The organism is Pyrinomonas sp., assembly GCF_040289685.1.
Lineage (GTDB): Bacteria > Acidobacteriota > Blastocatellia > Pyrinomonadales > Pyrinomonadaceae > Pyrinomonas.
This window is the reverse complement of record NZ_PSLQ01000022.1, coordinates 1-44,042: the sequence shown is the minus strand read 5'-3', so window position 1 is coordinate 44,042 and position 44,042 is coordinate 1. Positions and strand designations below refer to the sequence as shown.

Here is a 44,042-nt window from a genome sequence, read left to right as displayed (position 1 = left end):
CTAAAAGCCAGATCAAATCTTCAACAACCATCCTGCGATGAACCCCATGGTTCATGTACAACACGAAATAATCAATCAAGAGGAAGGGAGCCGCCTTTCCTCCCCACGTCTAAAGGCGGGGCTTCCGGGCGGCGCTCGTGGTGAATCGAAGCCACGTGAAAGATGTGACGCGGAAGAGAAGCGTCCGGGCAAGTTTCCATTTGCCCGGACGCTCAAGCTTGACAGAACGGATTCTAGAAGAGCAGACGGAATCCGAAGCGAACGCTGCGTGGTCCTTGGTAAGCGTTGGTCAAGTTATAGGTGCTGAACTTGCGATCCGGTGAAGCGTTGATGTAGTTGACCACCAAATCGCGAATTCCGCCGTTGAAGATCCGGCGAATGGTCGTCACCTCATCCCCTGTCCCGAGAACACCACCGGTGATGTTGGACGGGCTAAGCGCCGTCTGCCGTCCCAATTCGTTGCTTTCGTTGAACAGGTTCAGGATATCGAGGTCGAAGACCAACGTGTACCGTTGATCGCTTCCGAAGCGATACCGGTGCCGAATGGCGAAATCCGTCTGCGTGAAAGCTTTGGTTCGACCCAGATCGCCCAAACCGTAGAGGAACGTCGGACTCAAGTTGTAGAGGGTGAAGATAGTCGTTAGCGGCGTTCCGGATTGCGCCGTTGTGAAGCCGGAGAACTCCGTCGAATTCGAACCGCTCCAATCGTACGTGTAAGCTCCGTAGAACTTGAAAACATGCGGCCTATCGGTAGGCAAGCGGCCCAGAGCAGGCTTGCCGTCCATGGTGAAAGCCGCAAACGGCAGATCGAAGAGGCGGTTCACGTTCGGACTCGTTCGGCCAGCTTCGAAAGAGTTGGCCAATCCGGGATAGTTGCCGTACAACCGGCTGTAGGTGTAATTGGCGTTGAAGTAGTAGTTGCGAGACAAGCGCTTGTCGAGGCGCAACTCTAGGGCGTCGTATTTACGAATCGCCTTCACCGTCGGGTAACCGAACTGGCGCGCCACCTCCTCGGCCAAACCAAATCCCGGATTGCCAATGATGTAGGCTTCGCTCCCCTCCGGGGTCGGGATGCCGATGTCTTCAATAGCCCGATCGATCTGCTTGTGCGTATAGCGGCTGCTGAAGACGAACGTCCCTAGGAAGGACTTAGGCGATCCCAGTTCGCGCTCAAAGCCCACGGTGAATTCGCTCTGCCGTTGCGCTTTGAGGTTCGGATCGACGGCACCACCCTCGAAGATGCTTCCTCCGACCTGATTGGACGGGATGCGGAAGTCGAATTGGCAGCGAGTAAGCCCAGTGCTGTTCGGAATCGGACAACGACCGCCGGGCACATCTTGGTTACTGCCGAGGATTCGCGATACGGTGAAGAAGGTGTACGGCGTCGTGTTCGGGAAGATCTCGAAGTAGTCTCGGCGGTAGAAGTCACCGCCGAACGAACCGCGCGGCAGCTCGTACTTGAAGCGATCGTAGAACCAGCCGTAGAAACCGAACACCTTCGTCTTTCCATCGCCGGTCAAATCCAGCGCGAAGCCAATGCGCGGGGCGGGCTTATCGCCGAAACCGAAAGTGATGCCGGGATTGCCCGGGCTGAAGCTCGGCACGGTCTCACGCTCCGTGCGGAAGCCCAAATTGAGCGTCAACCGACGGAAGGGTTGCCAGCTATCTTGAATATAAACGCCCTGGTTGTTGCTGCTCGCCTTGCCCTTGGTGCCAAAACGCTGCAAGAAACCAGAGCCGATTGCTCCCGGGGTGGGCGCAAGACCAGCCAAGTTGTCGATCGTCAGTCCGTAGTAAAGGACTACCACGCCTTCGTTGATGTAGCCCTGACTGACGTCGTTGCTGATGCCGTTGTACTGATAGCCAAACTTGAACTGATGCCGCCCAGCAAAGCTGCTCACGTAATAGCTGACGTCACCATCGAAGGTCTTGCGAATCGAGACGTCGTAATCGATCTGGAAGTTACTGGCAAAGTTCTGGAACCCAGGAGTGCAGCCGCCAAACTGTTGAGCGAGCGAGGCGCTGCTTGCGGCGTTGCAAATGTAGCGTGTTTGTCGAGGTATCCCATAGGAGTTGAGCTTCTCGTTCAGGAAGCTCCGACCAGCGCGAGCGCTGATCACCAGCTTGCTCGTCGGGGTCCAATCTACTTTGCCCGAAACATCGTTGGCGTTCTGTCGCCCGCCCTGCTGCCGCAAAAAGTCAGGACCAACCAGCGTCTGACCGCCAATGGGCGCCTGAGGAGGTGCGCCTAGCGCATCGGTGAATGCCGGCAAAACGCCCTTTTGCGCAATCGGGCTCCACGTAAAGCTTCCCGTCGCCCGAATCTTGTCCGTGATGGCCGCATCGAGCCGCGTCAAGGCGTAGTAGTTGATCCGCTGCGCCCGATAGACGGCCGTTTGCGTAACCGTTCTCGTGCGCGGATCAGACGTGATGTAGCTCAAATCGCGAACCGTGTTGTAGTACTGCGGCGAGTAGCTCGTCAAAAACCACAACCTGTTCTTGACGATCGGACCGCTAATGGTGCCAAAGAAGAACTCATCCGTGCCGCCATCTCGCCGCGGACGGATGTACTCCGGAATCGCAACGAAGTTACCCGTCGATACTCTCCCTGTACGGAATTCGCGAAGGAATTGACGCGGCCCCGCCTGTAACTTAGCTGGTTGGAATTGCGCGCCAAACTCACCATGCAGCTCGTTGGTTCCACCGCGGGTGACGACGTTGATCACACCGCCCGTGGCGCCGCCAAATTCCGCTTCAAACCCAGAAGATTTGACCTGAACTTCTTGAACCAGCTGAAACGGCAGGTTGAAGTTGGCGTTCAAAACGCCCGTGCGGAAGTTGGTGACCTCCTGTCCATCGATGATGAACGTGTTTTCCGAACCTGAGGCACCGTCAACTTGAAATCCACCTGCCAGAGGCTCCGGCCTGACAGCGGGAGCAACTTGCAAAAGGCTTGTGAAGTTCGTTCCCTTGGGCAACAACTCTGCCACTTGGGCTGTGATGTTGGTCTGAATTTTATTGTCGGTCGGATCGATCGCACCGACTTCAGACGTTACGGTCACCGCTGCCTGCACGCCACCCGTTTGCAGGGTTATCGTGACTGGCGTCGTTTTGCCGAGGATAACCCCAACGTTGTCAACCGTGGCAGCCGCAAACCCGGCTGTCGGTTCCGTCGAAATCGTGTAAACGCCCGGAGGGACCTCCAACGCCCGGAAGAAACCGTTTTGATCCGTCGTCAGAGTGCGCCGGAAACCGACCGACGCGCTGGGAGCCGCGCCTCCTGTGGTCGCTTTGCTTGTGATCGTGATAGTCACGCCCGGAACCACGCCGCCTTGCGGGTCTTTCACTATGCCCTCAATGGCACCTGTGGTCTCTTGGGCAAAAGTCGCCGCTGAAAAACAGCACACGGCCACAAGCAGCGAGAGGAGAAGTGAAACCTTCTTGCCCATGTCTTGTGACAACTCCTTTCATTAAAGCTTTATCGAAAGCTATTTGGACACGGATTGCTCCGAAGCATTATTAAGGCAAGTCACGCGCCACAATTCGAGGACGCCCCGGATTTCGGCTAAACCTTTGATTAAACTACATTTATCTTGAAAGCGCGGTCCCCCTTTGATCGCCTTGCAGCGGCTTTTGAACGAAAATTTGGATTTCTTATCCAAAAATTTGGATTTTTCCGAGTGGCCCTAGTCAGAAGAGCGCCGCTCATGTTAAAAGTTTCAAACGGTATGGGCGCCGAATCGCTCAATCCCGTAGTCCATGCGGTTCTCTCCGGTGCGGCGCCGCGGCAGGCGAGGCTTGCCGCAGCGCGTGGGCTGCTGCCATTGCCGCAAGCCGACTTGCTTGAGGTCTTGGTCGGGTTGCGCGCCGACGCTGATCAAGAGATCGCGCGTGCGGCAGAGGAATCGCTTCACACGCAAAAAGAGGAGGACTTGCTTGGAACCGTAAGGACCAGCGAACTCTCGCCGCGGGTCCTGGCGTACTTCGCCTCGCGACGCGACCTTGGTCGGATCATACACGAAGCGCTGGTGCTCAATGAGCGTACGCCCGACGAAGCCGTGTTGGAGATCGCACGTGCGACTGAAGATGGAGTGCTGCTCGAGACGATCGCGATTAATCAACAGCGTTTAATCCGCGCGCCTGAGATCATCGAGGCCATTTTGCAGAACCCGGCGCGCACGCCCGAGGCTGAACGGCGCGCCATCGAGACGCGCCGCGAGTTCTTCGAAAAGGAACGGGGTGCGCGCCAAATCGCTGAGGAGATGCGCGCGCGCGGGCTCGTTGCAGCCGCAGAGTTCGTCGAAGCAGCGGAATCGACGGGCACGCGCCAGATCGCCGAACAAGACTTGTGGTTACTCGCGGCGCATATTGAGGTTTCCGACGTTGATCTCGACGATTCATGGTTGCCGCTTGAAAAGATCGAAGAGCTGGTTGAAGAGACCGAGGCGCAACGCGCGAGCAACGTCGAGCGCATCATCGCCGAGATGCAGGGCGACGAGGAGATCGCACCGGAGCGAATCTCGCTTATCCGCCGCGTCATGCTGATGAGCGTCAAGGATCGCGTCAAACTGGCGCTCAAAGGCGACCGCGAAGTCCGCAACATCCTGATTCGCGACGCGAACAAGACCGTCGCCACAGCGGTCATGAAGAACCCGCGTTTGACGGATCACGAAGTCGAAACAATTGCCGCCATGCGCACCGTGCCCGAAGAGGTGCTCCGTTTGATCGCTCTCAACCGGTCGTGGGCGCGTTCTTATCCGATCATACACAACCTCGCGCGCAACCCGCGCACGCCCATTCCGACCGCGATGAACATCTTGCCGCGCCTCTATGCTAAAGATCTTCGAGCGCTTGCGCAAAACAGAAACGTTTCGGAGGCCGTCCGCCGTCAAGCGCTCAGGCTCGCGCAAACTCGTCTTGGCGAGTAGCTCAGACGCGCCAGCGCGAAAGAACGCGCGCAACCGCCGACTTGCGCTCCACTGGCCCGGCAGTCGAGTCTGTGCGTCGCGGCGAGCGCGAAAGAAAGCTCACTACCACTAACTGGTATCTCCTCCCGTAAGTTCGTTGCGCTGGACCGATCTGCAAAAGGATGCGCATCAGTACCGACCGTTCCACCCAACTGGCGCAACTTTTTGCGACGGCTAGAAGCTTCCTTTGGAGGCGTATCCGATTGAAGGTCTTCGAAACCGGCTCAGCTTCCCATCGACGGACGCGGAAGGTTTAAAAGACGTCGAATAGTTTGCGCGCGACGGAGGCGAGCAGATCGAGGAGCGTGTGAATCGCAGCCCCCCACCACAACCCGACGACCACCGCCAACATCGCCCGCCGCCCGATTCTTTTTTCGATCTCGCCCTGAATCGCGCTCCAAGCTTCGAGCATTTCAGTTGTGCCCGGGGCGGCGCCGTGGACGAAAAGCGCGCGCAAGCAAACGCCTGCGATCAACAGAAGCGCGACGATGCCCGTGAAGTAGAAGACGCGCACGAGCGTCCCGAAAAGCAGCCCGTGCGACCAGCGCGACCGATGTGCGAAGAAGAGGCGATAAGGCCACCAGATGAACCGCAACGGCCCCCAACGGCTGTATTGGCGCGATGTCGTATCGAGATCAGGGCCAAACATCAACCCACCGAAGAGCGTGGCAGCGACAACGAGCGCGCTCATCGCCGGATCGCGCGTCAAAGCCCAAACCAAAAAGGCCGTCGGCGCGAGCGAAAGCAAGGTCACAAGATCATGCGTTCGACCCGATGGCATGCGCGCCGACGTTATAGCACGCGCCGACGAACGCGCCAAATCACGCGAAGGTAAGGCGCTCCAGCGCCGCGCCGCCGCTCGCTCAGCTCATTTACAGCGCGACGAACGTGCCGAATCACGCGAGGGAAGGGATTCAGGTCCAAAGCGGCGCATCAGCCGCCTTCCACGCTGCGCGGCGAGCGCGATCTCATTAGGAAGAGAGGAAACTGTTGCTTCGCGCCGTGTGGTCGAATGAGTACTGGTAAGTGAAGCCGGGGAACTGAATGAGGCGCACGAACTGCACGTGCACTTCCATGCGGTTGCCATTCTGCCGTGCCTGAACGACCGCGTCGGGCGGCATGCCGTACTGCTCGCCGCCAGCTTTGATCTCTTTGACGACCCACTCGGCAGATTTGCCCGTCGCCGCCGCGATGTTAACCTTCTCCTGCATGAAGTCCTTCAAACCGTAAGCTTGAATGGCGACGGGGACGTATTGCAGCAACGAATATGCAGCCAACGCGACAAGGGCGATGATGAGAATAAACTTCAAGGTCGCCCCGCCGTGCTCGTTCGCTCGTCGAACGTTGGTATGCCCACAGCTCTTTTCGACCTCGCTCTTTTCAACGCGCACTACGCTGTACATCTTGGAATCCTCCCTCAAGAAAGCTCAACCGAGAATGGACCGCAACGCGGCGCGCACCGCGGACGGTTCGACTTCGCGCTCCGGAACGACGCGCGCGCAACCGATGCCTTCGAGCAGAACCCAGTGCAGTTCGCCGCCGAGCGACTTTTTATCGAGACGCAAGGCGGCGAGAACGGCGTCCAAATCGAGGCTTGTGAGCTTCGGCAAGCGACCGGCCAATCCGATGGCGGCGCACAGCTCCTCCAGTTCTGCGCGCGCGAGCAGTCCGAGCCGCGATGAGATTTCGCCTGCGGCCATCATGCCGTAACCGACCGCTTCGCCGTGACGCAAGCGGCGGTAGCCGGTCGCGGCTTCGAGCGCATGGCCGACCGTGTGGCCGAAGTTCAAGATGCGCCGTGAGCGCCGATCCGTGCGCGTCATCTCTTCGCGCTCATCGCCGGAGACGATCTCCGCTTTGAAAGCGCAGTGCGCAGCGATCAAGTCAGCCAGCGCTTTGCTGTCGTCCAAAGGTTTGCCGGTAGCCAATCGGTCGCGCGTCGCTTCGAAGAGCGCGCGGCTGCCCACTGCACCGTGCTTGATCGCTTCGCACCAGCCCGCCGTAAGCTCGCGCCGCGGCAGACTCTTTAAGGTTTCCACGTCGACGATGACGGCGCGCGGTTGGTGGAAGGCGCCGACGAGATTCTTGCCTGCACGCATGTTGACGCCCGTTTTGCCGCCCACCGACGCATCTATCTGGGCCAGCAGCGTCGTCGGCACCTGCACCAAAGCCAACCCGCGCAGGTAGATGGCCGCGACGAATCCGGCGAGATCGCCGATCACGCCGCCGCCAAGCGCAACGACAACATCGTTGCGCTCAAAGCGCGCCTCCGTCAAACGCTCCAAGGCTTTTCCCACTGTGCGCAAATTCTTGTGTCGCTCGCCTTCCCCCATCAGCCAATGCACGACGTCGAAGCCGCAGCGTTGCAATCCCTCGGCGACTTGCAAGCCGTAGAGCGTCCACACGCGCCGGTTGGAAACGACGAACGCGCGCCGCGCGCGTTGGCCCACAGCCCCACGCACGTGATCCCCAACATTTGCAAGCAAGCCAACGCCGACTTCCACTTCGTAGGCGGCGCTCTGCGCCTCCGTTCGCACCGCGATAGCGCGCTTTCTCTCGACGGCGTTCATCCAGCTTCTTCTCCAAAAGAATCGAACGCAGCTCAGATGTGATGGGGCGCTCAGTCTTCGTCCCCCAAACAATCGAGCATGGCATCGGCCATGAAGTCGTAATCGAGCGCGCCGGCGCCAATGAGCGGTGCCAGCTCCTCGACCGCGTAACGCGCTCCCACGTTCCAAACATCGATCAATTCATCACGTCCGCCGCGCGTGCGCCACCACGCTCTCCCGTAGCGCGTGCGCAGCCGTTCATTCCACATAACGGCGAAGCAGAGGGCGCGAAGCTCCGTCGTCGCCTGCCACCCTTCGCGGACCTCCACCTGAAGGGCTGCTGCCGTTCGCTCGAATCCCGTGGCGTCTGCAAGCGCAGCGGCGAACTCGCTTCGCTGCAGCGCGGCGTTTTCGGCGACGAACCGTTGCGCAAGCACGCACCAAAATCGCGCCGCGTGGAGTTCAGCGAGCGACGTGGCGTGGGCCACGCGACGCGCTTCAGCGGAAGGCAACCCACGCACTTCTTCGATCCAACGCGCATCGCACCACAACCGACGGAAAAGAGCGGCATGTCCGCCTTCGGGCGCGCGATCAGGCGAATGGATCAGCTCCGGATAACGCGCCGCCATCTGGCGCGATGCCCAAGCGAAGTAGAGCGCTCGCCCGCCTTCGGCAAAAAGGGATGCATAACGCGGCAGCCCCGTCCCTTGGCCGATAACAAGATGCACTTCGTCGGGCGGAGCGACGGCAAAGCAACGCGCTTCGCCATGGGGCATGAAGATGGGTTCGACCTTGAGATTCGGCATCTGGTCCAGCCTGATCTGCAGTCGTTCGACTGCGGTGCGCCAGACCGGAAGCAACCCTTCGGCGGGGAAGAAAGGATCAAACGCGGCCAGACGACGAAAGCGGAGTTCATCGGCGAGATCAAACTCCGCACTCGAATCGTATTCTGGATCGAAACGCAGGCGCGCCCGCAGCGCCGCCAGATAGCGCTCGGCCGTCCTCGCTAGGAATCCGTTGGCAGCCACAGCCAGTTCATCGAACTGCGCGCGCGTGGCTCTTTCGTAGAGCGCCACCGAACCGGGATGCCCCAGCGTACGGGCCGCTTCTTCCATGAGGGCCAAGCGCTCAGCGCGCAAATCGTCACATGCAGCGAGAGCATCGAGGGCGCGACGCACCAAGGCTCGCCTCTCCTTCGGACGCGCCTCTTCCGCAGCTTGAAGACGTATCTCGTCCCACTTCGCGCCTTGTTCGCACGCCCTCAATTCGTCTGCGACCGAACGTGCTGACGCCTCAACGTAAAGGACATGTGCAGCTGCAAGCAACAACTCGAGGGCAGCGCGTTCGGTGGCGAATTCTGCCGACGTCTCATCCAAGGCGCGAGACAAGTCGCTGATGTGGTCGCGTGCCCAGAGATCGGCGTAACGCTCTTCAAGCAGCTCTTCGTCGGCTCCGATGTTGCGCCCCGTAACCTCAGCGTAGCTCCTGCGCTCTTTTTCGGAACAGAAGGAAGCGTACTCCCGGCGGTAGATGCTCGTCTCCATCGCGTGCGCGCTCTTGCGCACTGCCGATTCTAACACGAGCGCCGAACACAGGCCGATCAAAAACGCACCGACGCTGAAGGGGACTTTCCCGTTGTGTTGGTGATTCGGTCTGCGAAGGACCGCCATGACCGTTATGAAGTGCCGCACGATCTAAAAAGCGGGTGCGACAAACTTGGGGAATGCCGCACCCGCCTTAAATTATGTGGTTACTGTCCTCACCCCAGCAACCACCGAGACGGAGGATCCACCAACCGTCTCTCTTGCCCCATAATATACATCGCAACGTCCGTGCCATGCAAGCCCCCTTTTGAGTGCCCCGGGGAAGCGAACTAAAATACTGAATTGCAACAACTTACGTCGAGACCAAAACGGGCATCCGCTGGTCCGCAAAACCCCGATGTAAAAATTACATCTTGGGATGAGTAACTTTTGCCTCTCTTGTCCGAAAAATTCATCGACGGAACCGTCTGCACTCGCTTGAAAGTTCCTTCATCTCATGCGACAGGTGGTCTTTGCAAAGGCACACCGGGGCAGATTGCCGCGCACGTTTGAAAGTTCATCTCGTGCGACCGTATGGGCGCCGTTCCGAGTCCTTTCGGCCTTTCATCTTCGAAAAGCTCACCTGTGAGCCAGCGCAACGCCAGCGAGCATCCATATTCGATTCTATTTGTCGGCGGCGCCATCATCCTTTGAGCTTTTCGTGATAAGACCTTCAAAGCCACGAGTCATTTTCGCTTGAGCGAAGCAGCGACGGACCGCGCTTGGGCAAGGAGACTATTTTTTCTCTAGGAGCAAAGCGAAAATGGATCTAAGCGGCAAGGTCGTGATGGTCGTCGGTGCGGGACGCGGAATTGGGCGGACGGCGGCGGAGATGTTCGCCGCCGCCGGAGCCGATCTCGTCATCGCCTCGCGCACGGAAGCCGAATTGCTGGAGCTTCAGTTCAAACTCGAACGCGAACAGCGAAGTCGCGTGTTGGTCCAGCCAGCGGACGCTACTCTGCCGACGGACGTGGAACGTCTGGTGAGCGAGACGCTTCATTCTTTCGGTCGCGTCGACACACTGCTGTACGCCGCTGGCGTGGGCGCACTCAAACCTCTCGCAGAGACGAGTCTTGACGATTTCGATCGCTTGATGAACGTCAACACGCGCGGCGCGTTTCTCGTCGCCAAAGCGGTGTTGCCCGTCATGGAGAAACAGCGGCACGGACATGTAATCGCGATTCCGGGCATCCTTGGACGCGCGCCCATGGCTCATGCTGCTGCCTACTGCGCCGCCAAGTTCGCGCTAACCGGAATGATGAAAGCGCTCGCGCTCGAATACAAGCGTGCCGGCGTGCGCTTTAGCCTGCTCCATTTCGGTGGCGTCAACACGAGCTTTTGGGATGCGATAGGCATGCGCGTGCAGCGCGAGAAGATGTTGACGCCGGAAGCTGCCGCGCGCGCCGTCTTTTTCGCTGCTACGCAAGAAGGCGAAGGCGTGCTCAACGAACTGGTTCTGCAACCGGAGTCGCACCAGCTCTAGCGCAACGCTTGAGAAATAGACACCGATTGATCACTGCCATAGATTACGGATCGCATCAGCTTCAACGCTTGAAAAAGCGGCCCCGAACGCGCGGGTAGGCGTCAAGGAGGGCTTCCCGGACTAACACGATGCGAAGAAGCGCGATGGTTGGCGAAAAGCGCACCGCCTTCGCGTCGCACGCAACGTGCTCAAGACGCGACGAGAGAACACGAGCGCCACGGCTTTGACTGAAGCTCGTCTAAGCGACCGAAGTGTTTCTTGCTCGTCGCTCGCCCGGTGTGGGAGCTACGAAGAGAGCAGCCGACGCAAAGCACCCATGCGCTCCTCCGGCTCGCCGTACCGTTCGCGGTAGTCAGCGATGCTGCGCCGGATGATCTCCAACGCTTCGGCCCGGTTGTAAACATCGATGATCTCGACGCGACGCGGAGCTTCGTCGGGAAGCTGTTTATAGCTCATGAAGTAATGCTTGAGCCGATCGATCAAGCCCTTCGGACACTCGGTGATGTCTTCAAGCCGTCCGTAAACGACATCGGATTCAAGCACGGCGATGATTTTGTCATCGGCGTCGTTGCCGTCGATCATCCGCAAGCCGCCGATGGGACGCGCGCGCACGAAGAAGTTGCCATGTGCGGCGGTCTTCTCCGTCAACACGCAGATATCCATCGGATCGCCGTCGCCTTCGACGTCCGTCAGTCCGGTTCGTTGACGACAGATTTCGGCGACCGCTTCGCCGCAAAAGGTCTGCGGAATGAAGCCGTAAAGCGTCGGGCAGAAGGAGGAGAAGCGTTGCGGTCGATCAACGCGCAGGTGGCCCGAGACTTTGTCGAGTTCGTATTTGACGGCATCGGTCGGGACGATCTCAATGTAAGCGTTGACCACTTCGGGCGCTTCTTCACCCGGCGCCACGCCATGCCACGGATGCGCCTGAAAGAGCAGCGTGAACAGATTATGTAGTTTGCTCTCTTGCGTCTTCATCTTCAAGAGAAGGTGATTGTCCGCTGCGGCCCGAACCGGCGTACCACGCGCCGTCCCCTTCAAGCTGAAGGATCAACGACGGAACAGGCCGCGACGTTCAGACATCAATCTTACGGGGAGGCGAACGCGATTGCCGTCGCGCCAAACCTCGACTTGAATAACATCGCCTACTTCGTGGCGATCGAGGATGCGCGTCAGATCGTCCCTGTTGCGCACGCGCTCGCCATCCACAGCAAGGATGATGTCGCCGAGCACATAATCACCGTCAGGCGTAACCGAGATGCCGCGCAAACCAGCCGAAGCGGCCGAACCGTTTGGTTCGACCTGTACGATGATAAGTCCTTCCTCGACGGGCAACCCCATCTCGGGAGTAACGTCGCGCGTGTAGACGCCAAGTTTGGGCCGAACGACATAACCGTTGCTGATCAGTTGCGGAACGACGCGCTTGGCGACGTTGACTGGCACGGCAAAGCCGACGCCAGCAAACGCTCCCGATGGACTCAGGATCTGTGAGTTGATGCCGATCATTCGCCCGTGCGAATCGAGCAGTGGGCCGCCGGAATTACCCGGATTGATGGAGGCATCGGTTTGAATCGCCTCGATCAAACGCCCGGTCGCTTGCGAATAGATCGGTCGTTGCAAACCGCTGATGATGCCAGTGGTCAACGTCCGGTCGAGACCGAACGGGTTGCCGATGGCGAGCACTTTCTGACCGACCATTAACTGGTCCGAATCGCCAAAAGGCACCACACGCAGAAGATCGCGCGGTACGTTGTCGACCTTGATCACCGCCAGATCCGTGTCTGGATCGCGTCCAACCACCCGTGCGCGGAAGACCCGGTTGTTGCCGAAATCGACCAACAGTTGACGCGCATCGGCGATGACGTGATCGTTGGTCAGAATGTGCCCTTCTTGATCGATCACCGAGCCGGAGCCCGTGCCTTCGCGCGGCACGGGATCGAAGAAACTTCGCCCGCCGGAGATCGACTTGATGTTGACCACGCCGGGCGAAATGGCACGATATATCTCGATGTTGTTGCGCTCATCGGTCGCAACTGAAGGATCAGTGATGCCGGGCGGAGCTGTTTCCGTGAAAGCGGCGCCGTCCGGCTGGAGCCTTTGACTCCAACGATTGAAACACGAGACGATGCCCGCTGCAATCAACGCCGAAACGAGGGCGATGAGCAGCATCTGACGCACCGAAAGCTGATAAAGTCTTGGTGAACGATTCATCGTCTTCGACGCTCCGGGGCAAATACTCCCGACAACTGAAGTCTAGCACAAAGCGCAGCGTTTCCAATGGCTGAGCTTCCCTTTCTTCCCATGGGGAAAGTCCCCACGATTGAAGTCTAATTCCTCGGCCAAACTTTAGCCAACCTACGAGCCTTGATCGTTAAAGCGTCGGTGGCGGAGCGAAGTTTTCGCTGGTTTGCCGAGCCGAAAAGTTGTTGTTTCGGATCATCGCACGGCCAAGCTAGGTGAGAAAACGGGGCGCTCGATGCCTTCTCCCCCGCCAGCAATCAGACAGCGCCGAAAAGCGCGACGGCAACTCATTTGAAGAACTGCACTGCCGTCGCCGCCGAAAGCCGACCGTCGAAAACAACGGCAGCCGTGACCGCATGGATCAACATCAAGCCTAGGTAGAGAGCGAGCGCAAAATCAAGCCCGCCGCGCGCCAGCCGCCGGTCGGACCAACGCCAGAGCACATAGGCGGCAAATGCGCCGACGAGCACCTTGACCGCAAGAAAAGGCGCGTCTCCGGCTTCGAGCAAACGCGCCATCAACCAGTTCCCTTCTTCGGTCATTCCAGCGCGCACCCAGAGCAGGGTGAGCTTGGCATCCAACAGATTCAGAAGAAAAAGGAGCGTGCATTTAGCCGGCGCGTTCACGCAAACCTTCCGCAAAAAGATGTTTAACCGCCCCTTTCAACGCAGAAGCCCTAGCTGACAGCAGCTAGGGCTTCCAACGCGTGAGGGGAAACGACGAATCGTTCTCTTGTATCCGAGATACAGTTTGAATGGGCGGTCGATTCCGCAAGTGCGGGAAGCGACGGTTTTCGCGGCGGGCGGTATCCGGCCTCGATGCCCGGTTCAGGACTCCGAACTTGTCTCAAGAAGAGAAGGGGTTGCGGCGCGCGACGAGCGGGGAGAAGAGCGATTTTTCGCTCGCTGCCGGTTCAACGCGCGTTCATGATCATGAGGATGAAGAGCAGCGGCAGGTAGAGCACCGAAGCGAGCAGCACTTGCCGGGCATGGTTTCTCGAAAGCGACCGTGCGGCGCGGACGCTGGTCCACAGGTAAATGGTCCCGAGCGCCGCTGCGCCCCAGAAATAGACGAGGCCAGCGAGACCGATCAACGTCGGCAGCAAGCTGACAGGCAGCAACGCTAGGGCGTAGATGACCATCTGCCTTCCGGTGGAGCGCCCGTCGGGTTCGACCACCGGCAACATCCGTATCCCCGCGCGCGCGTAATCCTCGCGGTACATCCACGCGATGGCGAGAAAGTGCGGGAACTGCCAGAGAAAGAGGATGGCAAAAAGCGTCCAAGCTTCGATGCCGAGCGCACTTGAGAGGCCGAATCCCTTGTTCGCAGCGGCCCAGCCGAGCACTGGCGGCATCGCGCCTGGGAAAGCGCCCACCACGGTCGAGAGCGAAGTGCGCGTTTTGAGCGGGGTGTAGAGCGTTACGTAACCGATGATCACCGCCGCGCCGAGCAAAGCCGTCGTCCAGTCGACGAAAAGCACGAGGTGAAGTTCGGCAAGCGTCGTCAGCGCAAGGCCGAAGGCGAGGGCTTGTCGCGGCGACACTCTACCCGAAGGCAATGGACGATGGGCCGTCCGTTGCATGGCGCGGTCACGTTCGCGCTCCATGTACTGGTTGAGCGCGGCGATGCCTGATGAGAGCAGCCCGATGCCCCACAGGACGTGAAGGAGCGTTGCGTAGTCGAACGGCGCGCGCGCGCCGAGGTAGAAGGCAGCCGCCGCCACCATCACGACCATGAGCGTGATGCGCGGTTTAGTCAGCTCCACAAACGCGACGAGACGCTCGCTCGTCGTGCGCGACGACGTGAGTTCAATGGCAACGCTCTTCGAGATCATCCCTTTGCGACCCTTTTTGAAACGCCCGCGCTACATCGAGATGCGCGCGACCGGAGCGAGCAGATTGCGCGTCACGTAATCGCTCGCCGTCAGCACGAGCATGATCACCAACCAGAAGAGGCCCGCCGCAACGATCACCTGCGTCAGGCGCGAACTGTAACGGACATGCATGAAGTAGAGCACGACGAGCGTCGCTTTGATGACGGCGACCGTCAGTGCGACCGTGATGTTCAGTAAGCCCGGCAGGTCGAAACGCGCGACGAAGACGGTCAGCGCCGTCAGGGCCATCAACGCGCCGAATACGGCGTAGTAGGTCTTTTTCGGAACAATGTGTTCGGACATATCACCCCTTTACATGGAATCCGACCAAATAGAGCAGCGGGAAGAGAAAGATCCAGACGATGTCGACGAAGTGCCAGTAGAGGCCTGAAAGCTCCACCGGCGAATGATATTCGGGCGAATATTTCCCGCGCCACGCGAAGTAGATCAAAAACGAAAGGATGCCAGCGCCGACGATCATGTGAAGCGCATGTAGCCCGGTCATCGCGAAGTAGAGCCAGAAGAAGATCTGCGCTTGTTGCGGGTTCGGGCCATCATAGCGGAAGTGAATGCCTGGGATCAGGCCGTCGTGAAACTTGTGCGAGTACTCGACGACCTTGATGCCGAGAAAGGTCAACCCGAGCAGCAGCGTCAAGACGAGGAAGAGGATGAGCTTGCGTTGGTTGCCGACTTGGGAATGGTAAACGGCCAACGCCATCGTCAAACTGCTCGTGATCAGCACGACCGTGTTGACGCCGCCGAGCACGATGTCCAGATGGTGGCTCGCCTCGGCGAAGACCTGCGGATACCACGAGCGGTAGATCGAATAGGCGAGGAACAGTCCGCCGAAGAACATGATCTCCGTGATGAGAAAGATCCACATTCCCAGCGTACTGGCCTCGCGCTGCTGCTCCAAGTTCTCGAAGTGGTGCGCCAGCGCCGGATGATGCGCGACTGCGCGTTGCGCCGTTACTTCGCTTTGTGCCACGGCTCTTTGAGACTCCTTCTTTTCGACGTTTTTACGACGTCGGGCCGGAGCGGCTCCATCTCGGAACCGCTCCGCCGCGTTCACAAACTAATTGCGTTTTGAGACATCGGGCTCGCTCGGTGGACCGATGATTTCCGTCTCTTCTTGCGGACGGAACTCATAAGCGTTCCACGTAACGACTGGCGTCCGCTCGAAGTTTTCAGGCGGCGGCGGCGAACTCGTGCGCCACTCCAGACCGGTCGCCATCCACGGATCGGCTGGCGCGATCGGTCCCCTCTTGAGCGACCAAAGCAGATAGATGGCTGGCAGGATCAATCCGACGGCCAAGATCGACGCGCCAGCGGTCGAAAGAACGTGCAGCAACTGAAACTCCGGCACGTAGGTGTGGTAGCGGCGCGGCATCCCAAGATAACCCAAGATGAACTGCGGGAAGAAGGTCAGGTTGAACCCGACGAAGACGACCAGCGCGGCGAAACGCGCCCACCCTTCCGGGTAAAGGCGCCCCGTCATCTTGGGCCACCAGTAGTGCATCGCGCCGAGGTAAGCGAGCAACGAGCCGCCTACCATCACGTAGTGAAAGTGCGCGACGACGAAGTAGGTGTCATGAACATGCACGTCCAACCCGAGTGCGGCGAGGAACAGCCCCGTCAATCCACCGATCAAGAAGAGTCCGATGAAACCCATCGCGTAGAGCATCGGCGAATCGTACGAGATCGAGCCGCGGTACATGGTCGCCGTCCAGTTGAAGACTTTGATCGCCGATGGGATGGCCACCGCATAACTGATCAGCGAGAAGATCATGCCAGCGTAAACCGACTGGCTCGACGTGAACATGTGGTGGCCCCAGACGAGAAAGCCGAAGACGGCGATGGCCAAGCTCGAAAAGGCGACGAACTTGTAGCCGAAGATGGGCTTTCGCGAGAAGGTCGCGATGATCTCGCTCACCACGCCCATGGCCGGAAGCACCATGATGTACACGGCTGGATGCGAGTAGAACCAGAACAGGTGTTGGAAGAGAACGGGATCGCCGCCCAACCGCGGATCGAAGATGCCGATGCCAACCGTGCGCTCCAACGCCACGAGAAGCAACGTGATCGCCAGCACGGGCGTTCCCAAAACTTGGATCAGGCTCGTCGCATAATGCGCCCAGACAAAGAGCGGCAGCCGATACCACGTCATGCCCGGCGCGCGCATCGTGTGGATGGTGACGATGAAGTTCAAACCCGTCAGAATCGACGAAAAACCAGCGATGAAGATCCCCAAGCCAGTCGCGATCACGTAAGTGTTAGCGTAGTTGGTGCTGTAGGGCGGGTAGAAGGTCCAGCCCGTATCGACGCCGCCGGCAAACATCGCGTAGGAAGCGAAAAGCGCCCCCGTCATGTAAATGTACCAACTGAGCAGATTGAGGCGCGGGAAGGCGACGTCCTTTGCGCCGATCATGATCGGCAACAAAAAGTTCCCGAAGACTGCCGGGATCGATGGGATCAGGAAGAAGAAGACCATCATGATCCCGTGCTGCGTGAAGAGCTTGTTGTAGGTCTGCGCCGAGACCAAATCGCCTTGCGGCGTCAACAGCTCCAAACGTATCAGCGTCGCATAAATGCCACCGATGAGGAAGAAGAATGAAACCCCCAACAGATAGAGAATGCCGATCCGCTTATGGTCGAGCGTCAGAAGCCATGATTTCAGCGTGTAACCCGCGTTCAAATAGGTCGTTCGCGGCTTAGCTGCTTCCGCTGGCGTGTGGATCACTGCGGTGCTCATAGAGACTCCTACCTCCTCTGCCCACTCGGGCTGCCGGAGGACTGTGCTCCGGCGTTTGTGTTCGCCGACGTGCTGTTTGAGGTCGCCGACGCAGCAGCAGTGCCGCTTCCGCCTTGCGGCGTCAGCGACTTGATGTACGCGATCAACTGCAACAACTGCTCTTCGGTCACCTGCCCCTGATAGGTCGGCATGATGGCTGAGTATCCGGCGACGATCTTCGCGCCCGGATTCAAGATCGATTCGCGCAAGTAGTTCTCATCAGCAATGACGGTCTGACCCGTTTCGAGCTGGACTGGCTTGCCGAAAATTCCAGCCAGTTGCGGCCCGCGTCCGCCAGCGTCGCGCCCGCCGTTCAAGTGACAGGTCGTGCAGCCTAGATTCTGAAAATGCTGCTCGCCCAATTGCGCTGGCGACATCTGGCTCGCATTGCCGCTCAACCACGCTTGATACTCATCGGGACGCATGACGACGATGGTTCCGCCCATCTTTGAATGGTTCATGCCGCAGTATTCGGCGCAAAAGAGATGGTATCTGCCGGGCTTGGTCGCATCGAACCACATCTGCGTGTAGCGGCCTGGGACCACGTCCATTTTGACGCGAAAGTCCGGGATGTAGAAGCTGTGAATGACATCTTCGGTGGTCATCGTCAGCCGGACCTTGCGCCCCATCGGGATGTGCAGCTCGTTGATCTCGCGCTGTCCGGTGGGATGCTGCATCTTCCACATCCACTGTTTGCCGACGACGTAGATATCGAGCGCATCTTTCGGGATGCGGTATTGCGCAAAGTAAACTTTCGCGCCCCAAACGAAGATCGACATCGCGATCAGAAACGGGATCAGCGTCCAGATCGTCTCGAGCTTCATCGAACCGGCGATCGGGCGTGGGATCTCATACGGCGACCGACGCCGGTATTTGACGGCGAAGAAGATGATCCCCGAGACGATCAGAACGGTGAAAAAGAGCGTGATGCCGACCAAGTAGAAGTAGAGCGCGTCCACCTGTCCGGCCATGGTGGAAGCTTGCTCCGGCATCAGTTTGAATTCGGATGGAAACTGCTGCATATGCTTTACGTAACGCCTCCCGTCGTTGGCGACTTACGAGCGGCCCCGCGTCGCCACAGCACCAACAACAATCCGCCCAACCCGACCAGCGTGAGCGCTCCGGCCAACCGTACGATGTTCAACACGACGGGGCCGTATTTGCCAGCAGCCGGATCATAGTGAAAGCAGTAAAGCAGAAGCTGATCGACGGGCGAGCCGATCTTATTCTCCGATGCTTCAACCAAGCCCAGCCGCAAATCGCGCGGTTCGTACTGGATGCCGTAGAAGTAGCGCGCAACCTTGCCCTGCGGCGTCAAGAGGATGATCCCGCTCGCATGCGCCCACTGATTCGTTCGTTCGTCGAAAGCGTAATGGAAACCAACGGCGTCGGTCAGCCGTCGAATCTCGCTCTCATCGCCGGTTAGAAAGTGCCATCCCTGTTCAGCATTGGGTCGCGTGTAACGGATCATATACGACCGTTTCTTGCCGGCAGCCAATTCCGGCTTTTCGCGCGGATCGAAGCTGACGACTAAAACCTCGAAGTCGCGTCCGGCAGTAAACGGCACGGCGTTCAGGCTGCCAAGCAACCCGTTCAACACCTGACTGCAAAGCATCGGGCAATCGTAGTAAACGAGCGCGAGGATCGCCGGTTTGCGCCCAAGGAACGAGCCGATCGTCACGAGCTGTCCTGTTTCGTCGCGCAACTTGATGTCGAGCGGCACTTGTTCATCCAAGCGCTGCTCGATGCGCACGTTCTTAAGCGCTTCGGGGACGCCCGTCTCCTGTTTCCCCACTTCGGGCGGGCGCTTGTAGAGGCCGCCGCCGCTTTGCGCCCGCGCGCCGGTCAACGCTCCGACGAGCAACAGGAGCGTGACGCCGCGCACAACCAATCTGTTGTATGACCTCATCATCATCAACTCCTTGATGAGCTGGCAGCCCCGAACGATTCCCTTCTACTCATTTGGACGCTTCGCCGAGCCCCAACGGTTCATCGCCTTGGTCGCCCGCCGAAACTAAAATTTCGGATGCTAAATTGTCGCATCATCTTCACCGAAGGCTCGTCTCGCGCACCCTCTTCTCAACCATCCTGCCGGAGCTTTGTTGCGATGGGATGTACACGCCTTGGCTTTCCGTTTGGCCGTTGGCCGATGGACGCACCGGTACCCCACGTTCGACAAGCAGTTCTTTGGCGCGCTCGACCGGGATCTGAACGATGCCCGCCTCGCGATTGACCCAACCGTAATTTTTCAGCACAGCATCCTCTTCGGCGCGCAATCTTTTGAGATCATCGAGCGGATGAATGGCGTGGCCCGGCGCAAGCTGCAATCGCGGCTCGGGCGGCAAACGCTGCTCGCCTTCGCGCCTGATGGTCGGCATCGTCTCGGCCTCGCTTCGCTCGGCGCTCGCCTCGAAGTACTTGAACATGCCGACCACGATCAGAAAGCAAAGGGCCGTCAGCGCCGCCAACCATCCGATGAACTTCAAAATCGCCTTCGTGTTGACGTCGCTTCTTTCATAGGCGACATCGAGGTTGCGAATGTACGAGACATCGGGCGTTTCGGTTACGTGCTCTTCGCCGTTTTTGCTGCGGTGACCGTTTCCACCAACCATCTTCACAAACCTCGCTTCAGTGATGCGCCGGATGCAGCGCTTTCTCCAGCAACGAATCATGCTGCGGCAGCAACGGACGACGACTCAACTGCCACGCGAAAAAGGCGACCCATAGTCCGCCAATTCCAATAGGCGCCGCTAGGTCCAACCAGTGCAGATGAAACGCGCTGCGGTACTCCTCGCGGTGCGCTTCGGGGGCAATCAACCAGACAGCATCGATCCAGCGAACGACAAGCAAAAAGAGCGCGATCGAGACGATGCGCCGCGGATTGCGCTTGATGTCGCGCGACAAAAGCAGCAAGAAGGGGAAAGCGAATTGGAACAGCACCAATCCTAGGGAAACGTATTGCCAGCCGCCGCTCATCCGCCGCAAGTACCATGGAATCTCTTCCGGCAAATTGGCCGACCACATGAGCAAAAACTGCGAGAAAGACAGGTACGACCAAAGCATCACGAACATGAGCAAGAACTTGCCGAGATCGTGCAGGTGTGCCGGAAGCACCACGGCGCGCAACGGTTCGCTCTGACGCAAATAGACGAAGATGGCGAGCGTGAAAGCGAGCGCGCTCATTCCCCAGCCGGTGGCCATGATCAATCCGAAGATGGTCGAGTACCACTCAGGATCAAGCGACATGATCCAATCGAAGACGGCGAACGTCACCGTCAGAAAGAAGAGGATCAAGCCGGGACCGCTCAGCCGCTGCATGCGCCCCTCGATCTCGCGCGTCTCCGCCCGCTCATCCTGCTCGGCTGACCACTTGTTGAGCAAGTGGGCGAGCAGCAGCCAAATGGCGAAGTAGATCCCGACGCGCGCCAAAAAGAAGGGGACGTTCAGATACGGCGCCTTGTGTTGAAGCGGCTCGCTGGCCGCCACCGCTTCACTGTGCGACCATTCGTAAAGCTGATGGATGCCGAGCGCCACGGGCAAAAAGAGCACCAGCATCAGCGGAATGGTGCGCGTTGCCGCTTCGAGTATGCGACGGATCACCAAGCTCCACGCGCCGCCCGCCACATGGTGGACCATGAGGATTCCCAAAGACCCAAGCGCCACGCCCGTCCATAGGACGTACCCGATCAAGTAAGAGAAGAAGAACTGCCGCGCGTCGATGAATGCGCCGAGCGCGGTCAGAGCAGCGCCTACAAGACCGACGATCAGGGCGATGCCGCGCAGGCGTCCCAACTCAGGCGGCGATGTTTCCACTCGCTGGTTCATCTTTGCTCTCGGCTCCCTCCTGTGGCAGCGTTCGCTTCCAATTTGCTTCGCTCTTCGGGCGGTACGTCGTTGAGCGTCGCATTGCGACTCAACTGCAGCGCGCGAATGTAGGCGACGATCGCCCATCGGTCGCGCGGCGGAATCATCCACCCGTAAGCGGGCATCGATCCCCACCCGTTGGTGATCACGTCGAAGAAGTGGCCCACCGGCGCCTGACGCAAACGCTCTTCGTGGTACGAAGGCGGACGCCGGTAACCGCGCTGCACGACCATGCCATTGCCGTCACCCGTGCGCCCGTGACACATCGAGCAGTAGATGTTGTAACGCTCTTCGCCCCGATCAACTATGTCTTTGGTCACAGGAAACGGAAAGGCGTTGACCAACGTCGGGTCGTACTGCGCGTTCTGCCCGCCTTGCCCATCGGCAGCGCCATTGGCCCCGCCGGATGCCATCTGCCCATTGGCGCCGGATGATTGCCGCTGCCCATTGGCCGTTCCGTTCGCGCGTTTGCCCGTGTAGAACTCGGCATCCTCACGCAAGTATCCGCGCGCCACCGTCCCTTGAACGAGCGGGCGCGACGCTTCGCCGTCGGGGAAGAAGTCGCTCTTTTCGTATGCCTCGTAGCGCGGCTGATCTTGCATGTCCTGACGGCATGCCGTGCCGAAGGCGACGCTGAGCGCCGCGCAAGCCAACACGGCTGCCTGCCGCCACCACCTCAGCCTCGCGCTGTACACCATGTTTCGCATGTGATCCCTCGCTTTCGCTACGGCTCCACTTCGGAGACTTCGCGTGCGTTCAAGCCGGCGAGGAAACCGGCCGTCTCCTCACGATCGAACTTCGGGTCGGTCGCTTCGATCAACAAGAAGAAGCGGTCACGGCTCGCCAACTCGAACCGCGGCACGTTGAAGACCGGATGGTAAGGGCGCGGCAAACCGTTGCGCCCGAGCATGCCGAAGACGGCTGAAAAAGCGGCGAACAAAACGGTCAACTCAAACGTGATCGGCACGAAAGCGGGCCAACTGTTGAACGGACGTCCGCCGACGTTGATCGGGTAGTCGATGGCCGACGTGTAGTATTGCAACAGGTATCCGGTCAACGTTCCGAGCAATCCGCCGAAGAGGATGAGCACGGGCAACCGCGTGCGCCGAATGCCGATCGCTTCGTTCAACTCTTCGATCGGGTAGGGCGAGAAGGCGTCCACTTGTCGGTAACCGGCCTCGCGCGCGCGTCGTGCCGCTCGAACCAAATCCGTAGGCGTATCGAACTCAGCCATCACGCCGTAGATCTCCGGTTGCTCCTGCGTTTTGTGCGCCATCTTCTTTTTCACCTCACGCTCAGTCGTGTGCCGTCGCTCCTTCGGGTTCAGTCCGCACTTTCGCTTGCGGCAACAACGTCCGCACCTCGAAGATCGAGATCATCGGGAGCAGTCGGATGAAGATGAACATCAAGAAGAGGAAGAAACCGATCGTCCCGAAGAACATCGTGAAATCCCACAGCCGCGGCGCGTACATGCCCCACGACGATGGCAAGAAGTCGCGGTAAAGGCTCGTCACGATGATCACGAAGCGCTCCAGCCACATCCCCGTATTGACCACGATCGAGATGAGAAAGAGCAAGATCATGTTTTCGCGTATCCGCTTGGACCAAAGAAGCTGCGGGATGACGATGTTACATAGGATCAGCATCCAATAAGCCCAAGCGTAGGGGCCGAGCGCACGGTTGCGCATCATGAACCACTCGTACCCGCTCGCGTACCAACCGATAAAAGCCTCCATCAAGTAACCATAAGCGACGATCAAGCCTGTCGCCAGCATGACCTTGGCCATCTGGTGCATATGACGCAATGTGATCAGATCTTCCAAACCGTAGAACTTGCGAATCGGAATCAGCAGCGTCAACACCATGGCGAATCCCGAGTAAATGGCGCCAGCGACGAAGTAAGGCGGGAAGATCGTCGTGTGCCAACCGGGAATGAGCGACACGGCGAAGTCGAAACTCACGATGGTGTGCACCGAAAGGACGAGCGGCGTCGAAAGACCGGCCAAGATCAGATAAACGGTCTCGTAGCGGTGCCAGTGGCGCGCCGAACCGCGCCATCCCATGGCCAGCACACCATAGATCTTCTTGACCAGCGGATGGCGCGCTTGATCGCGCATGGTCGCTAGATCCGGGATCAACCCCGTGTACCAGAACAGGAGCGAAACGGTGCCGTAAGTCGAGACGGCAAACACGTCCCACATCAGCGGGCTGCGAAACTGCGGCCACATGCCCATCGTGTTCGGGTAGGGGAAGAGCCAGTAAGCGAGCCACGGACGCCCGACGTGCAACAACGGGAAGAGGCCAGCGCACGCGACGGCAAAGAGCGTCATCGCTTCGGCTGCGCGGTTGATCGAGGTGCGCCAGTCTTGCCGAAAGAGCAATAAAATGGCCGAAATCAACGTTCCGGCGTGCCCGATGCCGATCCACCAGACGAAGTTGATGATGTCAAAGGCCCACGCGACGGGAATGTTGTTGCCCCAGATCCCGACGCCCGTCAGCACCAGATACCCGATGGTGTAGAGCAGCATCATCACCATCATGAAGGTGATCGCGGCGCCGACGAGCCAACCAAAGGGCGTGCGCCGCGCCAGAACGATGTTGGCGATCTTCTCCGTGACAGTGATGAAGTTATGTCCCGGCGCGATCACCGGATAATCCGCGCCGGTCAACGTCTGTTGGCGTTCTGGCGTGATGGTGCTCATGCTCTTATGCTCCCTTCAACTCCGGGTTGGGATTGCGCAGCGCTGCCAGATAGCTGGTGCGCGGGCGCGTGTTGAGTTCACCGAGCAACGAGAAGTTGCGCTTTTCGGCCTTCAATTTGGCCACACGGCTGTTCGGATCATTGAGATCGCCGAAGACGATCGCTTCGGTTGGACAGACAGCTTGGCACGCGGTCAAAACTTCACCGTCGCGCACGCGCCGCCCATCTTTCTCCGCTTCGATCTTGGCCGCTTGAATGCGTTGGACGCAGTAGGTGCATTTCTCCATCACGCCGCGCGAGCGGATGGTCACCTCCGGGTTGCGCATCATCTTATAGGTCGGCGTCTCCCAATCCTGATAGAGCAGGTAGTTGAAACGCCGGACCTTGTACGGACAGTTGTTGGAACAGTAGCGCGTGCCGACGCAGCGGTTGTAGACCATGTCGTTCAAACCCTCGGCGCTGTGCACCGTGGCGTTGACCGGGCAGACCACTTCGCAGGGCGCTTTTTCGCATTGCTGACAGGGGATCGGTTGAAAATACGCGGTCGGATTCTCCGGATCCCCTTCGTAATAGGTGTCGACCCGCAACCAATGCATCTCGCGGCTGCGCGCGACCTGCTCTTTGCCGACCACCGGGATGTTGTTTTCGGCTTGGCAAGCGACGACGCAGGCGTTGCACCCGATGCACGCGCTCACATCGATCGCCATCGCCCAGCGGTAACCGTCGTACTGGTACTGCGGATAGAGCGACAGATCTTCCGGCGGCTCGTGCCCGCGCTCGTGAACGACCTCGGGATTCCGCATGTACTCTTCAAGGATGGTCGCACGCACTAGATCGCGTCCTTCCATCAAGAAGTGAAGCTGCGTCGAGGCAAGCTGGTACGCTTCGCCCGTGCGCCGCAACTCGGCCCCAGCGCCTGCCCACATCGCCCCTGTGGTTCTGATGGCAGAAGCGTTGTAGCCGATCTTGTTGCCGACGCGCCCGGCCCGCTCGCGCCCATACCCCATGAAGACGGTCACGCAATCATCCGGATGCCCCGGCACAAGATATGCCGGACCGCGCACAGTGCGCCCCTCGAACCGCAGCTCGACGATTTCGGACCAAACTTCGCCGCCGCGGCTGCCGACGACGCGATCTAACCCAAGCCTTTCCGCAGTGCGCGGACTCAAGTAGATGACGTTATCCCACGTGAGCTTGGTGAGCGGCTTGGGCAGTTCTTGCAACCAACCGAGATTGGCGAAACGTCCGTCGTAGATGGATGGGTCCGGTCGAAAGACGATTTCGAGTCCCTGCGCCGACGTGCTCGTCGGTGGCGCTGCAGCGAAGTCCGTGCGCGCAGAGAGCGTGCGCGCCGTAAAAGCGGTATCAGGCACGACGCCATCGTGCAACGCGCGCCGCCACCACCGTTCGAAATCAGCTGCACCGGCCTGTCGCTGCCAGTACTCGCGCACCACATCATAGGAGGTGCGATCCGGCTGATCGTTGAGCACGGCGAGGATCTCGTGCGCCGTCTTGCCTTGGTAAAGCGGCGCGATCAGCGGCTGAACGATCGATACGGTGCCATCGTAGGCGCGCGCATCGCTCCATGATTCGAGATAGTGTGCTTCCGGTACGTGCCAGTGGCACAAGTCCGCCGTCTCGTCCCGGTACAAGCCGAGGTGAATGCGCAGCGGAACGCGCTCGAGCGCGGTGCGAAATGGGATGTCAGCCGGTGCCGTGTAAACGGGATTGCCTCCGAGAATGACCAGCATCTCAACGCGCCCGGCTTCCATGTCGGCGACCAACTCGCGCAAGCTCTCGGTTTGAACGACCGGATTGGCCTCCACTGGGTCAGTATAAAAGACCGTGCGCCCGACGTTGCCGAGCGCAGCATTGATCGCATGCCCCAGTGCATGTACCACCGGCGGTTGCTCGTCACCGACCACCACGATGGATGCGCCACGGTGCTGGTCCAGATCGCGCACCACAGCGTCGATCCACGAGCCGTACTTTGCCAACGCTTCGCCCGTCGGCGCAGCGACGTTGCCGACACCAACGCCAGCGGCGATGGCGCGCGCAAGCGCCTCTATTTCGCTCGGTTTAACTGGCAAACGGTGATCGGCGATGGATCCCGTCACGGTCGGCGAGCTCTCAGCTACGTAGAGCCGATTCATGTCTTTCTGATCGGCGACGACGCGCCGTCGGTTGGCGAAATCACGGGCGTAGCGCAGGTGGCCCGGACCGCGAAACAGAAAATCGGCATCGAGCGCAACGACGCGCGCCGCTTGATCGAACCGGTAGATGGCGTTGACTGGTTGACCGAAGGCCATCTGCGCGCCCAGTCGTACGTTGTCGCGCGTCACAGGTTCATACTGGTGCCACTTGGCAGCCGGGTATTTCTGTAGCAGCGCCTTGATCTGATCGGCCAACGTCGGCGAGATGACCGTTTCGGTCAAAAGGCGCAAGCCTGCCCCTTGCTTCCCCCCCTGATTGACCATCGCCGTTCGAACGGCGCCCAAAAAGGCGGACCAGGACGAAATGTCCCCGAGATAGAGCAAAGTGCGCGAACGATCCGGGTCGTAAAGCTGCAAGATGGAAGCTTGCGCCCAAAGGTCGGTCGCGCCAAGGCTGCCGGGATGCTGCGGGTTGCCTTCGATCTTGGTTGGGCGCCCCTCGTTACTTCGCACCAGCAATCCAATGGCTTCGCCCGCAAACGGCATCGCCGTGGCGAAGAAGAGCGGCTTTCCGGGAACGATCTCTTCGGGTTGACGGATGTACGGGACGATCTTCTCCTGCGGTTGATAGACGCACCCGCTCAAACCCGCCAGCGCGAGCGAAGCGCCCATCAACTTCAGAAATCGCCGCCGCCCGACGGGGTCGTGCCACTCCGACGCGCCATGTGGAAATTCGCGCTGGAGATACTCGATGAACTCAGGCGTTTCGCACAGCTCTTCCAGCGAACGCCAGAAGCGGCGTCCTTGCTCTTGTTGCGCCTTGTGAAGGAGCGTACTAAGGCGCGGACGAATTTGAACCAGCTCTTGGGGAGTCGCTTCTCTAGCCATATTGGATCACGATTCCTTCCGCTATTTAACGATGGCACGTCGAACAACTGGTCAAGATGGCCGGACTCTTGATCTCATAGGCCTTGACCAATTCGCGTCCGAGTCGCTCCTGGTCCGGGCCCGGCTGCCACTCCATGTTGAAGATCTGATCGCGCGGACGCACGAATTTCTCCGGCGCACGGTGGCACTGCAAACACCACTCCATCTGGAGCGAAGCCACTTGCCAAACGGTCGGCATCAAATCGACGCGCCCGTGACAGGTCGAACACCCGATCCCCTTGTTGACGTGAATGCTGTGGTTGAAATAGACGTAATCAGGCAGATCGTGCACGCGATTCCACTCAATGGGGCGACCCGTGCGCCAACTTTCACGAACTGGCTCAAGATAAGGGCTGTCCGCCCAAATCTGCGAGTGGCAGTTCATGCACGTCTGCGTCGAGGGCATGCCAGCCGACGATGAGACCTCCACTGCCGTATGGCAATAACGGCAGTCAATGCCGTCGTCGCCGACGTGGTGCTTGTGGCTGAACTGCACGGGCTGCTCGACCTCGACGTATGCCTTCGTGATGTAAGACGAGCGTTGGAATGCGATCACGAGGAAAATGGCTGAAGCGATGATGAAGACGGCGCCGAAAATGCTTATCCTCGAGATCGAATTCGCGCTCGGACGAAATAGTTGCGGCATTGCCTCACCTTTCGTTTGCTGCGCCGGAAGCGACGCACACCACACTTTACACTTCGCGTTCGGGCTCCCCGCAGGGAGCGCTCGAAACTGCTCGATCCTACTTCCGCTCGACTTGCAACGGGGCACTCCTTTCGGAGTAGCCTATCTCATACTACATTTTTCACCTGCGGAGCAAGTTACCGGCAAAAATTTATCTGATTTTTAAGCCCATTTAATTCTCCGCCGAGCGCATCGACCCGCCCACTGCAAAAAATTACCGCCTCAGCAGACCATCCGCTCGCCTCTGGCATTGACTCGGCTGCACCTAACGCAAACATGCCACGACCTTCCCTCTTTGCCATTTGGCTCGACACAGATTAAACTTCAGGATTTCGATTTCTCCTTAGCGCGTCCGTCAAGCAAACGTCGCTGCACTCCGCGATCGACTTCGGTGTTGATCGAGGGCGAAAATCCTTAACGACATTTCCGAGGAGCGATGAGCACCAACCAATCAAACATGTCGCAAACCGCCTCCAACAGCGCGCATGCGTTCGATTCTTTCTTGCACGCGCAAAGCGAGCAAGTTTGGGCCGATGCTTTGCGTCAATTGCTGCCGCGCGTGCACGAGGTTGATCGCAACGCGACGCAGATCTGGTTTCACTTCTTCCCGCTTTCGCTGGCGCGCGCGCTCGAACGCGCCGATGACCCCGACCGACTCGCCCGCGAGATGCAACTTCAAGGGCGCTACCGCTTGCACGACCAAATAGACGATTCGCACCGTTTCCTCTACGGTCATCGCTTCTGGCCGACGGTGAAAGCCGCCGTGACTGAATTCGCCGACCGTTTCTCGCCCAAAGAGGTGCCGTGCTCGCTTGCCGAGCAGATCGGCCAAGTGGCGCGCGAAGCGGCACAAAGGCTTCGCGTTGAAGAATCTCTCGTGCTCGGCATCACGGCGGTCGCCTTCATGACCGTGCGCCAGGTCGGGCTCGAACTGTTTCGGCGCGCGCCGGGCAAAATCATGCTGAGCGAGCAAGCGCGCAAGAGGACGCCGGATGAGGTGTTGCGCGCGCGGGCGCGCGACGACCGGCAAGGGCTGCTCGGCTTTCTGCGCACGGAAGACAAGCGCTGGACCGTCACGTTCGACGAAAACGACCCGGAGGCGCGCTTCAAACTGGTCCACACACAAGAGATCGCGTGGGGCGCGGCGCTCGATAAACGGCCGTGGCACTTGCGCGACCCGCGCTGCGTCGAAGGCGAAGGGCCGATTCCGGTCCAGTGCCGGTCGGCTGCTTGCGGCACGTGTTGGGTCGGCGTGTTGGGCGGTGCCGAGAAGCTTTCCGAAGTCAGCAAACTCGAACGGCGCATGATGCCGCGCTTCGGTTACATAGACACAGATGATCCGCGCCCGCTGATTCGTCTTTCTTGCCAAGCCAAAGTCTACGGCGCGGTCTCCATCGTCATTCCGCCGTGGAACGGCTACTTCGGCAAGTTCGTGCGCGACGATCGCGACGATGCTGATGACGGAATGGCTTCCTGAACGCGCTCGGTGAGATCGGCGATATGCCATCGAGCGACATGCGAAGGGTCTTCGCCATGCAGAGCGCCGCTTAACTGAGCGTATCGCTTCGGCGATCGCTACAGTCAACGATGGCGGTTGTCATTTGCTGTCTTACGTTCGATGGCGAGTCGGCGCTCCAACTCCGCGCCGTTGAGTCCGCGCACGCGCACACGCTTGTTTTGTCCGGCGGCGCCGCGCACGATCTCGACCGCGTGCGGCGCAACGCGCAGTGCCTCTGCAAGCGTGCGCACGAGTTCTTCGTTGGCCGCGCCGCCTGCGGGCGGAGCGGCGAGTTGCACGCGCAACGCGCCGTTCCACTCGCCGACGATTTTGCTGCGCGAAGCGCGCGGCACGGCGCGCACGTTGAACCAAACGGCATCCTCTTTCTCGGTCCAAGCGATCATCCGAAGTGACTTTGCCGACCGGTTTTTGATGCCCACCTCTTTGTTAGACCGACGCCCGAGCGCATAGATCTCGTCTGCCACAAAACGAATGGCAAAATGGGTCTAACCGATGAAGTTCAGCGGCCATCCGCGCAACAAGGTGCCTGCCACGGCAGCTTGGAACAACCAGATGATCAGGAAAGCGACGATCGGCGAGATATCAAACATGCCGAGCGGCGGGACCATGCGTCGCAGAGGCAGCAACAAGGGTTCGGTCGCGTTGACGAGAAAGCGCATGAGCCGGTTCGAGTAACCGACCATCCCCCAGGAGAAGATGATGCGAATGAAAATCAGGAGCGAATAGAGCGCGAGCGCACCGTAAACTAAGTAACCGACAAGAGCCACTGGCGCGCCGCGTCGCAAACAGAAGACAATCCCGGCTGCCGTGTTCAAAACGGTGGAAGCCAGTTGCAACGCCAGCCAACCGAGCAGAATGGCGAGCAAGATGACGATGAGCGGCGCGACGTTCGGCCCGAGGCCGAAGCCAAGCAGCGCGCGCCGCACCGGCGCGACCAGCGGATCGGTCACGCTGCGCAACCAGATCACCGGGCGGCTGAACGGATTCGGATCGGCATAGTTGAGCACGAGCCGCGCGAGCATCAACGCGATGACGACCACGATCGCCGCCACCACCCCGTAGTTGACAAGCAAAAACAACGCTTCGATGACGAACATGATTCAGCCTCTCATTCGCTTAGGCGCGCGCCGAAGATCGCCGTTCCGACGCGCACCATGGTCGCCCCCTCTTCGATTGCTACCTCGAAATCATGGCTCATGCCCATGGAGAGTTCGCCGCGCCCGTCGCCGAACAGCCCGTCGGCGCGAAGACGGTCGCGCAGTTGGCGCAAACGTCGAAAGTACGGGCGCGCTTGCTGCGCGTCGGCGAAAAACGGCGGCAACGTCATCAATCCCACCGGGCGCACTCGTTCACAACGACTCAACGCCTGTATGATGCGCGACAGTTCCGCTTCGCTAGCTCCAGACTTAGTCTCTTCGCCAGCGAGGTTCAATTGGACCAGTACGGGCAGTTCGCGCCGACCTTCTTCACGACACAAACGTTCGAGCCTTTCGACTAATTCCGCTGAGTCGAGCGAGTGAATGTAGTCGAACAAACGCACGGCACGTCGCGCTTTGTTCGATTGCAGGTGACCGATCAAATGCCACTTGACGCCCTCGTGGCCGATCTCGCGGATCTTCGTCTCCGCCTCTTGCACGCGATTTTCGCCTAGGTGTTCGACGCCCGCCGCAATCGCTCGCCGCAATGCCTCCACCGGAAAAGTCTTGCCGACAGCGATCAACAAGACTTCCGACGGATCACGTCCGACGCGCTCGCAAGCGCGTGCAATGCGCGTTCGGATCGCCTCCACGCGCGCGCGCAATTGCTCAACCGCAACGCAAGCTTCCACGCAAATGACTATAGCAACCGAACGCAAAGCACTGCAACCGAACGCAGGCGCGTTTCGGTTCGGAAACGGGCGCGCACGGCGCGCCAAAAGTCCGCCGATCGGCGTAGACGCCGCGCCTGAACTAAAGGTTAAATTAAAACAATTACGGATCTTGAACCGATGGCCGAAAACGGTTCCGAAGCCATATGCGACGCAGAGAACGAATCGAAACCAAATGGCCGATCTTGAATCAACCGATCGAGTTCGGAGATGACCGCGTTCACGCGCTGCGAGGTTTCACGAAGACCGACCCCTTTGCACCAACAGATGGAGTTTGAAGTTGATCACATCGGCGATATTCAAAATACCGACCTTGAACCGGCTAATCGGATTTGAGGTGAAGACTGCGCCGCAAGGCGTACCAAATCATCGGAGCGTATCCCTCGCATTCTGTGCAAGGCGGAACATCAAGAGTCGCGCGATGCATACCAAATCGTTGAGACGCATCCTTTTTTCGTGCACGGTTGGTCCGACGCGTCGCGCAAGTGTTTGATTTTTCACGGGCGCGCGGATCCCATGATCGACGGCACGCAGATTGTCAGCGCAATCAGGGCAAACGATGCGGTTCGCGCCTCTTGTTCCAGTGGGCGAACACGCCAGCAAAGTAAAATCGAAGCTTTTGAGGGGGGAACCATGAACAGACGACTGAGCTTTTTCGCCTTGCTTCTTTTCGCCACCGCGCTCGCCGTGCCTGCCACGTCGCTGGCCCAGAGCGGACCACCAGCGCGCATACGCGAGAAGAAGTCCGGAAAGTTCATCAACGGCCATGATGCGCGCGACGGAAGATGGGACGGGCGCGGTCCGCGCCGTGACAAAAGAGGTGATAGAGATGATTACGACGATGAGGATGATCGTCGGGAACGCGGGCGCAAACGCCATGACCGCGACCGCGACGGCGTTGACGACCGACGTGAAATCCGCCGTTATGCCGAATCCGTCGGCTATCGGGAAGGGTACCGTCTCGGACGCGAAGATCGCTTGAGCGGGCGACGCGCCAACTACCGCGACAGCGGCGTTTACCGGGAAGCGACCATCGGCTACCGCAGCGAGTATGGCGATATAGACCGCTATCGGCGGAGCTTTCGCGAAGGCTTCCGCCGCGGGTACGAAGATGGCTACCGCGACCGCAGCCCACGCCGCCGCTACGAGAAGATCGGCGACATCCTCGGCGGCGTCTTCGGTCGCTAGTCCCACAAGCGCGCGAGGATTATTGTGGGAGCGGCGACATCTTCGGTTGCCAAAGCCACGCTTGACACACCCGGTACAGGCACCTAGAATTCTAGGTGCAGTGCGGATGTGGCGGAACTGGTAGACGCGCCGGCCTCAGGAGCCGGTGACGGCAACGTCGTGGAGGTTCAAATCCTCTCATCCGCACCAAGTTTTCGTTTGGGGTTCAAAGAGGCGAAGTCGGCAAAAAGGCTTCGCCTCTTTGCATTCGCCGCTCTTTAGAAATGGCCTGCTGTCGGTCGTCTTTGACAAGAAAGCGAACTTAAAAAGGCGTTTGAATCACATCTGCGCGGCGCCTAATCAACTCCGTCACCTTTTGCTTTTCCGGTCGCGTCGAGTTGCAAACCGGCTCGTCGCAGCGGTGGGCGCTTCAATTCACCGCGTTGGAGGTCGATTCAAAGGCGCGCGCGTCTGTGACCACCAGCGGTTGCTCGTCGAAGAGCATCGAATCAACCAAGGTCTGCACCCAGTAGCGCCCAGCCACCGGGAAAGTCACATTGACAAAGAAGCTGATGTTGTCGGCAAAGCCGCCGGGCGCGATCTCAAACCTCGTCGGTTGCGAGACGACGATCGGATGCTGACGGTCAGGCGAAAGGATACGCACCTCCGAAAGATAGACCCCCTCGCCGCGCCAGTGGTTGACCACGGCGAATTTGATGAGCGAGACGGGCAGTTGCTGCACCATGATGTTCTGAAAAACACCCATCAGCGAAAGTTTGTTGCCGACCTCTAGGCGCACATCATCGCACAGGATCGTATAGACCAACTCCAGCTTTTCATCTCTTTTTCGAGGCACGCTCTTCTCCGTTTCCAACGAATCTGCGGTTCGCCCGTTTGAGAGCAACATCACCTTCAGCGCTGTTGCCGAACGCCCGCCGATGCTTCTCGGCATTTTAGCCGGAATCGCCCGAGATGGCACGCGCCCAACACGAGGCACAGTGAAGATCAGCGTTGCGCAAGCGACAATGATGCGGAGATCTCCCGCGGCAATGGCGGGGCTTTCTCGAAATGGCGGCCGTTCGACGAAAGATTTTCCGCCGATGCTGGCTTCACTTTTTCAACTTGAGCATCGCTCGCCACACGATCGTTGATCCCCGACCTTACGCTTCCAGATCGAGCATTCTCCTGAATTCCGCTTCGTCGATGACGCTCACGTTCAACTCGCGCGCGCGGTCGAGCTTTGATCCAGCATCTTCGCCAGCGATGACGAGGTCGGTCTTCCGACTGACGCCCGAAGAGACGCGCCCGCCGCGCGCTTCGATCAGCGCGCGCGCTTCGTCGCGCGTCATGGATGCGAGTTTGCCGGTCAAAACGAACTGCTTTCCGGCGAACCTCGCATCACGAACGCCGGTTGCGGGAGCAGCACCAGTTTCCGTGCGCACACCTGCCAGACGAAGCTTTTCGCACAACGCGCGATTCCTTTCGTCAGCGAACCAATCGCGCACGCTCTTTGCCACCGCTTTCCCGATATCGGGGAGCGCATCGAGTTCTTCCAAACCAGCGCGGGCAAGACCGGCAAGCGAGCCGAAGCGTTGCGCCAGAACCTTCGCCGTCCGCTCGCCGACGTGACGAATGCCAAGGGCGAAGACCAAACACGCCAGATCGCGCTCTTTGCTCGCTTCGATCTGCGCCAATAGCTTGGCCGCCGATCTTTCGCCCAAGCGATCAAGAGCGGCCAGTTTCTCCAGTTGCAAGCCGTAAAGATCCGCAACGTCACGCACCATGCGGCGCTGGACCAATTGTTCGGCCACGGCATCGCCCAAACCTTCGATGCGCATGGCGCGACGCGAGGCGAAGTGAAGCAATCTGGCTTTGAGCTGCGCCGGACAATCGGCGGCGATGCACCGCGCCACCGCCTCGCCTTCGGGACGCGAAACGTGGCCGCCGCAAACCGGGCACGTCGTTGGCATGACGAACGGGCGCTCTTCGCCCGTGCGACGCGTCGTGATGACTTTGACCACTTTCGGGATGATCTCGCCGCTCTTTTCGACGAGGACCCAATCGCCGATGCGCACGTCGAGCCGTCGGATCTCGTCCTCGTTGTGCAACGTCGCGCGCGAGACGGTAGTGCCGGCAAGCGGCACGGGCTGCAACACGGCAACAGGCGTCAACGCTCCCGTACGCCCGACCTGAACGACGATCTGTTCGATTCGCGTGGTCGCTTGCCGTGCGGGGAATTTGTAGGCGACGGCCCAGCGCGGCGCCTTCGCCGTCGTGCCCAACTCTTCTTGCAACGCGACGGAGTTGACTTTGACGACGACGCCGTCGATCTCGTAACCGAGCGTATCGCGGCGCGTCTCCCACATTTGACAAAATGAAACCGCTTCAGCAACAGAAGCGCACAGGGCGCGTTCGGTGACGCAAAATCCAGCCCGCCCCAACCAATCGAGCGCGGCCCAATGCGTAGCGAAAGGTTTGCTTCCGTTTACCAAGACGTCGTAAGCGAAGAATTCCAAGCGACGGGCAGCGACGATGCGTGGGTCCAACTGGCGAATCGTGCCCGCTGCGGCATTGCGCGGATTGGCAAAGCGCGGCAGGCCCGCGTGGTCGCGCTCGTCGTTGAGCTTTTCAAAAGCGCGTCGCGGCATGTAGGCTTCGCCGCGGACCTCGATCTCCTCGCCCAATTCCTCCCAACCGTCGTTTAGGCGAAGCGGGATCGAGCGAATCGTCCGCACGTTCGGCGTGACATCTTCGCCGCGCACGCCGTCGCCGCGCGTCGCCCCGCAGACGAGAAGCCCGCGCGCGTAACGGAGCGCCAGTGACAGTCCGTCGATCTTCAACTCGGCGACGTAATCGATCGTTGACCAACCAGACAAACGCCGACACCGTTCATCGAAAGCGCGCAACTCCTCGATGTTGTAACTGTTGTCGAGCGACAACAGCGGACGGCGATGGACGACCTCCGGGAAAGATTCGACCGGCCTTCCGCTGACTCGTTGCGTCGGGCTGTCGGGCGTGATTAAATCCGGACGAGCCGCCTCGAGCGCGCGCAGCTCTTCGCGCAGAGCATCGTACTCGGCATCCGACACCTCGGGATCATCGCGGACGTAATAGCTTTCATCATAACGACGAATCTGCTCGCGCAAGCGCGCGATCTTCTCCTCGATCTCGAACAAATCTTTTTGCGTCATGATCGTTCGGGCTTTTTGCAAAGTCGGTGATGAATAGAAGAGGTCAGGACTCATCCGCCGATGGCCCGTAGATTGCTGGCACAGCCACGTCATTCAACCGAGAGTAGACGCCTAATTGCGCGCGATGGTGGACCAGGTGATTGAAGACCATGCGCCGCAACACCGCATAGCGGGCCATCCCAAAAATCTTCTGCCCGCCAGAGAGCAATGACCACTCTTTGGCGAACTCTTCGTCGCTCGTCGCCGCGATCGCCCGCCGCGCTTCATCGGCGTTTCGCTCGAACAATTGCAGGACCTCGTGACGCGAACCGGCCCGCTGCGCAAGGCGAATCGGCTGCCCGTCGGGGCCGATCATGTCGAACGCGTCGCTGGTGAGGATCACCGACGCCCAACTCGGTATGTTGGCGATGTGCGTCGCCAGCTCGCCCAAAGACATCGACTTGGCATGTGGACGCCAATCGAACTTATCGTCCGGAAGGCGCTCCAGCAAGCGGCGCGTGCCCTCGATCTCTTGCTCGAATTCAGGGAGTAACATGTCGCTAATCTTCATGGTTTGCTCCTTTCACGGATAATGCGCGGTTGCGTTGCAGCTTGAGCGCGGTCTCAGTCTCTTTTTCGGCGCTTGCCTCTTGCGCTAAGCGCCCGAGTTGATGAATGACGCGACCGAAGTACTTGATGCCGCGGATGAAATCCTCCAGCCGGATGTTCTCGTCCGGGCCGTGCGGGTTGGAACCTTCGTATCCAATGCCGAAAGAGACGACCGGCGTCGGCGGTTGCACCGCGCCGCACAGCGCGCCGACTGGACCGCTTGCCGGATCAAGCGGATAGATCACCGGGTCGCGACCGTAAACCTCGGTAACCGACTCTACAGCTGCGCGCGCCACTACGCTGCGCGCCGAAGACTTTGCGACGGGCGCGCGCGCAAGCACCGTGATCTCGATGTCGTCGAATCCGCGCCGATCCAGATGTTCGCGCAGCAAGCTGATCGCCAGTTCGGGCGTGAGGTTCGGGACGAGCCGGAAATCGACGCGCGCCACTGCGGTGCCCGGCAAAGCTGTGCGCGGACCAGTCTCGGCGTGTCCGGTCTGCAGACCGCAGATTGTGCAGGTCGGGCCGAAGACGAGTTCGCGAACCAGTTCCGGTCCGGCGAGGCCACGCGCCCAATTCGCGATGCGAAACTCCCGCTTGAGTCCTTCCTCATCCAGTTCCACCGAAGCGAGCAACCGCAGGTCCTCCTCGTCGAGCGGCGCGACGTGACTCATATAACCATCAACGGTGATTTCGCCTTCGGGCGAAAGCAACGTCGCCAAAGCGTGGACCAAACGCCAAGCCGGATTCGGCACGATGCCGCCCCATTTCGAATGTATGTCGGTGCGCGCGCCATGCGCTCGAAGTTCGACGAAAGCGATGCCTTTGAAACCTAAGCTGATGACCAAGCGTCCGTTGGCATCGATGTAGCCATCATCCCAGATCGCGCCGTGTGCGCGCAGCAATTCAGTGTGCTCCGCGGCAAATTGGTAGAGGCTCGGACTGCCGAGCGCATCTTCCCCCTCGACGATGTAGCGCAAACAGAACGGGAGTTTGCCGAAGCTCTTCTGATAAGCCTCGATGGCAGCCAAGCGCGCGACCAGATCGCCTTTGCTGTTGGCCGCGCCTCGCGCGTAGAGTTTGTCGCCGATGATTTGCGCGGCAAACGGGCCGGAGGTCCATTCGGTGAGCGACCCGATGGGCTGCACGTCGTAGTGACCATAGACGAGAAAGCAATGTGCGCCGGCGCCGAACTCAGCGTAGATGATCGGATAACCGCTGCCCAAGCGAAACAGGCGCGTGCCACCGCCGGCGCGCTGCATCATCTGCTCGACCGTGTCGGCGACGTTGCGCATCCCCGTCCCATGCGCCGCCACCGAAGGCATGCGACACAGCGCCCGCAGCCTTTCGATGAAACTTTGCGCGTTGCGCTCGACGTAACGATCAAACCGCGTGAAGCTCATCAGCCATGCCTCTTGCCACAAGCGTCACTGCAACCGCGCGACATCGTCCGCACGATAGAGCAGGTAGCGCGGGCGCTCCGCATCGCGCACGAAGCCGGCACAGATCAACCCTCGCTCGAACGCGTCCGCAAACGCCGCGCGCACGCGCCGTTGTTCACCTCTTGCGCGCTCGACGTCGCAGCGAATCAACGCGCTCCAGTCATTTGGAATCGCAATCTCGGCTACCGGTTCGGCTTCGGGCGTCGTTCGTTCGCCGCGTCGTGCGCGTTCGACGCGCGCCGACTCCAGCTCCCATTCAGCAAAAAGCCGGTCGCTATCAAGTCTGCCCCCTTCGGGCATATTGTAATCCGTTCCGTAGAAGTTCACCGCATAGCAACGGACGACGACGCCCAAACGGTTGATGTTGAAATGAGCGTTGCGCGCTTGCAGTGGATCCCAAGTCCACTTAATGAAGCGCACGCCTTCGGCCAGCGCCCGCGCGCGTTGCGCCCACTTGAGCTGCGCGCCGATGCCGCGGTTCTGGAAAGCGCGGTGCACCGCCATCATGTGCGAATAGCCGATGATCTCCGCCCCACGACGCGCGACCAAATGATGGACGAACCCGATCAACTGGTCGTCGTCAAAGGCACCGAGCGTCCAGCCGCCCGCCTGCCGCGAAACGATCAGGTGCCGCCGCGGAGAGACTTCGAGATCGGGAAGGCCGAAGACTTCGCGTTGCAACCGGACGCAACCGTCGAACTCATCGACGGTCGTGCATTCGCGTATGATGATTCGTGCGTTTTCAGTCATCGAATCGTTCAGTTTCCTCTTTGTTCAGCCTTTGAGCGAGCTTCGACGGCCACGCTCGAATTGGCCGACGCGCTCGAACTCAAAGCCTTTTTAACCAACCATCAGAAGAAGGTCGTTGAATCGTTCTCGCGCTGGAGCCTATTTGCGGGCCGCTTCCGCAAACGAACTTTTCGTTCGCCAACAACGCGCTTGCTGTTGATCGCAGCCGCGCATCAGCGCGACTTCAAACGACCACTTCCGCGTACCAACTGCGCTCGACATGCGCGATGCGCCGCGAGCGCGTGAGCGCGACGATTTGGGGGACGAAGTTGACGATGACGAGTCGCCCCGGCGCACGATGTTTCGCCTCGACGGCAGCGCGCAGTTCTTCCGCCAGTTGCGCGACATCAACCCCGATCTTGAAGACGAACAGCTCCGCAACGCTGGCGTGCTTAAGCAACCAGCCGATTTTGCGCTTGCCGACGGCGCCGCATTCGCCCCAGATGAGAATGCGCCCCCAGTCATCCACTGCGACCAGATCGGGTTTGTAGCGCAAGCCCAACGGCCGCTCGATGGCGAGGTCAGGGGATCTTGGGACGAGCATCGCGTAACCGAGCGCCTTCAGCAAGAGGTGCTCATAACTTTCGCCCGTCCCCTGCCACAAACGCACGCGCCGCCCAGCAAGATCGAAGTCATGCAGCATTCTGCCCGGATTCGATGGCGTTCGCGCCGAAACGGTCACTTCGCCAGCCAGTCACTTCGCCAGCCAGATCTCTTTGGGCCGTACGGCGGGCGCGACCAAGTGCAGTTGCAGACCTTCGACGTATGGTTGTTGAATCACCGCCGTCCGGCGATGCGTTAAGAAGACGGCCATCGCCTCTTCGGCGATCAAGCGCTGCAACCGCGAGTAGAGTTCAACGCGCTCCGCGTAACTGACCGCGGTACGCGCCCGCTGCGAAAGCTGGTCCACTTCAGGCACGCACGCGATGCGACCGACGCTCGATTGTCGATTGGCCGAGTGGAAGAGAAAGTAAGTGAAGTTGTCCGGATCGGCGTAATCGGCGTACCAACTGATCTCAGCCAGTTGCACCCGTCCCTCGTGCGCCGCCTTGACGATCTCGCCCACCTCGGCGACCTGCACACGGCACTCGATGCCGATGTTCGCCAGCGCGTCGCAAAGAAACGCGCCGGCCTTCTCGCTGATCGACTGTTCCGCGATGGTGCGCCACAACTCGATCTTGAATCCGGAACGATAACCGGCTTCGGCGAGCAGACGACGCGCCAATTCAGGATCGTAGGCCACGCCGGACCAACGCGCATCGTGCCCGATCAATCCCGGCGGAATTGGGCCAGCGGCGGGCACGGCCATTCGACCGTAACATTCGCGCACGAACCTCTCGCGATCGATCGCGTGCGCGATCGCCCGTCGCACGCGCGCGTCGCTGAAAGGCGGTTGATCGGCGTCGAAATAGAGGAACTGCGTGTGCAGTTGCGTGCCGGCGACGATGCAGGATCGCCACTGCGGATCCTCGGCCAACTTCCCCAGCCTTTCCGCGGAACTTTCGCGCGCCAGATCGAACTCGCCCTCGCGCAAACCTTTGATCGACGCGCCGCCGACGACGTTGTACTGCATGGTCAACCGATCAACATATGGCACATCTTCTTTCCAGTACAGCTCGAACCGTTCGAGTTCAACCCGCTGCGCTTCGGCGTCGTAACTGATGAGCTTGAACGGTCCTGTGCCGATCGGATGGCGTGCAAAACGCGCGCCGCCGTCGGCCTCGATCTCCTCGCGCGGGACGATGGAGGCAAAACGCAAGCACAGCATCTGCAAGAAGAAGGCCAACGGCTCGCTCAAACGCATCTCGATCGTCCAATCATCCAGCACGCGCACGCCTTCGATCTCGTCGGCCTCGCCGCGCGCGTACTCTGGGGCGCCCACCAAACCGGCGTAAACCCAGGCGCCCGTGCGCGACGCGCGTAGCACGCGACCGATGGAATAGAGCACATCGTGTGCCGTCATGACGCGCCCGTTGTGGAAGCGAACGCCGCGGCGCAAGTAGAACTTGTAACTTCGTCCGTCGGCGGAGATCTCCCAGCGCTCGGCCAGCAGCGGGCGAACTTCAGCGTTCTTCCCCGTTTCGACCAACCCTTCTAACATCAAACTGAGCAGGTCGGCGCGCGCCAACGTCGAAGCTTCGAGCACGTCGAGCGAAGGCAGGCTGACCTGCGAGCCGATACGCAAGTGACCGCCGCGACACGGCACTGGCATGCGAAAATCGCCGATGGTCTCGCGCAGCGAATTAGCCTCGTAACCGAGCAGGCTCGATGTGTAGTTGACCTGAATGATCGAGGCCTGATTGCGCCGAACCGCTTCGTGAATCACTTCCATGGCGCGCAAGATCTCCTCCGTCCCGCGATGTTGCTCTTCGGCGGCGCGTCCGATCTGCGCGATCAGTTCGGTCAAACGTTCCATTGCCTGCGCGACATGCTTCGAACCATCGGCTTGCTCCTGCATCGCGCGCCGGACCTGCCCGGTGAGCAACGCCATCTGTGTGGCACGTTGCCCGATCTGTTGCGCCGTGGCAGCTTGCTCGGAAGTGGCGCGTTCGATCTCTTGAGCGCGCCGCCGGACTTTGGCCACTAGTTCGGTCACTTGTCTTGATTCGCTGGCCTGCGTCGTGGCCGCTTCGGCGATCTGCCGGATGGCCTTGGCCGAGGCAGCCGTCAGACGGCTGATCTCATCGAGCGACCGCGCGGCACGCTCGGCTAGCAGTAATCCTTGTTCGGCCAATTGCCGGTTGGCATCGGCTTTGGCCATTGCGACCGCCACCGATTCGCGCACGCTTTTGATCAGTTCGCTGATCTCGCCAGTGGAACGCGCCGTGCGCTCGGAAAGCTCTTTGATCTCCTCGGCGACGACGGCAAAGCCACGCCCTTGCGGTCCGGCCTGCGCCGCCAGAATGCGCGCGTTCAGCGCAAGCAGATTGGTTCGGTCGGCGATTTCGTCGATGACGCGCGTGATCGCGCCGATGCGCTCGGAAGCCGAACCGAGCGCGGCGATCGTCTCCGCCGTCTCCTCCACGCTCCGGCGCGTTGTGCGCATCGACTCCGCCGTCTCAATGACAACCGCCGATCCTTGCTCGGCGGAGCGCTGTACTTCCTCGGCCAACGCGGCAGCCTCACTCGCCGCTTGATCAACGCGCTGGGTCGAATCATCAATGGCGCGTACGGATCGTTCGGCTTCGTCCGTGGTCTGTGCGAGCGATTCGGTGGCGGTTGCCACGTTGCGCACCGAGGCCGCCATCTCCTCGATGGATGAAGCCGTCTCTTCGACGAACGAAGCGAGCGCATCGGAATTGACCGACACATCATCAATGGAGGCGGCCATTTCCAGCACTGCAGTCGAGGTCGTCTGCGCTAGATGCGAGAGCGCGTTGACCGCTTCGGCGATCGAAGCGGCGGAAGCGCTGATCTGCGTGATGGAACTGACGGTTGAATCGACCGAAGCGGCCTCATCGCCGACGGCAGCGGCTAATTGCCTGCCGCCTTCGAGCACGCGCGCCGCCACCGTCTCGATTGATTCAGCAGCCTGCTGTAATCCAACCACCGTGCGACGTATCTGGCGCGCAAGCGCGATCAGCTCGAAAAGGGCGCGTTTTTCGCTCGGGCGTAAACCGTCGCCGACGGCGCCGATCTTGAGACCAACCGTCAGGTCGCCGTTCGACAGCGCTGCGGCAAATTGCTCTAAAAGTGTTGGCTGGTTTGCGCCGCGCTTGGCGTTTCTGGTGCGTTGGATGCTTTTTTCTTCGACGCTCATCGCTTCCGTTCGTCTTGTGACAGACTTGCAAATGTTGCGATCAAGGGCAAGGGCGGAAGATGCTTCGTCGAACGGTGCACTTCCGCGCCGTGCATCATAACACAGCGCTTCGGCAGATGCGCGACTTAATTTTTGTCCAAGGGGATGGGGTCAGGCCGGACGCTCCGGGAAGTCCAGTTCCACTTCCAACCCACCATCCGCGTGGTGGGCGGCGCGCACTACGCCGCCCAGAACAGTCACCAGTCGCTGCGCGATGATCACGCCCAAGGCATTGATGTTGAGCGCGTCATCGTTGCCCAATTCGCTGAAGTCGAAGGCGAGCGAGAGGTCTTCGATGGGTGCGCCCTGATCGCGGATCGTGATGCGGAAGCGGTCGCAATCGGCGCGCCTGTCGGCTTGAATGGAGACGCTCGCTCCGGCTGGCGTGCGACCGATGGCATGACCGAGGAAGTTGCTGACCACATGACGCAGTTTGCTTTCGTCCGAAACGATGGCCCCGACTTCAGGCGCGACGAAAGAACTGAGGCGAACGCCGCGCCGCTGAGCTTGCGAGGCAACGGCGCGGCAACAATCGTGAATCAGTTCGCGCAAAGAGAATTCGTGCAAAAACAGATCAGTCAAGCCCGCTTCCAGCCGCGACAGATCGACCAACTGCTCGAGGCTCGCCTGCAACTGCAAACCGGCATCCTGAATCCGTTGACAGAAACGACGCTGCGTTTGGCTAAGGTTTTCTTGTTCGAGCAATATTTCGGCAAAGCCAAGAATGGCCGTCAGCGGCGTGCGTAACTCATGCGACATGCGTGCCAGAAAGAGCGCCCGATACCGCGCGACGCGCTGCAGTTCGCGGTTGGCCTCTTCAAGCGCGGCGCTGTGGCACCGCACCTCTTCGAGCAAGCATTCGATCCGACGCCGCTGTTCGCGCATCGCAGCATTTCGGCGCGCATTGGTGAACGCAATGACTATCGGGGGTGCGACGAACCTGATGCCGCACAAAGCTTGGTCAAGATGCTCTTCCGCTTCCGCGCCAGCAACCAGTGCGCCGATCAGTTCGCCGTGTGCGTGGATGGGCACGGCGACGGCAGCGCTCAGAGCTGATCGTTCGAGCAAAAGATCGAATTTTCCCCCTGCAAGCTCAGCTCCCGCAGGAGAGCCTCTGTCGGTGTGGTGCGGCCTCTTAACGGCGTCTGGTCTGCTCTTGCGCCACGCTTGCACCTCGCGCTTTTGTTCTTCCACCGCTCGCGTCAACTGCTCGCCGAGCTGCCGCACGCCGTCGCGCGCGGCATGCGCATCGCAGTAGGTGACGCTTTCGCACAACCTTCCGTGTTGATCGCGCAGGTAGATGGTGATGAAACAGAGGTGCCAACGACGTTGCAACATCTCGAAAAAGGCGCGATACGTATCGGCCTCGGTGTCAGCATCCTCCGACGCGCACGCTTGCGCGTAGAGCAGGTCAACTATCGCTCTGCTCAACGCCTGAAGTTCGGTGCCCGCCTCTTCTTCTCTTTTCCCCATCGCGATCTTGATCGCCCGAAGCGCACCCGTCTCAGCGCAACGCGCCCTCAAACGAAACTCGTCGAGCCTTCTTTCCGCCATCGCCGACCTCGCGGGCTGCGCGCCGAGAGCGCAAACCGCATTAGCACCGGCGCGGTTCTACCGAAACTTTGTTGCATAAATGCGCTCCAAGTCATGCTTTTTCTTCAACAAGGAGCTTCTGGTGCAACAAATCCGCCGCCGACTTTAGCGTTGCGACACAGGCGCTCGCTCGCAAAGATGCTTCGCAAACGACGATCGCTCTTCATTCGCCTCTGACACAACGAAGCGAACGTTGGCAAAAGACTGCGGGAATAGCCTCGATCCTTCTCCCGGCGCTTCGACTTTCGCCCAAAGGGACCGCTAGGGCAAAAT

At 59.9% G+C, this 44,042-nt stretch carries 37 protein-coding genes and 1 tRNA gene; 5 read left to right on the top strand and 33 right to left on the bottom strand.

The window, feature by feature from the left end:
- Nucleotides 1-233: 233 nt before the first annotated feature.
- On the bottom strand, nt 234-3,449 hold the full coding sequence (locus tag C4334_RS06895; RefSeq protein ID WP_352431352.1) for a TonB-dependent receptor: 3,216 nt from the start codon (nt 3,447-3,449) through the stop codon (nt 234-236).
- Between the two features lie 258 nt (nt 3,450-3,707).
- Here C4334_RS06895 and C4334_RS06890 point away from each other — a divergent pair, with 258 nt between their 5' ends.
- Complete coding sequence (locus C4334_RS06890) at nt 3,708-4,928, top strand: hypothetical protein (RefSeq protein ID WP_352431351.1); 1,221 nt, start codon at nt 3,708-3,710, stop codon at nt 4,926-4,928.
- A 1-nt stretch (nt 4,929) separates the two neighbouring features.
- Here the strand turns inward: C4334_RS06890 and C4334_RS06885 are convergent, their stop codons facing one another.
- From C4334_RS06885 to C4334_RS06865, 5 genes are all read right to left on the bottom strand, one after another.
- The gene (locus C4334_RS06885) at nt 4,930-5,097 is read right to left on the bottom strand and encodes a hypothetical protein (RefSeq protein ID WP_352431350.1); all 168 of its coding nucleotides are present in this window, start codon (nt 5,095-5,097) and stop codon (nt 4,930-4,932) included.
- Between the two features lie 123 nt (nt 5,098-5,220).
- Complete coding sequence (locus C4334_RS06880) at nt 5,221-5,748, bottom strand: metal-binding protein (RefSeq protein WP_352431349.1); 528 nt, start codon at nt 5,746-5,748, stop codon at nt 5,221-5,223.
- Nucleotides 5,749-5,938: 190 nt separating this feature from the next.
- Nucleotides 5,939-6,370, bottom strand: a complete 432-nt coding sequence (locus tag C4334_RS06875; protein WP_352431348.1) for a hypothetical protein — start codon at nt 6,368-6,370, stop codon at nt 5,939-5,941.
- A 24-nt stretch (nt 6,371-6,394) separates the two neighbouring features.
- On the bottom strand, nt 6,395-7,537 hold the full coding sequence (gene aroB / locus C4334_RS06870) for a 3-dehydroquinate synthase (protein ID WP_352431347.1): 1,143 nt from the start codon (nt 7,535-7,537) through the stop codon (nt 6,395-6,397).
- A 50-nt stretch (nt 7,538-7,587) separates the two neighbouring features.
- Nucleotides 7,588-9,060 (bottom strand): hypothetical protein, encoded by a 1,473-nt coding sequence (locus C4334_RS06865; protein ID WP_352431346.1) that lies wholly within the window; start codon nt 9,058-9,060, stop codon nt 7,588-7,590.
- Between the two features lie 802 nt (nt 9,061-9,862).
- Here C4334_RS06865 and C4334_RS06860 point away from each other — a divergent pair.
- A complete protein-coding gene (locus tag C4334_RS06860) occupies nt 9,863-10,582 on the top strand; it encodes an SDR family oxidoreductase (protein ID WP_352431345.1) in 720 nt (239 codons plus the stop codon).
- A 285-nt stretch (nt 10,583-10,867) separates the two neighbouring features.
- Here the strand turns inward: C4334_RS06860 and C4334_RS06855 are convergent, their stop codons facing one another.
- The 16 genes from C4334_RS06855 to C4334_RS06780 form a co-directional block, all read right to left on the bottom strand.
- A complete protein-coding gene (locus C4334_RS06855) occupies nt 10,868-11,557 on the bottom strand; it encodes an inorganic pyrophosphatase (RefSeq protein WP_352431344.1) in 690 nt (229 codons plus the stop codon).
- 72 nt (nt 11,558-11,629) lie between these two features.
- Nucleotides 11,630-12,790 (bottom strand): S1C family serine protease, encoded by a 1,161-nt coding sequence (locus tag C4334_RS06850; protein ID WP_352431343.1) that lies wholly within the window; start codon nt 12,788-12,790, stop codon nt 11,630-11,632.
- Nucleotides 12,791-13,107: 317 nt separating this feature from the next.
- Nucleotides 13,108-13,446: a DUF5658 family protein gene (locus C4334_RS06845; protein ID WP_352431342.1), complete on the bottom strand. Its 339-nt coding sequence runs from the start codon at nt 13,444-13,446 to the stop codon at nt 13,108-13,110.
- A 287-nt stretch (nt 13,447-13,733) separates the two neighbouring features.
- Complete coding sequence (gene cyoE / locus C4334_RS06840; RefSeq protein ID WP_352431341.1) at nt 13,734-14,654, bottom strand: heme o synthase; 921 nt, start codon at nt 14,652-14,654, stop codon at nt 13,734-13,736.
- A gap of 30 nt (nt 14,655-14,684) precedes the next feature.
- Complete coding sequence (locus C4334_RS06835; RefSeq protein ID WP_352431340.1) at nt 14,685-14,996, bottom strand: cytochrome C oxidase subunit IV family protein; 312 nt, start codon at nt 14,994-14,996, stop codon at nt 14,685-14,687.
- Nucleotide 14,997: 1 nt separating this feature from the next.
- The gene (locus C4334_RS06830) at nt 14,998-15,681 is read right to left on the bottom strand and encodes a cytochrome c oxidase subunit 3 family protein (RefSeq protein ID WP_352431339.1); all 684 of its coding nucleotides are present in this window, start codon (nt 15,679-15,681) and stop codon (nt 14,998-15,000) included.
- 87 nt (nt 15,682-15,768) lie between these two features.
- Nucleotides 15,769-17,445, bottom strand: a complete 1,677-nt coding sequence (ctaD, locus tag C4334_RS06825; RefSeq protein WP_352431338.1) for a cytochrome c oxidase subunit I — start codon at nt 17,443-17,445, stop codon at nt 15,769-15,771.
- 8 nt (nt 17,446-17,453) lie between these two features.
- On the bottom strand, nt 17,454-18,506 hold the full coding sequence (gene coxB / locus C4334_RS06820; protein WP_352431337.1) for a cytochrome c oxidase subunit II: 1,053 nt from the start codon (nt 18,504-18,506) through the stop codon (nt 17,454-17,456).
- 5 nt (nt 18,507-18,511) lie between these two features.
- Nucleotides 18,512-19,399, bottom strand: a complete 888-nt coding sequence (locus C4334_RS06815) for an SCO family protein (RefSeq protein ID WP_352431336.1) — start codon at nt 19,397-19,399, stop codon at nt 18,512-18,514.
- 133 nt (nt 19,400-19,532) lie between these two features.
- A complete protein-coding gene (locus C4334_RS06810; protein ID WP_352431335.1) occupies nt 19,533-20,096 on the bottom strand; it encodes a hypothetical protein in 564 nt (187 codons plus the stop codon).
- 16 nt (nt 20,097-20,112) lie between these two features.
- On the bottom strand, nt 20,113-21,309 hold the full coding sequence (locus C4334_RS06805) for a hypothetical protein (RefSeq protein WP_352431334.1): 1,197 nt from the start codon (nt 21,307-21,309) through the stop codon (nt 20,113-20,115).
- Nucleotides 21,306-22,055 carry a c-type cytochrome gene (locus tag C4334_RS06800; RefSeq protein ID WP_352431333.1) on the bottom strand — a complete coding sequence of 250 codons (750 nt, stop codon included), beginning with the start codon at nt 22,053-22,055 and terminating at the stop codon, nt 21,306-21,308. Before C4334_RS06800 ends, C4334_RS06805 begins: the two co-directional genes overlap by 4 nt.
- A 17-nt stretch (nt 22,056-22,072) precedes the next feature.
- Entirely contained in the window at nt 22,073-22,624 is a 552-nt protein-coding gene (locus C4334_RS06795) for a DUF3341 domain-containing protein (RefSeq protein ID WP_352431332.1), read from the bottom strand.
- 19 nt (nt 22,625-22,643) lie between these two features.
- Complete coding sequence (gene nrfD, locus C4334_RS06790) at nt 22,644-24,050, bottom strand: NrfD/PsrC family molybdoenzyme membrane anchor subunit (RefSeq protein ID WP_352431331.1); 1,407 nt, start codon at nt 24,048-24,050, stop codon at nt 22,644-22,646.
- A gap of 4 nt (nt 24,051-24,054) precedes the next feature.
- Nucleotides 24,055-27,090 (bottom strand): TAT-variant-translocated molybdopterin oxidoreductase, encoded by a 3,036-nt coding sequence (locus tag C4334_RS06785; RefSeq protein WP_352431330.1) that lies wholly within the window; start codon nt 27,088-27,090, stop codon nt 24,055-24,057.
- Between the two features lie 25 nt (nt 27,091-27,115).
- Nucleotides 27,116-27,775: a cytochrome c3 family protein gene (locus C4334_RS06780; RefSeq protein WP_352431329.1), complete on the bottom strand. Its 660-nt coding sequence runs from the start codon at nt 27,773-27,775 to the stop codon at nt 27,116-27,118.
- Nucleotides 27,776-28,250: 475 nt separating this feature from the next.
- On the opposite strand from C4334_RS06780, the gene C4334_RS06775 reads away from it, so the two are divergent.
- The gene (locus C4334_RS06775; RefSeq protein WP_352431328.1) at nt 28,251-29,291 is read left to right on the top strand and encodes a 2Fe-2S iron-sulfur cluster-binding protein; all 1,041 of its coding nucleotides are present in this window, start codon (nt 28,251-28,253) and stop codon (nt 29,289-29,291) included.
- Between the two features lie 104 nt (nt 29,292-29,395).
- Here C4334_RS06775 and C4334_RS06770 read toward each other — a convergent pair whose 3' ends face one another.
- The 3 genes from C4334_RS06770 to C4334_RS06760 all read right to left on the bottom strand — a co-directional run bounded on the left by C4334_RS06770 (nt 29,396) and on the right by C4334_RS06760 (nt 31,161).
- Nucleotides 29,396-29,716 carry a DUF167 domain-containing protein gene (locus tag C4334_RS06770; protein ID WP_352431327.1) on the bottom strand — a complete coding sequence of 107 codons (321 nt, stop codon included), beginning with the start codon at nt 29,714-29,716 and terminating at the stop codon, nt 29,396-29,398.
- A 102-nt stretch (nt 29,717-29,818) separates the two neighbouring features.
- Nucleotides 29,819-30,430, bottom strand: a complete 612-nt coding sequence (locus C4334_RS06765) for a YggT family protein (protein ID WP_352431326.1) — start codon at nt 30,428-30,430, stop codon at nt 29,819-29,821.
- A gap of 11 nt (nt 30,431-30,441) precedes the next feature.
- Nucleotides 30,442-31,161 (bottom strand): YggS family pyridoxal phosphate-dependent enzyme, encoded by a 720-nt coding sequence (locus C4334_RS06760; protein WP_352431325.1) that lies wholly within the window; start codon nt 31,159-31,161, stop codon nt 30,442-30,444.
- A 672-nt stretch (nt 31,162-31,833) separates the two neighbouring features.
- Here C4334_RS06760 and C4334_RS06755 point away from each other — a divergent pair.
- Nucleotides 31,834-32,388, top strand: coding sequence for a hypothetical protein (locus tag C4334_RS06755; protein ID WP_352431324.1), 555 nt, complete (start codon nt 31,834-31,836; stop codon nt 32,386-32,388).
- Nucleotides 32,389-32,490: 102 nt separating this feature from the next.
- Nucleotides 32,491-32,577, top strand: a tRNA-Leu gene (locus C4334_RS06750).
- A gap of 220 nt (nt 32,578-32,797) precedes the next feature.
- On the opposite strand, the gene C4334_RS06745 is transcribed toward C4334_RS06750, so the two are convergent.
- The 8 genes from C4334_RS06745 to C4334_RS06710 form a co-directional block, all read right to left on the bottom strand.
- Entirely contained in the window at nt 32,798-33,223 is a 426-nt protein-coding gene (locus C4334_RS06745) for a DUF6941 family protein (protein WP_352431323.1), read from the bottom strand.
- Nucleotides 33,224-33,527: 304 nt separating this feature from the next.
- Nucleotides 33,528-35,558: an NAD-dependent DNA ligase LigA gene (ligA, locus tag C4334_RS06740; RefSeq protein WP_352431322.1), complete on the bottom strand. Its 2,031-nt coding sequence runs from the start codon at nt 35,556-35,558 to the stop codon at nt 33,528-33,530.
- A 43-nt stretch (nt 35,559-35,601) separates the two neighbouring features.
- Nucleotides 35,602-36,108: a DinB family protein gene (locus tag C4334_RS06735; RefSeq protein WP_352431321.1), complete on the bottom strand. Its 507-nt coding sequence runs from the start codon at nt 36,106-36,108 to the stop codon at nt 35,602-35,604.
- The gene (locus C4334_RS06730; RefSeq protein WP_352431320.1) at nt 36,098-37,549 is read right to left on the bottom strand and encodes a M20/M25/M40 family metallo-hydrolase; all 1,452 of its coding nucleotides are present in this window, start codon (nt 37,547-37,549) and stop codon (nt 36,098-36,100) included. The genes C4334_RS06735 and C4334_RS06730 overlap by 11 nt, the downstream gene beginning before the upstream one ends.
- A 24-nt stretch (nt 37,550-37,573) precedes the next feature.
- Nucleotides 37,574-38,338, bottom strand: a complete 765-nt coding sequence (locus C4334_RS06725) for a GNAT family N-acetyltransferase (protein ID WP_352431319.1) — start codon at nt 38,336-38,338, stop codon at nt 37,574-37,576.
- A gap of 223 nt (nt 38,339-38,561) precedes the next feature.
- Nucleotides 38,562-39,020 (bottom strand): hypothetical protein, encoded by a 459-nt coding sequence (locus tag C4334_RS06720; protein ID WP_352431318.1) that lies wholly within the window; start codon nt 39,018-39,020, stop codon nt 38,562-38,564.
- A 51-nt stretch (nt 39,021-39,071) separates the two neighbouring features.
- A complete protein-coding gene (locus C4334_RS06715) occupies nt 39,072-42,137 on the bottom strand; it encodes an ABC transporter substrate-binding protein (protein ID WP_352431317.1) in 3,066 nt (1,021 codons plus the stop codon).
- Nucleotides 42,138-42,287: 150 nt separating this feature from the next.
- A complete protein-coding gene (locus tag C4334_RS06710; RefSeq protein WP_352431316.1) occupies nt 42,288-43,730 on the bottom strand; it encodes a sensor histidine kinase in 1,443 nt (480 codons plus the stop codon).
- Between the last annotated feature and the right edge of the window lie 312 nt (nt 43,731-44,042).

What these genes read in the sequence shown, in the direction of transcription:
- ligA (WP_352431322.1), bottom strand. Translation starts at nt 35,558, where the DNA reads ATGACGCAAAAAGATTTGTTCGAGATCGAGGAGAAGATCGCGCGCTTG.
- C4334_RS06880 (WP_352431349.1), bottom strand. Translation starts at nt 5,748, where the DNA reads ATGCCATCGGGTCGAACGCATGATCTTGTGACCTTGCTTTCGCTCGCG.
- C4334_RS06890 (WP_352431351.1), top strand. Translation starts at nt 3,708, where the DNA reads ATGTTAAAAGTTTCAAACGGTATGGGCGCCGAATCGCTCAATCCCGTA.
- C4334_RS06860 (WP_352431345.1), top strand. Translation starts at nt 9,863, where the DNA reads ATGGATCTAAGCGGCAAGGTCGTGATGGTCGTCGGTGCGGGACGCGGA.
- nrfD (WP_352431331.1), bottom strand. Translation starts at nt 24,050, where the DNA reads ATGAGCACCATCACGCCAGAACGCCAACAGACGTTGACCGGCGCGGAT.
- C4334_RS06800 (WP_352431333.1), bottom strand. Translation starts at nt 22,055, where the DNA reads ATGCGAAACATGGTGTACAGCGCGAGGCTGAGGTGGTGGCGGCAGGCA.
- C4334_RS06875 (WP_352431348.1), bottom strand. Translation starts at nt 6,370, where the DNA reads ATGTACAGCGTAGTGCGCGTTGAAAAGAGCGAGGTCGAAAAGAGCTGT.
- cyoE (WP_352431341.1), bottom strand. Translation starts at nt 14,654, where the DNA reads ATGATCTCGAAGAGCGTTGCCATTGAACTCACGTCGTCGCGCACGACG.
- C4334_RS06865 (WP_352431346.1), bottom strand. Translation starts at nt 9,060, where the DNA reads ATGGAGACGAGCATCTACCGCCGGGAGTACGCTTCCTTCTGTTCCGAA.
- ctaD (WP_352431338.1), bottom strand. Translation starts at nt 17,445, where the DNA reads ATGAGCACCGCAGTGATCCACACGCCAGCGGAAGCAGCTAAGCCGCGA.
- C4334_RS06780 (WP_352431329.1), bottom strand. Translation starts at nt 27,775, where the DNA reads ATGCCGCAACTATTTCGTCCGAGCGCGAATTCGATCTCGAGGATAAGC.
- C4334_RS06850 (WP_352431343.1), bottom strand. Translation starts at nt 12,790, where the DNA reads ATGAATCGTTCACCAAGACTTTATCAGCTTTCGGTGCGTCAGATGCTG.
- aroB (WP_352431347.1), bottom strand. Translation starts at nt 7,537, where the DNA reads ATGAACGCCGTCGAGAGAAAGCGCGCTATCGCGGTGCGAACGGAGGCG.
- C4334_RS06775 (WP_352431328.1), top strand. Translation starts at nt 28,251, where the DNA reads ATGAGCACCAACCAATCAAACATGTCGCAAACCGCCTCCAACAGCGCG.
- C4334_RS06895 (WP_352431352.1), bottom strand. Translation starts at nt 3,449, where the DNA reads ATGGGCAAGAAGGTTTCACTTCTCCTCTCGCTGCTTGTGGCCGTGTGC.
- C4334_RS06835 (WP_352431340.1), bottom strand. Translation starts at nt 14,996, where the DNA reads ATGTCCGAACACATTGTTCCGAAAAAGACCTACTACGCCGTATTCGGC.
- C4334_RS06765 (WP_352431326.1), bottom strand. Translation starts at nt 30,430, where the DNA reads ATGTTCGTCATCGAAGCGTTGTTTTTGCTTGTCAACTACGGGGTGGTG.
- C4334_RS06795 (WP_352431332.1), bottom strand. Translation starts at nt 22,624, where the DNA reads ATGGCGCACAAAACGCAGGAGCAACCGGAGATCTACGGCGTGATGGCT.
- C4334_RS06725 (WP_352431319.1), bottom strand. Translation starts at nt 38,338, where the DNA reads ATGACTGAAAACGCACGAATCATCATACGCGAATGCACGACCGTCGAT.
- C4334_RS06715 (WP_352431317.1), bottom strand. Translation starts at nt 42,137, where the DNA reads ATGAGCGTCGAAGAAAAAAGCATCCAACGCACCAGAAACGCCAAGCGC.
- C4334_RS06755 (WP_352431324.1), top strand. Translation starts at nt 31,834, where the DNA reads ATGAACAGACGACTGAGCTTTTTCGCCTTGCTTCTTTTCGCCACCGCG.
- C4334_RS06885 (WP_352431350.1), bottom strand. Translation starts at nt 5,097, where the DNA reads ATGCGCATCCTTTTGCAGATCGGTCCAGCGCAACGAACTTACGGGAGG.
- C4334_RS06785 (WP_352431330.1), bottom strand. Translation starts at nt 27,090, where the DNA reads ATGGCTAGAGAAGCGACTCCCCAAGAGCTGGTTCAAATTCGTCCGCGC.
- coxB (WP_352431337.1), bottom strand. Translation starts at nt 18,506, where the DNA reads ATGCAGCAGTTTCCATCCGAATTCAAACTGATGCCGGAGCAAGCTTCC.
- C4334_RS06735 (WP_352431321.1), bottom strand. Translation starts at nt 36,108, where the DNA reads ATGAAGATTAGCGACATGTTACTCCCTGAATTCGAGCAAGAGATCGAG.
- C4334_RS06730 (WP_352431320.1), bottom strand. Translation starts at nt 37,549, where the DNA reads ATGAGCTTCACGCGGTTTGATCGTTACGTCGAGCGCAACGCGCAAAGT.
- C4334_RS06815 (WP_352431336.1), bottom strand. Translation starts at nt 19,399, where the DNA reads ATGATGATGAGGTCATACAACAGATTGGTTGTGCGCGGCGTCACGCTC.
- C4334_RS06855 (WP_352431344.1), bottom strand. Translation starts at nt 11,557, where the DNA reads ATGAAGACGCAAGAGAGCAAACTACATAATCTGTTCACGCTGCTCTTT.
- C4334_RS06805 (WP_352431334.1), bottom strand. Translation starts at nt 21,309, where the DNA reads ATGAACCAGCGAGTGGAAACATCGCCGCCTGAGTTGGGACGCCTGCGC.
- C4334_RS06770 (WP_352431327.1), bottom strand. Translation starts at nt 29,716, where the DNA reads ATGATCGCTTGGACCGAGAAAGAGGATGCCGTTTGGTTCAACGTGCGC.
- C4334_RS06710 (WP_352431316.1), bottom strand. Translation starts at nt 43,730, where the DNA reads ATGGCGGAAAGAAGGCTCGACGAGTTTCGTTTGAGGGCGCGTTGCGCT.
- C4334_RS06720 (WP_352431318.1), bottom strand. Translation starts at nt 39,020, where the DNA reads ATGCTGCATGACTTCGATCTTGCTGGGCGGCGCGTGCGTTTGTGGCAG.
- C4334_RS06810 (WP_352431335.1), bottom strand. Translation starts at nt 20,096, where the DNA reads ATGGTTGGTGGAAACGGTCACCGCAGCAAAAACGGCGAAGAGCACGTA.